The sequence below is a fragment of the Kitasatospora sp. NPDC088742 genome (assembly GCF_055584905.1).
The window spans coordinates 98,138-153,549 of sequence record NZ_JBVJLD010000010.1; the positions used below are offsets into that span (position 1 = coordinate 98,138).

Sequence of the window (55,412 nt, forward strand, 5' to 3'; positions counted from 1 at the left end):
CGGGCCTCCAGACCGACGCCGACACCAAGGTCGGCACCGTCTGCACCACCCCCGCCAACGGCCAGTGCACCACCACCGTCGAACTCGGCACCTACTACTGGCAGGAGACCCAAGCACCCGACGGCTACCTCCTCCCCGCCCAGCCGGTCTTCGGCCCACTGGAACTGACCTCCACCAACTACACCGCCGGCGTCACCGCGACCGCCGTCGACCAGCCGATGACCGGCGTCGTCACGGTGGTGAAGACCGACCCCAAGGGCACCCTCCTGGCCGGCGCGGTCTTCCAGCTCTGGCAGGACACCAACGGCACGGCGGGCCTCCAGAGCGACAGCGACACCCGCGTGGGAACGGTCTGCACCACCCCCGCCAACGGCCAGTGCACCGCCTCGGTCGAACTCGGCACCTACTACTGGCAGGAGACCCAGGCACCGCCCGGCTACCTGATCCCCACTCAGCCCGTCTTCGGCCCGCTGATCCTGACCACCGCCAACTACCAGGCCGGTGTCACCGCGACCGCCGTCAACGAGCCGGTGAAGGGCAACGTCACCGTCACCAAGACCGACCCGGCAGGAAACACGCTCGCCGGAGCCGTCTTCCAGCTCTGGCACGAGACCAACGGCACCACCGGCCTCCAGACCGACGGTGACACCAGGATCGGCGCGGTCTGCACCACCCCCTCCACGGGCCAGTGCACCGCCGCGGTCGAACTGGGCACCTACTACTGGCAGGAGGCCAAGGCCCCCGAGGGCTTCCTCCTCCCCGACCCCGCCGTCTTCGGCCCCCTGGTCCTGGACCTGACGAACTACCAGACGGGCCTCACCGTCACCGCCGTCGACCAGCCCATGACCGGCGCCGTCACCGTGCTGAAGACCGACCCCAAGGGCAACGCCCTCGCCGGAGCCCAGTTCCAACTCTGGCAGGACACCAACGGCACCACCGGCCTCCAGACCGACACCGACACCCGCGTGGGCGCCGTCTGCACCACTCCCGCCAACGGCCAGTGCACCACCACCGTCGGCCTCGGCACCTACTACTGGGAAGAGACCCAGGCACCGCCCGGCTTCCTCCTCCCCACCCCCGCCGTCTTCGGCCCCCTCACCCTCACCCCCGCCAACCACCGGCAGGGCGTGAGCACGACCGCCGTCGACCAGCCCGTCCGGGGCCGGGTCACGGTCCTCAAGACCGACCCCACCGGCAAGCTCCTCCCGGGCGCGGAGTTCCGCCTCTGGCGGGAGACCAACGGCATCTCCGGTCTCCAACCGGACGGCAGCGGTGCGGACCTGACGGTCGGTGAGCTCTGCCGGGCCGCGGCCGACGGCCAGTGCGCGCAGCAGGTCGAGATCGGCACGTACTACTGGGAGGAGACCAAGGCGCCCGAGGGCTACATCCTGCCCGTCGAGCGGACCACCCGCGCACTGGAGATCACCGCCGCCAACGCGGAGGCCGGTGCCACCATCACCGTGGTGAACCAGCCGATGACGGGTCAGGTCACCGTGCTGAAGACCAACCCCGGCGGCGACGCCCTGGCCGGCGCCGAGTTCCAGCTCTGGCGGGACACCAACTCCGTCGACGGCCTGCAGACCGACACCGACACCAAGGTCGGCACCCCCTGCACCACCCCGGCCGACGGCCGGTGCTCCACCACCGTCGGGCTCGGTACCTACTACTGGCAGGAGACCAAGGCCCCCGAAGGCTACGAGCTCCCGGACCCCGCCGTCTTCGGCCCCCTGGCCCTCACCCCCGCCACCTACACGGCCGGCGTCACGACGACCGCCGTGGACCAGCCGATGACCGGTCAGGTGAAGGTCGTCAAGACCGACCCGAGCGGCACCCCGCTCGCCGGCGCCGAGTTCCAGCTCTGGCAGGACACCGACGGCACCACCGGCCTCCAGACCGACACCGACACCCGCATCGGCTCTCCCTGCACCACGCCGCTCTCCGGCGAGTGCGCAGTCACCGTCGGGCTCGGCACCTACTACTGGCAGGAGACCAAGGCCCCGACCGGCTACCAACTCCCGCTCCCCGCAGTCTTCGGACCGCTCACCCTCACCCCCGCCAACCACCGGCAGGGCGTGAGCACCCCCGCCGTCGACCGGCCCCTCCCCGGTTCGGTCAGCGTCCTCAAGACCGACCCCGACGGCCGCCCCCTCGCCGGAGCCGTCTTCCAGCTCTGGCGCGAGAGCAACGCCACCCCGGGCCTCCAGCCCGACGGCGACACCCGCGTCGGTGACCCCTGCACCACCCCGGACACCGGCCGGTGCTTCACCACCACCGAGATCGGCACCTACTACTGGCAGGAGACCCAGGCCCCCGAGGGCTACGAGCTCCCCGCCAACCCCGTGTTCGGCCCGCTCGTCCTGACGGTCGCCACCTTCGACAAGGGCGTCACGGTCACCGCCGTCGACCGTCCGCTCAAGGGCTGGGTCGTCGTCCTGAAGACGAGCCCGGACGGAAACGCCCTCCCCGGCGCGGTCTTCCAGCTCTGGCAGGACAACAACTCCGTGGCGGGCCTCCAGACCGACACCGACACCAAGGTCGGCGCCCCCTGCACCACCTCCGAGTCGGGCCAGTGCAGCGCCGAGGTCCTGCTCGGCAGCTACTACTGGCAGGAGATCCAGGCGCCGACCGGCTACCTCCTCCCCTCCCCCGCCGTCTTCGGCCCCCTCACCGTCACCTCCGCCAACTACCGCAAGGGCATCTCCGTCACCGTCGTCAACGAACCCCGCCCGGGCTACGTCCACGTCCTCAAGCGTGACGGCAGCACCCACGCCGCCCTCGCCGGCGCGGTCTTCCGGCTCTGGCACGAGACCAACGCCACCCCGGGCCTCCAGCCCGACGGCGACACCCCCGTCGCCAGCCCGTGCGCCACCGACTCCGACGGCGCCTGCCACTTCGGCCCCCTCTCCCCGGGCACCTACTACGCCGAGGAGACCGAGGCCCCCACCGGCTACCGCCTCCCCGCCGCCCCCGTCACCGAACTGACCCTCACCACCACCGGCGCCGAGGCCTCCACCACCGTCACCGTCGACAACGACCGCATCCCGCCCACCCCCGAGGAGCCCAAGAAGCCCCTCCCGAAGAAGCCCCTCCCCACGACCGGCTCCCCCACCGCCACCCTCCTCATCACCCTCGCCACCCTCCTCACCACCGCCGGCCTGACCCTCCTCCTGACCCTCCGTCACCGCCGCCGCAAGGCCTGACCCCCTCCCCCACCACCTTCACGGGGTGGGACCAGCCCACCCGGGCCGGTCCCACCCCGCCGTCGTGCCCGGGCGCTCCGCCCGCCGGCCGGGCCCTCCCCCACACTGTCGGGGGGACCGCCTACCCTGTCGCGCGAGCGGCACCGACGAGGCCGGCGCAGCACGATGGGGGCGGGTACCGAGATGAGCGTGGACTTCTTCTGGCGGCGGGTGGCCGACGGGTCACTGGACGAGCTCTCCCCGAAGGAGCTGGGCGAGCTCGTGCCACGCTGGTTCGACGCGGAGTTCGGGCCCCTCCGCGAGGCCGGCACCGTGATGGCCGTGGAGCGCAACGCCTACCTGATGCACCTCGCGCTGACGGCGAGCGGCGAAGTCCCGGCCACCGTCGCCCAGTTGCCGGTCTTCGGGGGCGAGAAGCGGGTCGAGGGCGAGGAGCACCCCGAGTACGGGTTCGTCGGGACGGAGGTGTGGGTCCTCCGCCGCGACGAGGTGCGGGACGCCTCGGCCCTGCTGGACCGGATCGCGCCCGGCGACCTGGTGAGGAGCTCGGACGCCGTACTGGCCCAGGGGGTCGAGTCCCTCGGCTTCCGCACGCCGTGGTCGCCGGATTGGGCGGCGGAACTGGCCTCCAACCTGGGCGAGTTGAAGGACTTCTTCGCCGCGGCCGCGGCGGCGGGCAACGCGATGGTCAAGTTCGAGTCGGCCTGACCTCCACGGCCACGGCCACGGCCACGGCGGCCAACCCACAGCCACCGCCGCTACCCCAGGGCCGTGACGCCCAGCAGCAGGACGCGCAGAGCGTTGTCGATCGCCGCCCCGCGCTCGGCGGCCGAAAGGTCGGGCTGCAGGTTGACCAGGATGGTGGCGAGCCCGTGCACCGTGGCCCAACTGGCCATCACCGCCGCCCCGGTCTCCTCCGGCCGCAGGCATCCCGCCACGGTCAGCCGGTCGAGGGCCGCCAGCAGGATCGCGTCCGGCTTTGGCCGGCCCTCGGGGTCGGGGACCGGCTCGGCGCCGTACGATCCGGGCGTGCCCACGCCCGAGGGGTTGCCGTCCATGGCGGTCCGGAACAGTCCCGGCTCGTCGAGCGCGAACTGCACGTAGGCCCGGCCGACCTCGCCCAGGTGGAACACCGCGGCCGCCCGGGGGTCAGACGGCTCCCGGACGGACGCCACGTGCGCCGCCATCGCCGCTCCCAGCTCGCACAGGGCCTGCTCGGCCACCGCCGCCTTCAGCCCGGCCAGGGTCTTGAAGTGCCCGTACGCGGAGTTGGGCGCGACCCCGACGAGGCGGGCGACCTCGCGCAGGACCACCGCCTCCGGCCCGCCGGTGCGGGCCAGTTCGATGCCCGCCCTGATCAGGGCCGCCCGCAGGTCGCCGTGGTGGTAGGTGGCGCGGGTGCGACGGGTCGGCTCGGTCATGTACGGATCCTGGCACGGACGGCTACGGCGCGACGAACCTCAGGCCCGGGAGGTCGCGACGGCGGATCATCAGCTCGGCGACGACGATGTTGGGCAGCCAGCAGAGGAACGGGACCGCGGCGTAGGCCTGACGGACCATCTGCTCCACGTCGCCCCCGGCGGCGCCGCCGGCCAGCACCTGGACCAGGACCAGCACGCCGAACCAGAGCCGGAGGGTCGGCGCCGCGAAGGTCAGGGCGAAGTTCCGGATCATCCAGGCCTGGTGGGCGGCGAAGTCGCCCTTCCGTGCGGCCCGGTAGCCGCGCCAGGCGGTCCACCCCCAGAGCACGGCGAGGCTGCCGAAACCGAAGAACCCGGCGAACGCCACGGAGTTGAAGAACGACATCACCAGCGCCGCCACCGAACCGGCCCCGACGGCGAGCAGGTAGCCGCGCCCGATCCAGCGGTGCACGCGGGGGAGGCGGCGCCGGATCGCCCGGACGAACTGGAACGGCCCGACCGCCAGCGCCAGGCCGGCCGTGACGATGTGGACGTAGAAGGCGACCTGGACCGCGAAGGGCCGGTCCGCATAGGTCGGCGCGAGGCCGACCCTGTCGGCGGCGAGGTCCTGCAGGCTGCCGGCCGCGTACTGGCCGACGGAGTAGCCGGTGATCGCCACCGACAGCAGCAGCACCACCGTCCAGCTGAGACGGGAGCCGCGGCGGGGCCGATCGGTGGCCGTCGGCGGGCGTGAGGTCAGTACGGACATGGCAGAGCGGCCCTCTTTCGGGGCTCGGTCAGGCACGGAACGGCGGCACATGCTCAATCTGTACAGTGTGAGTTTCTAGCGCCCGCCCAGCACGCGTGTCAACGGCCTACCGTTGGGGGATGGCGATTCGGGTGATCATCCTCAACGGCGGTTCCAGCTCCGGGAAGTCGAGCATCGTGCGGGAGCTGCAGGCAGCCCTGCCCGAGCCCTGGCTGGCGTTCGGGATCGACGGGTTCGTCGAGGCGCTGCCCGCGCGGCTGCGGGAGACGGAGGAGGGGATCACCTTCGCCGAGGACGGTGGGGTGGACGTCGGGGCGGAGTTCCGGGTGTTGGAGGCGGCCTGGATGGCGGGGGTGGTGGCGACGGCCCGGGCCGGGGCGCGGGTGGTGGTGGACGACGTCTTCCTGAGCGGGGCCGGGTCCCAACTGCGGTGGCAGCAGGCCCTGGAGGGGACACGGGCACTCTGGGTCGGGGTCCGCTGCGAACCCGGGGAGGCCGCCCGCCGGGAGCGCCTGCGGGGCGACCGGGTCACCGGGATGGCGGCGTCGCAGGCCGGGTCGGTGCACCTGGGCGTCCGCTACGACCTGGAGGTCGACACGACCCGCACCGACGCGGCGGCCTGCGCGCACGCCATCGCCGCCCGCCTCCAGGGGGACTGACGCGAGGTCAGCCCGGCCAGGGGTCGGTGGGGAAGCGGGCGGTGAGGGGGCCGCCGGGGCGGGAGCGGTGGATCCAGACGGGCTGGTGGCCGAGTTGGGCGACGGTGGGGGTGACGTAGAGCTGGCCGCGGGGTTCGCCGGGCTCCCCGGTGTCGTAGGCGGCTGCGAGGACGAGGCGGAGCGCGTGGCAGGCCGCGGTGGCCGGGTCGGCGGAGGTGGCGAGGGGGTCGAGGTGGGCGGCCAGGGCGGTGAGGGCGCCCCAGAGGGCGGGGGTGATCCAGGTGACGGGGGCTCCGTCCAGGCCGGGGTGGCCGGCGGTGTCGGGGCAGGTGCGGGCCCCTGCGGGGGCGGTGGTGGTATCCATGCCGGGACCGTACGGCGGGGTACCGACAGGCCTGGCGGCCGGACTGTCGGAGCGTCAGGAGAGGATCAGCGGAGCCGAGTTGACGGGAGGGGCCCAGGCGTACGGGGTGAACCAGTGCTCCGTGAAGTACTCGGCGAGCGAGTACGGGTGGCGGGGGTCGGTCAGCATCCCGTGGAGGAACTCGGCCGCCGAGCAGTCGAACCGCTCCCACGGGTCCTCGCTGTCGCCCCGCGCGACGACCGGCCAGCGGGCCGGGTCGGGGTCCTCCGTCAGCCAGCAGAAGGAGTGCTCGGCGGTGCTGGTGCCCCACTGGAGGAGGCCGACCTCGGCACCCTCGAAGGGCTCGGCGTGGAGCAGCACCAGATCGAAGTCGGGGGAGCCGGGCACGCACAGGTGGAGGTTGTCGTCGAAGCTGCCCGCTCCGAAGGTCTCGGCCAGCGCCCGGTAGTCCGGGGGCAGCCGCAGGCCGAACCGCCGCTCCACCGCCGCCCAGCCCACCGGTCGGCGCTCGCCGGTCCATCCGGTCAGCCCGGCCAACCCGTCCACCGCTCCGAGGTCCATGACGGGTAGTCAACCCCACCGTCAGGACAACGCCGTGCCGCGGGGCCCACAGCGGGGGCCCGAGCGGGTGAACCGGCCGCCGCCCGGGGCGCGTTCCGTTGCCCTGCCGTCCACCGGGCGCTGGACTGACGGCCCAGCAGGCGGGCGGACAGAGGGGCGTGCAGTGCGCAACAGGGTGGCGGTGGTGGCGGCCGGGGCGGGGTTGGTGGTCGTGGCGGTGGTCGGCGGGGTGGCGGCCCGGGACGGCGGCGGGGCGGCGGAGAGCCGGCCGGTGACCATGGACGAGGCGGCCCGCATCGCGCTGTCACGGCTGACCAGCTACCAGGCGAGCCCGGTCGTGGTCGAGGTGGACGTGCCGGACGGTGACGCCGGGACGAGGGTGCGCGGGCTGGTGGACTACCGGGCCGGGCACGCGGTCGGGGCGTACGAGTCGGTCACCGGCGCGGCCGGGCTGGTCGCCTGGGACACCACCGGCCTGGGCGTGGCCCCGCAGGAGCGGCGGAGCACGACGGCGGAGGCGGTGCGGGCGGCGGAGACGATGCCGCCCACCGCCTGGTCCGCGCGTGCGTACACGGGCGACCCGCTCGACACGGCCCTGCGCGTCCTGATGGCGCTCGGCTCCGACCGGCCCGACAACGCGCAGTTGCTCGCCCAGTCCGGCGCCCGCTGGCTGCGCGACGAGCGCCTGGACGGCGGGCACGTCTACGGCGTGTTCTCGGGGCCGCTGCCGAGGGAGCAGGCGGGCGGCGAGGCCCGGCTCACCTACTGGGTGGACGAGGACGGGAACCTGCGCAGGTTCCGGCTGCGGGTGGACGGTCTGCCGCGGCCGGTGACGGTGGACCTGACGGAGCGTCGGTCCCCGCAGCAGGTACCGGCCGCACCGTGGGGACCCACCGACCGCACCGCCCCCTCGCCGTAGGCGGCCGGGCGGACCAGCGCAGGATCACCCGCACGAGCGGAATCCCCGGCGTTTCGGGACCCTTCGGACCCGTACGACTCGTCGCCGCCCCCCGCTCAGGGGCTTGAATCGCAGCTGTGCACCCTTCACCGTCCGACACCTCGCCCCTCCCCCGCCGCCTGGTCCTGGGCGGCGTCGCCGCGCTGACCGCCGGGGCCGCGCTCGCCGCCACCGCGCCCCGCGCCTCCCGGACGGCCGAGGCACCGCCCCCGCCCGGTCCGGCTCCCGCCTCCGCGACCCAGCGCATGCTCACCGAGCCGCAGTCGCCGTACACGCTGGTACTCGCCTACGACCTCCCCGAGACGGCCACCGGCAGCACCGGGGCCGCCGCACTGCGAGCCCTGTGCGCGGCCTGGACCCGCTCCTTGGACGAGGGCCCGCGCGCCGCACTGGCCCTGGGCCCCGGCACGCTGCACCGGCTGACGCTCGCCGCCCCCGCACTGGCCGAGCTGCCGCCCTTCCCGGGCGACCGGCTGGACCCGGCGCGCAGCGGCGCGGACGTCCTGGTGCAGCTCTGCGGGCCCGGGGGGCCGCAGCAACTCGCGGACGCGGCAGCCGTGTTGGACGGCCAGGCGGCCGGGCTGCTGACGCCCCGCTGGCGGCAGGCCGGGCAGCTACCGCCGACCGCGCCCGGCGAGACCCCGCGCAACCTCTTCGGCTTCAAGGACGGCACCGCCAACCCGGCCCCGTCCGAGCGGGACCGGATCTGGCTCACGGAGGGCCCGTACGCGGGCGGCTGCCACCTGGTCTACCGGCGGATCGCGATGGACACGGCCGCCTTCGCCGCCCTCCCGACGGAGCGTCAGGAGGAGGTGTTCGGCCGCCGCCGGGAGGACGGCAGCCCGCTCGGCGGCAGCAGTGAGCAGGACGAGCCGGACCTGTACGCCAAGTACCCGGACGGCCGGTACGTGGTGCCCGCCGACTCCCACGTCCGGCTGGCCAGCCCCCGCCAGGACGGCGGCGCCCGGATGCTCCGGCTGGGCTACGGCTACCGGGACGGCCCGGGGGACGAGGGGCTGGTCTTCTGCGCCTACCTGCGCGACCCGAAGCACTTCGTCCGGATGCAGCGACGCCTCGCCGAGCAGGACGCGCTGTCGGCCTTCACCGAGCACCGCGCCTCGGCGGTCGGCTGGGTGCCGCCCGCCGGGCCGGACGGCGTTCCGGTCTTCTGACCGGGGGTCAGTCCAGCACCGCCTGGGCGTCGATCTCGACCAGCATCGGCTCCTGCGGCAGCTCGCAGAAGATGGTGGTGCGGCAGGGCTTCACCCCGCCCGGCTTGACGTTCTCCTCGATGAAGGCGGCGTAGACCTCGTTCATCAGCGCGAAGTCGGAGCGCTTGGTCAGGTAGACGCGGAACATCACCACGTCCTCGACGGTGCCGCCGCCGGCCTCGACGATCGCCTTGACGTTCTCCAGGGTGCGGCGGGTCTGCGCCTTCACGTCGCCGTGGTGCAGGTACTCGCCGGTGGCCGGGTCCTGCGGGCCCTGGCCGGAGACCTGGAGGATCGGGCCCTTGCGCACGCCCTGGGAGAACATCCAGGCGGGGGCCGGGGCGCCGTCGGTGCGGATCTCGGTCTTCTCTGACATGTCAGTCTCCTTGCTGAGGAACCATCAGGGGGTCTTGGGGGGCATCCCGGCGTCGGCCGAGATCGCGGCGGCGGTGGCGCGCAGCTGCGGCACCAGTTCCAGCACCCGCTCGTACGGGAGCACCACGTCCGGCACCGAGATGGAGGCCGCCGCCACCACCCGCCCGGTGGCGTCCCGGACGGGTGCGGCCACGCAGTTGATGAAGGACTCGTGCTCGGCGTGGTCCTGGGCCCAGCCCTGGGCGGCGACGGTCTCCAGCTCGGCCAGCAGGGCGGCCGGGCCGGCGATGGTGCGGGGGGTGTGCCGGGTGTACTCGATCGTCTCCGCCACCCGGCGCCGTTCGGCGGGCGGGAGGTCGGCGAGCAGGACCTTGGCCACGGCGGTGTTGTGCAGGGCGGCGCGCAGGCCGACCCGGGAGTACATCCGCACCGGGTGCCGGGAGTCGTACTTGTCGATGTAGACCACCTCGCCGCCCTCGTAGGCGGCCAGGTGGACGGTCTGGCCGGTGGCGGCGTTGAGCTCGCGCAGGTGGGGGGCGGCCACGGTGCGGATGCCGCGCTGCTCCAGGGCCAGCCCGGCCAGGGCGAACAGGCCGGCGCCGAGGTGGTAGCGGTAGGCGGCGTCGCGGTAGACGAAGCGTTCCTCCTCCAGGGACTGGAGCAGGCGGAGCACGGTGGTCTTGTGCACCCCGATCAGTTCGGCGAGCTGGTCCAGGGAGCGTTCGCCCTCGCCGAGTTCGGCGAGCAGGCGCAGGGCGCGGGTGACGGTCTGGCTCATGGCGGTTCAGGCTCCGTGGTGCACGTCGGAACGGGACATCAGGCGGGACGTCAAGGACATCGAGGACATCGAGGACGTCAGGGCAGGACAGGGGACACGATGCCATCCACCGTCACCCGGGTCGCGGCCCACTCCTCGGCCGAAGCCGCGAGCAGGGCGGTGACCACCCGCTCGGGCGGCAGCGCGCCGTGGTCCCCGGGGGTGGTGAGGGCGGAGGCCGCGGCGAGGTGACCGAGTCTCAGCCGCTCGCGCCCGCCGAGCCCGCGCAGGGTGCCGGCCAGGTAGCCCGCCGCGAAGGCGTCGCCCGCGCCGGTCGGCTCCAGCACCTCGACCGCCAGCGCGGGCTCGGTGACGGCGGTGCCGTCCTTGGCCAGGGCGGTGGCCTGGTGGGCGGCGTCCTTGACCACCAGCACCCCGGGCGAGGGGAAGAGCTCGCGCAGCTCGCCCGGCTCGCCCGCGCCGAAGGCGGCCTCGGCCTCGTCGGCGCCGAGCAGCAGCAGGTCGGCGGCGTCCAGCAGGGCGGGCAGCACGGCCGGGTCGCGGTCGCGCCAGAGCGCGGGGCGCCAGTTCAGGTCGAAGCTGACGAGGCGTCCGGGACGGCGGTCGGCGAGCAGGGCGCGGACCAGGGCGAGGCAGCTGTCGGAGAGGGCGGGGGTGATCCCGGAGAGGTGGAGCAGCCGGGCTCCGTCGAGCAGCCGGGCCACGGCCGGTTCGGTGAGCACGGCCGGGGAGAGGGCGGAGGCGGCGGAGCCGGTGCGGTAGTAGTGCAGGCGGCTGCGGCCGGGGCCGAGATCGTGCGGCTGGCCGGTGCCGCCGGTCTCCTTGAGGTAGACGCCGGTGGCCCGGTCGGGGTCGGTGAGCACGCCGGAGACGTCCACGCCGCGGGCGGCCAGCTCCTCGGTGAGGCGGCGGCCGAAGCCGTCGGCGCCGACCCGGCTGACCCAGGCGGCGGGCACACCGAGGGCGGCCAGCCCGCAGGCGACGTTGGACTCGGCGCCGCCGACGGCGGGGGTGAAGGAGGTCACGGTGTCCAGCGGGCCCTGACGGTCCGGCAGCAGCACGGCCATCGACTCACCGAGGCAGACCGCTTGGGCCGGTCCCGCTTGGGCCGGTCCCGCGCCCGCGTGGTGAACAGTCATGGTGTGCTCTCCCCTGTGACCGGGCGGTCCGTTGACTGCGCCCGGCCCGAATGCTAGAACCGTCGTACCAACATGCGCAATCACCGTTGCGCATGTTGCAATGTTGACCGGAGGTACAGCAGTGGGCCCGCAGTGCTACGCCACCAGCGGCGAGGGACCGGGGATCGACGGCGGCCTGGTGGCCGCCCTCGCCGAAGAGAGGCTGGACTGGCGGTTCAAGGCGCTGCCGCCCGCCGCCTGGGGCCTGACGGCCCGTGAGTACCTGGCCACCCGGCCGCGCCTGACCCAGCTCGGCACGCCGCTGCTGACGCTCGACGCCGGCGCCCTCGCGCACAACCTGCGCACCATGGCCGCCTGGTGCGACGAGGCCGGGGTCTCGCTGGCCCCGCACGGCAAGACCACCATGGCGCCCGCGCTCTGGCAGTCCCAGATCCAGGCCGGCTGCCACGGCATCACGCTGGCCAACCTCTCCCAGCTCCGGGTCGCCCGGGCCTTCGGCGTGCAGCGGGTGCTGCTGGCCAACACCCTGCTCGACCCGGCCGGGCTGGCCTGGCTGGCGGGCGAGCTGGCCGCCGACCCGGAGTTCGCCGTGGTCTCCTGGGTGGACTCGGTGGCCAGTGTGCGGCTGATGGACCGGGCGCTGCGCACCGCCGCCGCCGAGCGGCCGGTGGAGGTGCTGGTCGAGCTCGGCGGCCCGCACGGCCGCACCGGCGCCCGGGGCGTCCCGGAGGCCCTGGAGGTGGCCGCCGAGGTGCTCCGCTCGCCCACCCTGCGGCTCGCCGGGGTCGGCGGCTACGAGGGCGCGCTGGCCCATGACGCGAGCCGCGCCGGGCTGGACACCGTCCGCGACTACCTGCGCCAACTCGCCTACCTGCACCGCTCGCTGGCCGACGACTACCCCGGCCCGCACCCACTGGTGACGGCCGGCGGCAGCGCCTACTTCGACACCGTGGTGGAGGAGCTGGCCCCCATCGCCCGGGAGGTCGGCGGCGCCCCGCTGGTGCTGCGCTCCGGCGCCTACCTGGTGCACGACGACGGCTTCTACCGGGGCATCTCCCCGCTGGCCCGGGACGGCCGGGACCGCCCGTTCCGCTCCGCCATGCACGGCTGGGCCCGGGTGGTCTCGCACCCCGAGCCGCAGCTCAGCCTGCTGGACGGCGGCAAGCGCGACTTCCCGTACGACGAGGGCCTGCCCGAGCCGCAACTGGTCAGGGGCGGCGCGGAGTTGAAGGGGGCCACGGTCACCGCGCTGAACGACCAGCACGCCTTCCTGCGCGAGGCCGGCGAGGCCGCCCCGGTCGGCGCGGTGGTCCGCCTCGGCCTCTCGCACCCGTGCACCGCCTTCGACAAGTGGCAGCTCGTCCCGGTGGTGGACGACGCCGACGCCCCCGAGCCCCAGGTGGTCGACCTGGTGCGGACCTTCTTCTGATGGCCGATCTGCTCTTCCGGGGCGCCACCGTGGTCGACGGCAGCGGCGCCGACCGCTACCGGGCCGACCTCACCGTCACCGACGGGCTGATCGAGGAGATCGGCTCCGGCCTGAGCGCCCGTCAGGTGGTCGAGGCCGACGGCCTGGTGCTGGCCCCCGGCTTCATCGATATGCACGCCCACTCCGACCTGCGGCTGCTGGCCGAGCCCGCGCACCCGTCCCGGGTCACCCAGGGCGTCACCTGCGAGGTGCTCGGGCAGGACGGCCTCTCCTACGCCCCCGTGGACGACACCACCCTGCCCGCCCTGCGCCGCCAACTGGCGGGCTGGAACGGCGATCCGGAGGGCTTCGACTGGAGCTGGCGCAGCGTCGGCCAGTACCTGGACCGGCTGGACGCCGGGATCGCGGTGAACGCCTGCTACCTGGTGCCGCACGGCTCGCTGCGGATGCTGGCGATGGGCTGGGAGAACCGTCCGCCGACGCCCGCCGAGCTCAGCCGGATGCGCGGGCTGCTGGCCCAGGGGATGACGGAGGGCGCCGTCGGCCTCTCCACCGGGCTGACGTACACCCCGGGAATGTACGCCGACACCGAGGAGCTGGTCTCGCTCTGCGAGGTGGTCGCGCGCTACGACGGCTTCCACGCGCCGCACCAACGCTCGTACGGAGCGGGCGCGCTGGAGGGGTACGCGGAGATGGTGGAGATCGCCGGGCGGTCCGGCTGCCCGCTCCACCTGACCCACGCCACGATGAACTTCGGCGTCAACCAGGGGCGGGCCGGGGAGCTGCTGGAGCTGGTCGACCAGGCGCTGGCCGACGGCCTGGACCTCACCCTGGACAGCTACCCGTACCTGCCCGGCTCCACCACCCTGGCCGCCCTGCTGCCGAGTTGGGCCACCGAGGGCGGCCCGGACGCCACGCTGGCCCGGCTGACCGACCCGGCCGTCCGGGAGGGCGTGCGGATCGAGGTGGAGGAGAAGGGCAGCGACGGCTGCCACGGGGTGGTCACCGACTGGGAGACCATCCAGGTCTCCGGGGTCGGCGAGCCCGGGCTGGCCGACCGGGTCGGCCGTACGGTGGCCCAACTCGCCGCCGCCGAGGGGAAGTCCGGCACCGAGGTGTTCCTCGACCTGCTGCTGGCGGACCGGCTGGCCACCACCATCCTCCAGCACGTCGGCCACGAGGAGAACGTCCGGGAGGTGATGGCCCACCCGGTGCACACCGCGGGCAGCGACGGTCTGCTGGTCGGCGCCCGCCCGCACCCCCGGGCCTGGGGCACCTTCCCGCGCTACCTCGGCCACTACGGACGGGAGTTGGGCGTGCTGACGCTGGAGCAGGCGGTCACCCGGATGACCGGCCGCCCGGCCCGCCGGCTGCGGCTGGACCGGCGCGGGCTGATCCGCCCCGGCTTCCACGCCGACCTGGTGCTGTTCGACCCGGAGACCGTCCGGGACGCGGCCACCTTCGACCACCCCCGCACCCCCGCCGTCGGCATCGAGCACGTCTACGTCAACGGCCGCCCCGTCCTCACCCAGGGCCGACCCACCGGGGCCCTGCCCGGCCGGGCCCTGCGCCGCACCGAACAAGGGACCCGCGCCCGATGACCACCACCGCCCCCTCCCCCGCCGGCCTGCGGGCCGCGCTCGCCGCCGACCCGGTGATCGCCGTGGTCCGCGCCCCGCACATACCCGACGCCGCCGCGCTCTGCGAGGCGCTCGCGGCCGGCGGCATCGGCTGGACCGAACTCACCTTCACCACCCCGGAGGTGACCACCCACCTGGCCCGCGCCGCGGCGGCCGGGCACCCCGTCGGGGTGGGCACCGTGCTCACCGCCGAGCAGGCCCGGCAGGCGCTGGACGCCGGGGCGGGCTTCCTGGTCACCCCCGGCCTGCGGCCCGAGGTGGCCGAGGCCGCCCACCGGGCCGGGGCGCCGGTGCTGCTCGGGGCGCTCACCCCGACCGAGGTGGCCGCCGCGCTGGACCTGGGCGCCGCCGCCGTCAAGATCTTCCCGGCCAAGGCCTTCGGCCCCGGCTACTTCAAGGACCTCCAAGGCCCCTACCCGGGCGTGCCGCTGGTCGCCTCGGGCGGGGTGAACGCGGGCAACGCCGCCGACTTCCTGGCCCACGGCGCGCTGGCCGTCTGCGCGGGCACCGACGTGGTGCCCCCGACGGTGGTCGCCGCCGGGGACTGGGCGGAGATCACCCGCCGGGCGAAGGCCTTCACCGAGGCGCTGCGGCGGGGCTGACCGGCCGTCAGCCCCGCCGCAGGCTCAGCAGCTCAGCAGGAGCCGGCCGGCCTGGCCCTGGTCACCAGCTCGGTGCGGCCCGCCGTGGAGTCCAGCCAGATCACCCGGGTGCCCCGGTCCGCCACGGCGCTCTCCTGGCTGCCCCGGTTGCAGGAGACCCGCTCGGGGGTGCCGCCGGCCAGCGGGACCTGCCAGAGCTTGGGGAAGACCGCGTTGGTCCAGCCGCCGGTGCGGGGCGGGGACTGCGGCGTGTAGGTGACGGCCCGCTCGGAGGCGGTGAACCAGAGGATCGCGCCCGCCGTGCCCGGCGCGCCCCCTGACACCACGTCGACCGCGCCCGAGCCGTCCGGCGCGCCGGAGCGGATCACGGTCCGCCCGGCCCCGGTTTCGGAGTCCTCCACCCAGAGCACCCGGCCGCCCGCGAGCACCGCGCCGGAGGCGGTGCCGGACGCGTCGGCCGGCCGGTAGCGCGCGGTGACCTGGCCGGCCGCGATCGAGTACACGGTGGGGACGAGGACCCCCTTCTCTCCCTCCATCCAGAACTCGGTCCAGGCCAGCAGCCCGTCCTGGAAGCTCAGCCCGAAGGCCTGGTGCCCGGCGGGCAGCGGGATCTCGACGGCGGGGCCGCCCTCGCGGGAGAGCATCACCCGGTGCCGGTCGGCCTCCCAGTCGTCCTCGACGAAGGCGATGTCACCACCTGAGACCTGGGCACCGCTCGCCTCGACGCCGCGCTTCACCGGCTTGTACACGCTGCGCACCGGGCCGCCGTCGAGCGAACGGGCCAGCAGTTCGCCGCCGCCGGCGTCCGGCCCGGTGCTGGTGACCGCCTTCCAGACCGCGGTGCGGCCGTCGGTGCCGGCGGCGTGGTGCCAGCGGCCGTCCTCCGGGCTGAGCCGGGTGACCGCGCCGGAGCCGTCGGTCCGGCCCGTCCAGAGGGTGGGCTGCCCGGTCCTGGCCTCGTCGGTGTTGGCCATCACCCAGCGGCCGCCTGCGGCGGCCGGGGCGGCCGCGTTGGTGTTCACCCCCGCGACCAGGGTGCGGGTGTCGGTGCCGAGCCGGCGCTGCCAGCCCTGTTTGACGCCGTGCTCGTCGAAGGCCCTTGCCACAGTGCGCAGTTCGGCCTTGCCGAGCTTCATCGCCCGGCCGGCGGCCAGCACCGCGTTGCGGCCGTCCACGAAGTCGTCCAGCGGGGTCAGGTACTCGGTCAGCGCGCGGTACACCAGCCGGTCGGCGGTGGCCGGGTCGAGGGCGCGGCGGACATCCCAGAGCGCCCCGGAGAAGATGGCGGAGTTGAGGTGCACTCCGCCGTTGTCGACGGTGAGCCCGGCCCCGATGTAGTGCTCCGTGGTGGTGCGCCCGGTGTCCAACCGCCGCTCACCCACGCACTGTTCGGGGGTGCCGGTGCGGCACAGGTCCTCGCCGAGCAGCCCGGCCCTGGGGTCGGTCATCGGAATCCCCCGGGCCGTCAGCTCGACCGCGTTGCCCAGGTAGTCGGCGATGGCCTCGTTCATCGCGCCGGACTGGCCGAAGTACGCCAGGTCGGCGGTGTGCGAGATGACACCGTGGGTCATCTCGTGCCCGGCCACGTCCAGCGCGGCCGCGAACGGGCGGAACTGCGCGTCGCCGCCGCCGTAGACCATCTTCTGGCCGTCCCAGTACGCGTTGGCGAGCGACTGCCCGCCGGCGGTGATGTTCACCACCGAGACCACCGGACCGCCCTTGCCGTCCAGTCCGTCCCGGCCGAAGCGGTCGCGGTAGAAGTCGTACACCGCACCGGCGTTGCGGTGCGCGTCGGTGGCGCCGCTGGTGCCGGCGGCGGCCGGGAAGGCCGGACCGGGCGAGGAGGCGGGGGCCAGACCGGCGGGCAGGCCGCCGCTGCCGAACTCGGAGATGTCGCGCCCGGCCGCGTCGTAGGTGGTCACGGTGCCGGGCCGGGTGAGGTCGACCAGCTGGTGGCTGCCGTCGGGCAGGCGGCCGGTGTTCACCGGGACGGTGCGGCCGAAGGAGTCGGGGGCGGTGCCGGTGGACGGTTCGAGCGCCGGTGCGGCGGCGGCCTTCGGCAGGCTTCCGGCCGACGGCACCCGGGAGGCGTAACTCAGCTCCACCACCCCGAGGTTGGCGTCCACGAAGACCTCGCGGACCAGCGGCGCACCCTCGGCGTCCCGGCCCGCGCCGAGCACGGTGAAGTGCCGGGCCAACCGCCCCGCGCCGCCGGGCAGCACCACCAGGCCCCGGTCCTCGGCCTTCGCCCCCGCCCGGGCCTTCAGGTCCTCGACGGCGGACAGCGCCGCGCCGCGCAGGGCGGCGTCCGGGACGGTGGCGGCGGTCGGGACGGACAGCCCGGTGAAGTACTTGCCACCGGCCGACTCGACCTGCTGCCGCTCCCCCTCCCCGGTCAGGTGCACCTGGTAGCGCGCCCCGAACACCGGTATCCCGTGGTGCAGTTGCTGGAACCTGACGGTCCGGCGGCCGTCGGCGGCCCGCTCGGTGGAGAGCTCGGCCAGCTCCGCCGGATCGACCCTGTACCGGTCCCGGTGGGCGGCCAGATGGGCCCTGGCCGCCTCGGCCGGCGCGCCGGGCGCGGCCTCGGCCAGCCCCGTGACCAGCTGCGGGCTCTCGGTGCCCGCCCCGGCCACCAGGCCGGGCACGGGGTCGGGTTCGACGGGCGGCGCCGCCAGGGCGGGCGCCGCCGTCAGGGTCAGGCCCAGCGCGACGGCGGCGCCGACCACGGCGGACAGGGGTGTGCGGGCACGGTGGAGCACGGCGACTCTCCTACGGGGTGCGGTTGTTGACGTCCGGTCGGTTGCTGACGTCTGGTCAGCCCATGCTTCGTCGGACGGCGTCCGATCCGGAAGCGGAATCGCCCCACCGCCGGAAATCGTGCGCGTTCGTACGGTCGGTTCCCGGCCGGGCGGGCAGAGTTCACCGGGCCCCGCGAACGCCGCCCACCCGGGCCACGTGATCGAATCGGGCCCGGGGCGCCCGGAACGGGCCGGGCGAGGGGAGCCGAAGGTGACGGGCAGGGGCGGGCGACGGGTGGCGGTGCTCGGCGGCGGGGTGGCCGGGCTCACAGCGGCGACGGAACTGGCCGAGCGCGGCTTCGAGGTGACGGTGGTCGAGCCCACCGGCTGGGGCGGCAAGGCCCGCAGCTCCTCGGTACCGGGCACCGGCACCGGCGGGCGGCTCGACCTGCCGAGCGAGCACGGCTTCCGGTTCTTCCCCGGCTTCTACCGCAGCCTCCCCGACACCCTGCGCCGCATCCCGTTCGCCGGACAGCCCGACGGGGTGGCGGGGAACCTCCGGGAGGCCACCCACCTGCTCTCGGCCCGCTCCGGCCGGGTCGGTGAACGCCTCACCGACGTCTCACTGGCCGCCGGGGCGCGCAGCCCGCTGGAGTTCCTCCGGGCCATCGGCCTGGGCACCGGGGGCACCGGACTCAGCAGCGAGGAACTGCTCTACTACGCCAACCGCCTGCTGGTGTACATCACCAGCAGCGAGGAGCGCCGGCTCGGCCAGTGGGAGCACACCTCCTGGTGGGAGTACAGCCGGGCCGAGGGCGCCTCGGAGGAGTACCGCAAGGCCTGCGTGGTCGGCACCACCCGCACCGTGGTGGCCGCCCGGGCCGAGGTCTGCAGCACCCACACCGTCGGCGGCTTCCTGGAGGCCTTCTGCTACGGCTTCCTCGGCCGGGGCGAGGTGCAGCCCGCCGACCGGGTGCTGAACGCACCGACCAGCACCGCCTGGATCGACCCGTGGGTCCGTCACCTCGCCGCCCTGGGCGTCCGGTTGGAGCTCGGCCGGCGAGTGGAGCGGCTGGCCGTCTCCGGCGGCTCGGTCACCGGCGCGACGCTGCGCGGGCCGCACGGCGAGCGCGAGGAGCTGACCGCCGACTGGTACGTCTGCGCGCTGCCGGTGGACCGGCTGGGCGCCCTGCTGGAGCGCGGACTGGCCGCCGCCGACCCGGAGTTGAAGAGCGTGACCGAGCTGCGCACCGACTGGATGGTGGGCATCCAGTTCTACCTGCGGGAGCAGGTGCCGGTGGTCCGCGGGCACGTGCTCTTCCTGGACTCGCCCTGGGCGCTCACCTCGATCAGCCAGGCCCAGTTCTGGGACGGCGACTTCCGCGCCACCTACGGGGACGGCACGGTGGCGGACTGCCTCTCGGTGGACGTCTCCGCCTGGGACACCCCCGGCATCCTGTACGGCAAGCCGGCCCGGGAGTGCACCCGGGCCGAGGTGGCCGCCGAGGTCTGGGCCCAACTCTGCGACGGCCTGAACGGCCCGGGGCGCCAGAGGCTGCACCCCGGCCTGCTGCACTCCTGGCACCTCGACCCGGCCGTCCGCGGCCTCGACGGCCCGGGCCCGGCCGTCAACGACGAGGCCCTGCTCATCAACACCACCGGCTCCTGGGCCGCCCGCCCGTCCGCCGTCACCGCCGCCCCCAACCTCTTCCTGGCCGGCGACCACGTCCGCTGCCCCGTCAACCTCGCCACCATGGAGGGCGCCAACCAATCCGCCCGCCTGGCCGTCAACGCCCTCCTCGAAGCCGCCCGCCACCCAGCCGCCCCGGCCGAGGTCCACCAACTCCACCAGCCGCCGGAGCTCGGCCGGTTGAAGGAGGTGGACGCCGAGCTCCACGGGCAGGGCCGCCCCCACCTGCTGGACGGCCCGGCCCCCTGGGAGAGCTGACCGGCCGTCAGTGCTCGCGGTCGACCACCAGGCCGACCAGCAGGGCGAGTTCAGCCGCCACCGCGGGATCGCCGGTGAGTCCGGCCAGCCGGGACCGGGCCGCCGCCGCGTGGGCGGCGGCCCGCTCGGTGGTCCAGCGGCGGCCGCCGGCCAGCTCCACCAGCCGGGCCAGTTCCTCGGGCCGGGCCTGCGGGCGGCGGTACTCGCGGGCGAGCAGCGCTCCCTCCTCCGTTCCCGAGTTCAGGGCGGCCACCACCGGCACCGAGAGCTTGCGGCGGGCCAGGTCGGCGAAGACCGGCTTGCCGGTGACGGCCGGGTCGCCCCAGATGCCGAGCAGGTCGTCGGTCATCTGGAAGGCCGTCCCCAGGTCACGGCCGAAGGCGGCCCACTCGCCCGCCGCCTCCGGTCCGGCCCCGCCGTAGAGCGCGCCGAGGCGGCAGGCGCAGGCGAACAGCGAGGCGGTCTTGCCCTCGACCATCTCCAGGCACTCGTCCAGTGTCACCCCGTCCCGCCGTTCGAAGACCAGGTCGAGCCCCTCCCCCACGGCCAGCGCGACCAGGGTCTCCAGCAGCGCGGCGGAGGCCTCCCGGGCCACCGGCTCCGGGGTGCCTCCGTGGCCGGAGAGCACGTCGAAGGAGACCAGCAGCAGCGCGTCGGCGGCGCGGGCGGCGGCCGAGGGGCCGAACACCCGCCAGGCGGCGTCCCGGTGCCGGCGCACCGGATCGCCGTCCAGGACGTCGTCGTAGAGGAGCGAGAGGTTGTGCACCATCTCCACCGCGGCGGCGGCCGGCACGGCGGCCCGCGCCTCGCCGCCGACCGCCCGCGCGCAGGCCAGGGTCAGCGCGGCCCGGACGGCCTTCCCACGCCCACCGGCCCCCGCCCAGCCGAACTGATAGGCCGCCACCTCCGCCGGCAGCCCGTCCAACTCCCGCACCCAGGAGCGCAGTTGCCCTTCACAGGCGTCACCGGCGGCCCGCAGCAGGCCCTCGACCGCGGACACCCGCGGATCAGCCGCGCAGCTTGCGGTAGCGGCGGTGCAGGCGCTGGAGGGTGACCAGGCTGTCCATCCGGTCCTCCAGGGTGAGGCGGTACTTGAGCTTGGGCAGCGGGCGCAGCCCCTCCAGCTTCTCGACGCCGATCTCCCGGAGCAGCCGGCTGACGTGCTCCTGGTACGCCGCGCGGTAGTTGGCGTCGCCGTCCGGCACGGTCGAGAAGAACATCGGGATCTCCTCGGTCAGGCAGTTGGCGTCGTACGCGGCCAGGTACTCCTCGCGGAACTTCGGCTCGGGCCGGGCCTGCAGCCACTCGCGGACCAGCTGCATCGAGCGCACCCGGTCGGTCAGGCCCCGGGTGTCGGTGCGCTGCTGGGTGATGGAGGCGCCGTCCTCGCGGATCCGCCAGTGGTAGACCGGCTCGGAGAGCACGTCCACGCTCTTGGCCAGGAAGTGGTGCGGCACGCTGACCGGGGCGTCCTCGTAGAGGATGCCCTCGGGGTAGAGCACGCCGACCGCGTCGAAGAAGGAGCGCCGGTAGACCTTGTTCCAGGCCGTGCGGTCGGTGAGCAGCGCGGGGAACTCGCTGACGTGGGTCTGCAGCCGGGTGCGGCCGAAGGCGCGGCGGTGGGCGCCGGAGGGCTGCAGGCCGGCGATCCGCAGGCGCAGGGTGTTGCCGGTGACGAAGTCCGAGCCGGTCTGCTCCAGGGTGGAGATCATCAGGCGGTACGCGCCCGGCGGCAGGGTGTCGTCGCTGTCCACGAAGGTCAGGTAGGTGGCACCCGGCGAGATGTTGCGGTAGCCGGTGTTGCGGGCCGCGCCGAGGCCCTTGTTCTCCTGCCGCACCAGCCGGAAGCGGGGGTCCCTGGCCACGTACCGCTCGGCGAGGGCGGCGCTGGAGTCGGTGGAGCCGTCGTCCACCATCACGCACTCGAAGTCGGTGAAGGTCTGCGCGGCGATGGAGTCGAGGCACTCCTCCAGGTACTGCTCGACGTTGTAGACGGGGACGACGACGGAGAGCTGGGGAGCCATCGGCTGGCGGGCCTTTCGGAGCGGGGCGGGCGGGGCGGCCACGTACATCAGTCGGGAGGTCTCAGCTTATGACAGCGGCCGTACCCCTCCGCCCGCCCGTCCTCGGTCCCGCGGCCCGTGCCCGAACGACCGGGGTGCCGTCGGTCCTGTGGGCGGCCCGTGATAGTCATTCCGGCACGGGCACCGATCATGGCGGCCCGGTGACGATTCCGAGGACGATTCCCGGGGGAACGAGATCATGGCGCTTTTCCGACGGCGGTCCGCCGGTGACGGCTCTTCGGGCCGCTCCGGCTGGGGGTTCGGACGGTCCTCCGCCCAGCCGAAGCCGACGGTGGACCCGACCTTCGGGGACGAGCGGCTGCGGCAGCTGGTGCGCACCGCCGAGGCCGGCGACTGGGCCGCGCTGCGGGCCTCGCTGGCCGCCCTGGAGGACCAGGCCGAGCTGACCTCGGCGATCCACCTGGTGTCCGACGCCGAGGGCCTGGAGCGGGTGCTGGCCCAGGCGGTGGCGGACGCGCCCGACGACACGCTGGCCCTGCTGGTCTCCGGCGCCCGCCAGGTGTCCTGGGCCTGGGAGGCGCGGACGGGCGCCCGGGCCCAGCACGTCTCCGAGGAGCAGTGGAAGCTGTTCGGCGAGCGGCTGGAGAAGGCCGAGGAGCAGCTGCTGGAGGTGGCCGAGCGCGAGTCCGGCTGGCTCGCGCCCTGGTACTTCCTGCAGATCGCCGGCCGGGGCGCCTCGCTCGGCCAGGCCGTGGTGCGGGCCCGCTTCGACGCGGCGGACCGCCGCCACCCGGGCCACCTGGCCTCGCACCGCCAGCAGCTCCAGCAGGTCTGCCGCAAGTGGGGCGGCTCGCACGAGGAGATGCACGCCTTCGCCCGCTCCGCGATGCTGGCCGCGCCGGTCGGCAGCCCGCTGGCCGAGCTGGTGGTGCTGGCACACCTGGAGCACTGGCTGGACCTGGACCCGGGCGAGGACTCGAACTACCTGACGAGCCCTCGGGTGGTCTCCGAGCTGCGCGAGGCCTACGAGCGCTCGGTCGGCCACGTCTCCTACCGACGCCCGCGCGGCTGGCAGCCGGTGCACAACACCTTCGCGATGGCGCTCGCCATGGTCGGCGAGAAGTTCTACGCCCGCCGCCTGTTCGAGGAGCTGGAGACCGGCGTGACCGAGTTCCCCTGGCAGTACCTGGACCAGGACCCGGTCGCCGCCTTCACCCGGCTCCGGGACTCCTGCGCCCGCTGATCCTCCGGGCCGCCCCGGCACCGCCCCGCCTCCGAACCCGAGACCGAAAGAGCCAGCACCGGTGTCCTCGACCAACAACGTCCCCGGCGCGCACACCTTCCAGGTGGACCTGCGCGGCCTGGTGGACCTGCTCTCCCACCACCTCTACTCCAGCCCCCGGGTCTACCTGCGCGAGCTGATGCAGAACGCGGTCGACGCGATCTCCGCCCGCCAGGCGCTCGACCCGGCCGCCCCGGCGAAGATCACCATCAAGGCCGGTGCGGAGTTCTCCGTCACCGACACCGGCGTCGGCCTCAGCGAGGCCGACGTGCACACCTTCCTGGCCACCATCGGCCGCAGCTCCAAGCGGACCGCCGACGGCGGGCTGGACGGCTCCGGCCTGGCCCAGGCCCGGAGCGACTTCATCGGCCAGTTCGGCATCGGCCTGCTGGCCTGCTTCGTGGTGGCCGACGAGATCACCGTGGTCAGCCGCTCGGCGAAGACCCCGGACGCCCCGGTGATCGAGTGGCGCGGCGGCTCCGACGGCCGGTACACCATCGCCACCCTGCCCTCGAGCGCCAAGCCGGAGCCCGGCACCACCGTGACGCTGCGCCCGCGCCCGGACGCCGCCGAGTGGACCACGCCCGGCAAGGTGCTCGAACTGGCCCGCCACTACGGCGGTCTGCTGCGCCATCAGGTCACCGTGATCGACGGCGGCGGCGTGGAGATCCCGGTCAACCCCAACCCGGCGCCCTGGGCCGCGACGTACGGCTCCCCGCTGGCCCGCCGCGAGGCGCTCACCGCGTACTGCCGCTCCACCTTCGACTTCACCCCGCTGGACACCATCGAGCTGGACCTGCCGCTGGTCGGCCTGCGCGGCGTGGCCTACGTGCTGCCCGACGCGGTGCCGCCGTCCCGTCAGGCCGGCCACCGGGTGCACCTCAAGGGCATGCTGGTCTCCGACACGGCGTCAGAACTCCTGCCGGACTGGGCCTTCTTCGTCCGCTGCGTGGTGGACGCCGACAGCCTGCGCCCGACCGCCTCCCGCGAGGGCCTGTACGCGGACGAGACGCTGGCCGCCGTCCGGGACGCGCTCGGCGCCCGGATCCGGGACTGGCTGACCGGCCTGTCGGCCAGCGACCCGGCGCTGCTGCACCGCTTCATCGGCGCGCACCACCTGGCCGTCAAGTCGCTGGCCCGGCACGACGACGAGCTGCTGCGGATGCTGCTGCCCTGGCTGCCCTTCGAGACCACCGACGGCAACGTCACGCTGGACGAGTTCGCCCGGGCGCACCCCGTGGTGCTGGTCGCCCGCACCGTCGAGGAGTTCCGCCAGGTGGCCCCGATCGCGGCCGCCGCCGGGCTCGGCGTGGTCAACGGCGGCTACACCTACGACCGCGACCTGGTGCACCGGCTGCCCGAGATCCGCCCCGGCAGCTCGGTGGCCGACCTGGACCCGGGCACCGTCACCGCCCACCTGGACGCCGTCTCCCCCGACGCCGAGCTGGCCGCGGCCGCCTTCCTGGCGGTGGCCCGCGAGGTGATCGGCCGCTTCGACTGCGACGTGGTGCTGCGCACCTTCCACCCGGCCAACGCCCCGGCCCTGCTGCTGGACAACCGGGAGGCCAGGCACGAGCGCAACCGCGCCCAACTGGCCGACGAGACCGACGGGTTGTGGGCCGACATCCTGGGCTCGCTGCGGGCCGAGGTGCCCCGCGCCCAGCTGGTGCTCAACCACCTCAACCCGCTGGTGCGCCGGGCCGCCACGATCGGCCACCGCGAGCTCGCCGTGACGGCCGTGGAGGCGCTCTACGGCCAGGCCCTGCTGCTCACCCGCCGCCCGCTGAAGTCGAGCGAGAGCGCGCTGCTCAACCGCTCCTTCATCAGCCTGCTGGACCACGCCATGCTCGGCCACGAGTCGGCCACGCCGCACGAGGAGTCCTGATGACCGACACCAAGGACGCGCTCTACCAGGCGCTGCGCGACAACGACACCGAGCCGCACGGCCGCCCGCGCACCGTCAAGGCCGAGGAACTGGCCGAGGCCGCCGAGCAGTTCGACGACCGCGAGCTGCTGCTGCTGGCGCTCTTCGACCTGATGGAGGCGTACGAGTACGACGCCGAGCCGCGCAAGGCGCCGGTGGTCTTCGCCCGCATCCTCAAGCTCTGGGACCAGCACCCCTCGGACTTCAACGAGTGGAGCAGGCTCCAGCTGTTCTGGCGGTTCAAGTGGGTCGCCAGCGCACTGCTCAGCGTGCCGGACGTGCCGCTGGCGGCGATCGAGCGCTGGCACGGCGAGATGCGCGAGCGGTACCGCACCGAGGGCCTCGGCCTCCAGCCGTACTACGCCCAGCGGTTCCACCTGGCCGCGCACACCGGCACCGGCGAGGCGGACGCCTACGAGCTGTGGGCCGGGCGCCCGCGCACCCGCTACAGCGACTGCCACGCCTGCGAGTTGCGCGCCCAGGCCCGCCACCACGTCCGCCACGGCGACGACGCCCGGGCGCTGGAGACCTGGGCGCCGGTCCTGGACGGCCGGGACACCTGCTCCGAGGAGCCCTACACCAGCCAGGCCGACTCCCTGCTGCCGCTGCTCCGGCTCGGCCGCACCGACCAGGCCCGCTCGGCCCACCTGGCCGGGTACCGGGCGGCCCGGGGCAAGTCCAACGCCGCCGGCCAGATCAGCCTGCACCTGGAGTTCTGCGCGCTCTCCGGGAACGCGGCGCGCGGCCTGGAGATCCTGGCCGAGAACCGCGACCTGTTCGCGGCCGCCCAGGGCGACCCGATCTCCCACCTCTCCTTCCTGACCGGCGTGGAGCTGCTGCTGGCCACCCTGGCCGGGCAGGGCCACGGCGAGCTCGCGGTCAGCGGCCCGCCCGGCGGCCCGGCCACCGTGGCCGGACTGCTGGAGCAGGTGCACGGCGAGGCCGAGCAGTTGGCGGCCCGCTTCGACGCCCGCAACGGCACCGAGCGTGTGAGCACCTGGCGCCGGGAGCGGCTGGAGCGGCAGCCGCTGCTCAGCGAGCCGCTGGCGCTCGGCCTGCGGGCCGCCACCCCGGTGCCGGTGGTCCCGGCCGCGCCGGCCCAGCCGGTCGAGCCCGCCCCCGAGGACTTCACCGAACTGGTGCTGCGGGCCCGCGAGTTGCGGCTCACCGCGCACCCGGAGGCGGACCGGCTCTGGCAGCTGGTCGCGGACCGCCGGGCCGCCGACGACAGCCCGCTGCCGGAGGCGCTCGGCCCGGAGGAGCGGCTGCTCGCCGACCTCGCGCTGCAGCGCGCCTCGGACGCCTTCGACCGCGACGAGGACGATCAGGCAGGTGTCGAACTGGCCGAGGCCGAGCGGCTGTTCGAGCTGTCCGGGTACCCGGACAAGGCCGCCGCGCAGCGCGCCCGGGCGGCCCTGGTCAACTTCACCGCCGAAGACTGGACGGCCGACTGGGCGCTGCTCGACGAATCCCTGCGGATCACCGAGGAGGCCTTCGAGGCCGGCCGGGCCACCGGCCCGGAGGAGGTGCTGGTGGTCCGCCAGTGCCGGGCGATGGCCGGCTACCGCGGCCTGGTCGAGGGGCTGCCCGAGCCCTCCGCCGAGGCCCGGGCGGTCTTCGAGCGCGAGGTGGAGGCGTACCGGACGCAGGCCCTGACACACGGTTACCCGCACCGTGCCGCCACCGCGCTGATGTACCGGGGCGACGCGCTGGGCCGGGCCGGGCAGCTGGAGCCGGCCGAGGCCGCCGCCACCGAGGCCCTCGCGCTCCAGGAGCGGGCCGGGACCCCGTGGCACACCCCGCGCACCCTCAGCCTGCTCAGCCAGCTGCGCTTCCAGGCCGGGGAGCCCGGCCAGGCCGTCCCGCTGCTGCACCGCGCGCTGGCCGAGGCCAACCGCTGGGGCGACTCCGGCTTCCCGTACGGCTCCACCTACGCGATGCTCGGCCACGCCTACGCGCACGGCGGCGACCACGCCGGGGCGGTCCGCGCCCTGTCCGAGGCGGCGGCCCGGCTGGACGCCGACGGCGACACCGCCGGGGCCGCCGAGATCCGCGGCCAACTCGCCTCCCAGCTCCGGGAGTCGGGCCGCGCGGCGGACGCCGTCGCGGTGCTGGAGTCGGCCCTGCTGGAGACCGAGGGCCTGGACGAGCGGCTGCTGGCCCAGCTCCGGCTGGATCTGGCCCGCGGCCTGTACGTGCTGGACGAGAACCGTGAGGCGGCCGAGGAGTACCTGCGGCTGGCCGACGTGGTGGCGGACTGGGAGGACCAGGACATCCACACCATGGTCGCCTGCGAGGCCACCGTCGCGCTGGCCGAGGCCGGCCACTGGGAGGCCGCCGCGGCCGCCCGCGACCGGGCCGTCGCCTCCCACGCCAAGGCCCCGCGCACCGGCCAACTGGCCGACACCTTCCAGCAGTTCGCCCGCCTCACGGTGAGCAACCAGGGCCCGGACGGCCTGCCGGAGGCGCTGGCCCTGCTGGCCGAGGCCGACCGGATCCGCGAGGCGGCCCGGGAGGCCGGCGAGGAGCTGGACTTCTGGTACCTGGAGGGGGCCGCGCACGACGCCCGGGCCCGGGTGTACGCGATCGCCGAGCGCTTCGAGGAGGCCCTGGCCGAGGCCGAACTCTCCATCGCCGCCTACGACAAGGGCGCCGAGCGCGGCGAGGGCTCGCGGGCCGAGGGGGTCCGGCTGGCCGCGATCCTGGAGGGCGGGAAGCTGGGCCGCACCGACGCGGCGGTGGCCCGCCTCACCGCCGGGATCGACCGCTGCACCCGCGCTGGCCTGCTGGAGGCCGCCGGCATCCTGGCGGACCTGCGCGAGCGGATGCAGGAGAGCTGACCGGGGCCGAGCAGGTCCGACCCTCTCTCAGCCGTCCGGGCCGCCCCCGCCGTTGCGCGCGGGCGGCCCGGGCCGTCCCGGTGTTTGATGGTGCCGATCAGTACCGATCACTGCCGATCAGCCGCACCAGCGCCCCGGGAGCCCCCGCGTGACCAGACTTCCCGACTTCCGGCTGGAGACGTACTTCTCCCGCTGGGAGTTCACCGCCAGGCACCACCTGACCGCCTCCGACGCGCAGAGCATGCGGATGTCCGAGCTGCTGGAGCTGGCCGACGAGGCCGACCGCGAGGCCTGGGAGTCCCTGACGCTCGGCTACACCACCACCCACGGAGACGCCGGCCTGCGGCAGGCGATCGCCGAGACCTGCACGCTGGCCCAGGCCGAGGACGTGCTCTGCTTCGCCGGGGCCGAAGAGGCGCTCTACCTGGCGATGCGGGTGCTGCTCTCGCCCGGCGACCACGCCGTGGTGGTCACCCCCAACTACCAGGCCGCCGAGACCGTCCCGCTCTCGGTCTGCGAGGTGACCGGCGTCGCCCTGGACCCGGCCCGAGGGTGGGCCCTGGACCTCGACGAGGTACGGGCCGCGCTGCGGCCGAACACCCGGGTCCTCTCGGTCAACTTCCCCAACAACCCGACCGGTGCGCTGATCCCCGCCGCCGACCTGGCCGCGCTCGCCGAGCTCTGCGAGGAGCGCGGCATCCGCCTGTTCAGCGACGAGGTCTACCGCGGCCTGGAGGCCGACCCGGCCACCACCCTCCCGCAGGCCACCGACCTCTCGCCGAACGCGATCTCACTGAACGTCACCTCCAAGGCGCTCGGCCTGCCCGGCCTGCGGGTCGGCTGGATCGTCTGCCGCGACCGCGAGCTGCTCTCCCGGCTGGAGCGGGCCAAGCACTACACCTCGATCTGCAACTCCGCCCCGGGCGAGCTGCTGGCCCGGATCGCGGTCAAGTCCGCCGACCGCCTGCTGGCCCGCAACCGGGCGATCCTGGCCGCCAACCGCCCGCTCTTCGACGCCTTCTTCGCCGCCCACCCCGAGCTCTTCGAGTGGCAGCCCCCGGCCGGCGGCTGCGTCGCCTTCCCCCGCTACCTCGGCGAGGACGGGGTGGAGCGTTTCTGCACCGACCTGGTCGAGCAGGCCGGGGTGCTGCTCCTCCCCGCCTCCGTCTTCCGCTCCGAGCTCACCCCGACCCCCACCGACCGCTTCCGGATCGGCATCGGCCGCCGCGACCCGCAGCCCGCCCTGGCCGCCTTCACCGACTGGCTCGCCGCCCGCTGAGCGAGCGTCACCCACCGGCACCGAGGTCGTTGAGCGCCGCCACGATCCGGCGCTCCTCGAAGGCGAAGTGCGACTCCATGATGGCCGCCAGGCCGTCCACCCCGGCCCGGACCCGGCGCACCTCCTCCTCGTCCGGCTGCTCGGACACCGTCGCGAGCAGCCGCTCCAGCTCGTCCACCAGACCGGAGATCATCCGGTGGTCCTGCGTCAGCTTCTCCAGCACCGGCCGGAGACCGGGATGCTCCCGGGCCAGCTCCGGGAACATCACCGCGTCCTCGCCGGTGTGGTGCTCGGTCAGCGCCGAGCAGAACGCCGCACAGTGCCCGCGCAGCCCGGGCAGCCGCCGCCCGCCCGCGGCCACGTCCTCCTGGAGCCGGGCCAGCTCCTCCCGCAGCCCGTCGTGAACCTCGACCAGCTCCACCCCGAGCGCCTTGAGCCGGGAAACCGCACCGGCACGATCCGTCGTCATGACCGGCATTCTGCCCCTACGGCCGGGACGGCGGGCAGGGATCAGCGGGCCGGGGCGGTGACCGTCGGCTGGGCGTTGCCGGGGCCGGTGGCCGGGGCGGCGGGCGTGCTGTCGTGGTGGCCGGCCAGCCAGAAGCCGGCCAGCAGGCCGGCCACCGCGAAGACCTTGTGCCGGTTCAGCTTCCACCAGGACGGCGAACCCGCCGCCATGAAGCGCAGTTGGGTGAAGTCCGGATGCTCGCTCGGCGCGCCGTCCTTGAACATTCCCATGGTTGGTGAACCTCCTTCCACCTTCAGGGGGTTCATGACCATACGCCCGGCTCTGTCTTGATCGCAGGTCATTAATCCTTTTCCCCGACGGCACTGATGCCTCGTCAGCACCGGCGCCCCCGCCGGTTACCGTGGCAAGGTGCCCACCTCCCTCCCGCCCGGCTGGCTCCCGCCGGAACGGTTCGTGCCCACGCTGCCCCACGGTCTGGCCTGCGCCGGCCTCTTGCTCACCGACGCCGCCGGCCGGCTGCTGGCCCTGCGCTCGGTCCGCGGGCCGGACCAGTACGTGCTCCCCGGCGGCTTCCTGGAAGAGGGTGAAGACCTGCTCGCGTGCGCCCGTCGGGAGACCGTCGAGGAGCTCGGCTTCCTGCCCGCGGGCTGCGCGGGGGCCCCGACGCTGCTGGTGCTGGCCTGGTCCGCCCCCGAGGGCCCCTGGCCCTGGCGGCTGGCCGCATTCTTCGACGGCGGGGTGATCACCGAGGCGGAGACCGCCCGGATCACCCTGGATCCGGTCGAGCACGACGCCTTCGCGCTGCGCCCGGCCGAGGAGCTGATCGCGCTCGCCGACGCCCGCCGCGGCCGGGTGCTGCGCGCCGCCACCGAGGCCCGCCGCACCGGCCGCCCGGAGTACCTCGTCCTACCCCCCAACGGCAACTGACACGGGCCCCGCCGGCGGTCGCCGACGGGGCCCGTTACCGATGCCGGCTCAGCTGCCGTGCACGCCCAGGTCGTAGACCGAGTAGCCCCACTGGGTGCCGCGCTGCTCGCCGTGCAGGCGGACGTAGCGGGCCAGGGTGGCCGGGAAGACGGCGGTGTCCAGCCCGCCGTTGCCCTCGGTGGTCGACCAGACGGTCCGCCAGGCGGCGCCGTCGTCCGAGACCTCGATCCGGTACCCCTTGGCGTACGCGCGCTCCCACAGGACGGTGACCCGTCCGACCACGGTCGGCGCACCGAGGTCGATCCGCAGCCACTGGTCGTCGCTCCAGTCGCTGGCCCAGCGGCTGCCGGAGTCGGTGTCCACCGCCCGCCCGGCGGCGTAGCTGACGAAGGGGTTCCACTCGGTGGAGCTGGCGGCGGCCGGGCGTCCTGCGGCCAGGTTCACCGTGGCGTTGTGCTTCTCGGCGGCGCCCCAGGTGGTCAGGTAGGACTCGGCGCCGCGGAACAGGTCGTCCACCACGCCCTGGCCGCCGGTCAGCCGGATGTCCTCGATCCAGTCCGGCACCATCCCGATGTGCGCGGCCCCGTCCGTGTTGAGGTCCCAGGTGCGCTGCCCGGTGGTCTGACGGTCGATCAGCGAGCCGCCGTCGGTGGAGCGGAAGGGGTAGCGGACCGGGTTCGGGGTGTCCGCCCCGCGCGGGCCGGGCCAGCCGCCGACGCCGTTCATGTCGGTGCCGTAGCCGTAGCCGACGCCGTACTTGTCGCGCAGCGCGTCGGTCCGCTTCGCCTCGGCGGAGAAGCCCTCGGCGCCGTGCATGTACTGGGCGACGAAGCCGCCGAGCTTGTAGACCCGCTCGGTCCAGTCCAGGTCCATCCAGCTGTGCGAGGAGATGATGCCCGGGTACGAGGCGGACTCCAGGATGTCGAAGGCCGCCCCGGCCGCCTTGACGCCCATGTGGTCGATCTCCAGCATCATGTGACGCTTCATCATCCCGCGCACCGCGTACGCGCCGAGCTCGGTGAGCCCGCGGCTGTTGCACTGCGCGTCGGCGGCGTAGCCGGGCACCGAGGTGCCGGCCGGGAGCAGGCCCTGGGCCTGCGGGGAGGCGGCCAGGCCGATCGGGTTGTCGTGCTGCGGGCCGGCGCACTTCTCGGTCTTCCAGAAGGTGCCGGTGGAGAGGAACTGGCCGACGTTGATCGCGGTGCCGAGCGCTCCCTCGTCGAAGCGCACGCCGCACAGCGCGTTGTCGAGCTTGTGGCAGAGGAACATGCTGCGCACCCCGATCCGGTGCAGCTCGTCCAGCCCGCGGTCGATGTCGTCCCGGCTGCACTGCGGCACGTCCAGGATCTGCTTGCAGCCGAAGGGCTCGGAGGTCTCCACGCCGAGCACCACCGCGAGCTTGCCCTGCGCGATCACCTGCCGGGCCATCGCGGAGTCGGTGACGATCCGGAACCAGCCCTTGCCCGGGCCGCCGTACATCGCGTCCACGTAGTCCTGGAGCTCGTAGGTCTTCTGGGCCTGGAGCCGGATCGAGGTCATCTCGTCGCAGCTGCGGTCCTTGAAGAAGTAGACCGAGCAGATCACGCCGTTGGTGACCAGGTCGTTGACCAGCACCCGCTGGCCGCCGCGCCAGGCCCGCTCGACCCAGGCGTAGTAGTTCTGCTGGTGGGTCAGCGAGTCGTGGGCGGGCCAGTCCTTGAAGGTGGGCCAGCCGACCGGGTCGTGCCGGCCGTCACCGCCGTTGGTGATCATGTCGAAGATGGCCAGCGAACCGTCGGGGTAGTGCTCCGGACAGTCCTTGAGCGCGTCCGCGACGCCCTGCTGGGAGAAGGCCGCGCCGCAGATCAGCCGGCCGCCGAAGGCCTCCGCCGACATCAGGTGGTCGTGCGCGTCCACAAAACCGCGCACCTTGCCGTTGGCGTCGGTGCCCTTGAACGGCTCCCCGGTGACGTTGATCTGCGAGTCCGGCACCGGCCGGGCCGTCGGGTCCCACCAGTTGGCCCCGGCGGCGGCCGACGACCCCGGGGCGGGGCCGACCAGCAACACCGCCACGGCGAGCAGCAACGACAGCAGCGCGACGAGTCCACGTCTGCGGTCCGGGCGACGAACAGCCATCCCACACCTCCGCGATCCGGCCCTGGCGGGCCGTCACGGCCCGCGTGCACAGTGCGACGAGGATCGCGACCACGGCCGGGACGCGTCAAGGCTTCTGACCATCTTCCTGACATTGCGTCAGCAAGAATCGCGCAGAACCGCGCTCAAACCCCCGCGAACACCCGAATCCGCTCAGCCCCGGCCCGAGTTGCGCGGGTGCTGCTTGGCGGAGCGCTCGTTCCCCCGCCGGTAGTTCCCGGTCCACCGCGCCATCACCAGCTGCGCGTCCCCCGACTCCACTTCGGCGAGGAACTCCGCCGCCCGCTGCCCCCGCAGCGTCCCGGCCGGCTTGCGGTGGTGCAGGATCTGCACCGTCCCGTCCGGGCGCTGCTGGTACTCGAACCCCGACGGTGCCGGCACGTGCTCTCCTCATCTCCGCTGACTTCGACCGGCCCACCCTGGCCCACGTGTCGCACTCCGGCAAACGATTTCCCTGCGCCGGCGGTCAGGAGGTCAACGGCGCCGCGGCCCTGGCCGCGAGTCGGCGGATCTCCTGGAGCAGGCCATCCGCGTCCCGGTCCAGGTCCAGTGCGTGCTGGTGGATCGTGATGCCCGCGCCCTTCACCCGGTGAGTGCGGTGGGGAGCGCTGCCCTTCGCGTAGACCAGGTGTCCCTCCCGCAGCCCGAGGGCGGTGCAGTAGGCGAGCATCTGGTAGGGATCGGCGTCCGGAAACCCGGAGGGCCGGCTCACCTTGTACTTCGCGTCGACCACCATGCACGGGACTCCGTCGGTGCCGTAGGCCACCAGATCGGGCCGCATCCCGATCACGGCCGCCGAGTCGAGGAAGTGCCGATCCTGGAGACGACTCCGCAGACCGCGGGACCGCAGCGCCTCCCCGAGCGCGACCGTGACGAAGTCCTCGAACAGGCGGTTCATGTCGAACAGGAACCCGTTGACCCTCAGGTCACCGGTCCGGTGTTCCACGGAGCTGTCGCGCAGGATGGACTCGGCGAGGCGCAGCGCGGGCCGGTAGCGCGAGTTGAGCCTGCTCGGCTCCCAGGCAGGAAGCCGCCCGCCTCGCCGGAGGACGGTCACCTCCGCCATCCGGGCGCGGTGCCGCAGCAGCCGACGGCGCACCAGCGGATCCATCCCCGGCAGTCGCAGCAGACGCTCGGCGGCGGTCCGCAACAGTCGGTTCTCCGCGGTGTCCACCGTGAACTCGTCGTAGACGATCTCCACCGGAACGGCCATCCCGTACCGTCGCCGGATCTGCTCACTCTCGAGGATCCGCCCGCGCACCGTCGTCGCACTGGACCGGGTCGACACGTAGCCCTGCAGCAGCCCTTGGCGCAGGGCCGCCTCCAGGTGACGCTCGTAGACGCGGGCCATCACCGGCAGCACCTCGGTCTCGTCACCGAGGTCCACCTCCTCGCTCCGCCAGCCCTTGGGGTCCAGGCTGTAGCCGAGCAGGAAGAACAGGCGGGGCATCGGGACCTTGGGAGTGATCCGCAGCGCCACGCCCGGACCTCCGGGAACGTCCACCGTGAGGACACCGACCTTGCTGCCCGCTGCCACCGACCAGTGGCCGGCCCGGCGCGGATCCGGCGAGGCCCTCACGGCCTTCGACTCGGCCAGTGCCCGCCCGACCCGATCGTCCATCCGGCAGGACACCGGACCACCGTGCTCGACCAGGAGCAGATCGGTCACGCTCCCGGCCGCCCACCACTCGTGAGCGTGGCGCGGAGGGCGCTCAACCCGTACGTCTCCTCGACCGCCAGGCCCTCACCGTAGTGGTGCTCCTCCAGCAAGGGCAGGATCTTGGTTCGCCAGGCCCGCTCCAACACACCGTCCTGGTGGATGTTCCGCTTCATCAGGTACGACGGCCCGACGAGGAAGTCGGCATCGTCGATCCGGGCGTTGAGGAGCTCCAGCAACTCGGCCGGCTCGCCGTCGATGCCCTCACGGTCGAGCCAGCGGGCGAGCAAGCCCTTCGTGGGTTCGGCGCGCGGCGAAAGCTCGACGAATGCGAACCGACGGCGCATGGCAGCGTCCACCAGGGCGATCGAACGGTCCGCGGTGTTCATGGTTCCGATGACGAACAGGTTGGGAGGCAGCGCGAAGTCGTCCTCGGAGTAGGTCAGCCGCACGGACCTGTTCCGGTATTCGAGTAGGAAGTAGAGCTCCCCGAAGACCTTGGCGAGGTTCGCCCGGTTCATCTCGTCGATGACCAGGAAGAACGGAAGATGCCGGTTCATCTCGTCCCGGGCCAGGTCCGCCAGCTCGCGCAGCGGCCCCGGGGTGAGGCGGAACGCCACCTCTCCGCTGTCCCGGTCCTCGCGCGGCCGGAACCCCTCGAAGAAGTCCTCGTAGGAGTAACTCGGATGGAACTGGACCAGCTTGACCCTGTCCGGTGAACCGCTGAGGTGCTCGGCGAGCTTCAGCGCGAGGTGCGTCTTGCCCGTCCCCGGAGGTCCGTAGAAGACCAACTGGCGCTCCTCCAGCAGGATTTCCCGGATCTCCTCCAGCCATCCCGCCTCGTGCACCAGCACGTCCTCCCGGAGCTGATCGGTGAACTCCGGCAGCTCCAGCTCACGTCGGGCGACGACCGCGGGTGGCTCCACTCCCGGCGTGGCGCCCATGGCCTCCGCCTCGGAGGCCAACTGTTCGTCCGTCAGGCCGAGTCCCTCGATCAGCACCCTGAACGCGGTCAGGTCCACGACGCCGTGCGGCACCGTCAGCTTCTGCTGGAGCTCCTCCGGCAACTCACCGCCCGGTACACCACCGGCCTGCCACTCGACCGGCCGGCGCAGTTCGCCGTGCGTCCCCGTCCGCACCTCCTCGACCGAGCCGACCACCTTGCCGATGTACAGCCGCTCCCCTTCGAAGGCGCACACCGTGTCCCCCGGCTTCATCCTGGAGAGGAAGGCGTGCAACTCCTCCACCAGCTGCGCCCGCTGACCGTAGGGAACCGTCGCGTCGTAGTCTTCCGCCACTATCCTGCGGAGCTGGTCCTTGCTGGAACCCTGCTGAGCACCCGGCCGCAGCCAGACCGCGGAGAAGCTGACGATTCCCTCGAGCAGCCAACGCTTCCGGACGTCATCCGGGCCGGCCAGCCGGTCGCCCCGCACCAGCCAGGCACGGTTCGGTCCCCACCAGACCTGTGACATGAAGTCGGACAGCGGCCTGCCGTCCTCGGCCCGCCACTCCTCCCAGCCGTTGGCGCTGCGACCCACCAGGATCTCCGCGGCGGCGGACGGCGAGCCGCACTCGATGTCCGCCGTCGTCTCCAGCCACCCCGGCCACGTCTGCGACTCCGTGATCCGCCCGTCCTCGATCAGTTTCTCCCGAAGGTTGTACGAGGAGGGGACCCTGAGCTGGAAGGACGGAACCACCACCGGACGGACGGGGGAGCCCGCGGTGACCACGAACTTCTGACTACCCGCCACCTTCTCCTCCAGCAGCCGACCACGGGCGGTCGGGCCGGAGTTGGGCAGACGCAGGAGGAACTCCGGGTATTCGTCGGTCATCTGCTTCTCTCTCGGTAGCCGGCCTGGATCAGGATCGTAACCACCCTCTCGGACAGCACTCCCCCACCGCGTCCGGCCGCGGCGAGGAGCATTTCCCCGAAGGAGGTGGCGTGGCAGGAGCAAGTGGTCCATGATCGCTTCAACAAGAGGCTGATCTGGAGGCCGGTCGGTGGTTCGGACACGCAGTGGGGGAGAAGTGCCCACCTCGGGGGGCTGGATCGATCGGCTCATGCCCGAGTCGGAGATCCTCGCTGCGGTCGGACGCTTCGACGGCGATCCGCTGGCGATGCTGCGGCAGTCGGTGCGCACCGCCGAGCGGGCGTTCCGCATGCTGGACGAGTGCGACACCGTACTGGACCGCGCCTCCGAGGACGCCCTCGCGATCGTGGGGCGGCTGGCCCCTGCCCTCGAGTCGGAGAACGCGGAGGCGGTACCGGCGATGCTCGCCGAACTCCGGCGGATCGCCGCGACCGTGACGCTGTCCGAGCCGAAGCGCCAACTGGTCAACCAGCTCCTCGGACTGGACCGCCCAGCCGTGCCGGACGTCGACGGACGGTGTCCACCGACCATGCCCGAACTGCCCCGGGTGCCCTCCCTGTACGACGACGACCAGGCCCCGGACACGGATGACCTGTTGGAGATGTCGGAGGCCCACGCGGACTTCGTTCCGAAGCTGCGGAAGGTCCACGCCGAGCGGATCCGGCTGGCCTCCGCACATCTCGTCGAACTGCTGACGTACGAGGCCGAGACCGGTTTCGCCGACCACACCAGGGCGGCGGACACCCTCACCGAGGCGGAACGCACCTACCGCGTCTGGCAACAGTGCCGCACCGAACGCGCCCGGGACCTGGCCGAGTCCGACCGGCTCTGAGCAGCCCTCCCGCACGGCCGCCCGGTGTGCCTCGGCGACAACCGCCCTGTTCCCGTCCACCATGAAGGCCAGGGGGTCCTTCGGATGCGCCCGGGAGGCGTTCATGGCCGGTGACGGTCTCACCATCTGTCTCTGGTTCGACGGCCGGGCCGAGGAGGCGGCGGACTTCTACGCCTCCGTCTTCCCGGACTTCCACCGCGGCCGCACGCTCCACCGACCCGCCTCCGAACAGGGGCCCGCCGGGCCGGTGCTCACGGTCGAGTTCGAACTCAACGGCCAGCGCTTCGTCGCGCTCAACGGCGGGCCGGAGTTCACCTTCAACGAGGCGGTCTCGATCGAGATCACCTGCGCCGACCAGGCCGAGCTCGACCACTACTGGGAGCGCCTCACCGACGGCGGCCAGGAGGTCGCCTGCGGCTGGCTCAAGGACCGCTTCGGCGTCTCCTGGCAGGTCACCCCCACCGCCCTGGTCGACTGGATCGCCGACCCCGACCCCGAGAAGGCCGCCCGCACCTTCCAGACCATGCTCGGCATGGTCAAGCTCGACATCGCCACCCTCCGGCGCGCGTACGAGGGCGACTGACCGTCAGGGCCAGTACGGCTCCGCCCGCTCCGCCGCCCGCACCACGGCCGCCCCGTCCACCGTCAGGGCGGTGCGCTCCAGCCCCAGGCTCGGCCACTCCACCGTGAACTCGAACGGCCCCGGCGGCGGCAGCGGCGAGATCCAGACCTGCCGCTCGGCCTCGTAGTACTCCCCGTCGGTCCCGGCCGAACCACCCCCCTCGAAGGTCCGGCCCCGGTACCCGCCGGGCACCTGGACCCCGAACCGCAGGTCCGTCCGGACCGGGAGTCCGGCCGGTCCGGGCGGCCCGAACTCACCGACCACCCCGGCCCAGGCCGCCTCCGGCAGCGCCCCGCGCCGGGCCACCACCTTCACCAGCAGGCCGCACCCGCGCGCGGACGCCTCCAGCGACCGCACCGCGACCAGCGCGTGCTCGCTCCGGACCACGAACTGCTCGATCGGCACCGACACCCCGAGGACGTGCCGGGACGGCTCGGGCCAGATGTCTGTCTCCACCCGCTCACCCTAACCACCGGCCGCCCACCCCAAACTCCCTTACAGCAAACGGACGTTGGCACTCCCCATGCCCTTCCCCGGAGCGCCGCCGCAACCGGCCGCCCCTCCCCGGGCGATCATGTCCCCATGACCAGCGCCCCCGCCCCGGCCTTCCACCACGCCCTCGCCGCCCACACCACCGTCACCCTCGCCTACACCGACGCCGACGGCCCGCAGGCATGTGCCGTCCTCTACGCCCCGACCGACCGGGCCACCCTGCTCTTCGTCTCCTCCCCCACCACCCGCCACGGCCGGGCCCTCGACGGCGCCCGCACCGCCTTCACCGTCCAGGCCGATCACCAGGACTGGCGCACCATCACCGGCCTCCAGGGCCACGGCACCTGCCGCCTCCTCACCGACCCCGACACCCGCGCCGCCGCCTGGACCACCTACACCGCCCGCTTCACCTTCCTCGCCGACGACCCCGCCCTCACCACCGCCCTCGCCCGCACCGCCCTCTGGGAGCTCACCCCCACCGACCTCCGCCTGATCGACAACTCCCAGGGCTTCGGCCACCACCAACAGTGGCCGGCGCCGGCCGCACCCTCGGCCTGACCCCTCGTGTTCCGAAGCCGTGCGGGCCGGTACGGGCCGGTGCGAGCCCGCTCAGAGCGCGACGCGGGCCGACGGGGCCTGGCCGTTCTGCGCCTGCCGGAAGCGCTCCGCCAGCGCGCGGCCGAACGCGAGCAGGGCCTCCGGGTCGACGGCCCGGTACCCGGCGTCGAGGGCAATCGATCCGACCAGCGTGCCCACCCGGAACTGCAGCCGGGCCTCGTACTGGGGAGTCGACCCCGGCTTCCGGGTGGAGAGGGCGGTACTGCTGTCGCCGACACCGGCCAGCGACATCTGGCTCCAGACCGGTACCGGGGTCGTGACACCGGAGCCGGGCGCCGTCGTGGTCGCCGTCCGGCCACCGGGCAGGATGAGACTAGGCCTGCTCCGCCTCCCAGAGGCCGCTGAAGAGCTCGTCCAACTGCTCGGTGCCGACCGGGGGTTCGGCGATCGGGTGTTCGGCGCGGGCCCGGAAGGCGTCCAACTGGAGGGCCAGGTAGCGGCGCCACAGGCCCGGGCGGACGGCCTCGGCGGCCGGGACGGCGCGGCAGAGCGGGCCGAGCATGAAGAGCAGGTCCATCACCAGGACGTCCGGCCGCATCGTGCCCTGCCGCTGCGCCCGATCCACCAGCCCGCCGACCGTCTCGGCGTTGCGCCGGCTGATCTCCATCATGGCCGGCACCGCCGGGATGGCGGCGGTCACCAGGTCGTTCAACCCCCGGTTGGCGGCGACCAGTTCGAAGACACGGTCGAAGTAGAGCTCGATCCCGGTCCAGCCGTCCGGCTCGGCCAGCGCCGCCTCCCCCGCCTCCACCATGGCCCCGCCCGCCGAGGCGAAGACCTCGCCGATCAGCTCCTCCCGGGTCGGGAAGTGCCGGTAGAGGGTGGCGTTGCCGACGCCCGCCCGACGGGCGATCAGGTCGAACGCCACGTCCAGGCCCTGCTCGGCGAAGAGCTCCGTGGCCGCCGCGACCAGGGCCTCTCGATTGCGCCGCGCGTCCCGTCGCCGGGGGGCGGCCTGCTCATCCGTCATGCCCCAACCCTACGCAACCGGAGACGAAACGGGGAGCACTCCCCACTACTGCTACGCTGTGCCCGTCGAAACGAGGAGCAGTCCCCGTTTCGTCGCCGGACCACGTCTCGCGCACCAGGGGAGTGCCATGACCACCCGTCAGAACCCCGAGAGTCCCAAGAACCTCAAGAACCCCGAGGGCCCCGGCCTCCGCACCGCGGACTGGCTGGACGGCCGCCTCGGCCTCTACTCGCTCGCCCGGACCAACCTGCGCAAGGTCTTTCCGGACCACTGGTCCTTCATGCTGGGCGAGATCTGCCTCTACAGCTTCCTGATCATCATCCTGACCGGCGTCTACCTGACGATGTTCTTCAAGCCGAGCATGGCCGAGACCGTCTACCACGGCGCGTACGCACCGCTGAGCGGCATCCGGATGTCCGAGGCCTACGCCTCCACCGTGGACATCTCTTTCGAGGTCCGCGGCGGCCTGCTGATCCGTCAGATCCACCACTGGGCCGCGCTGGTCTTCGTGGCGGCGATGTTCGTGCACATGATGCGCGTCTTCTTCACCGGGGCGTTCCGCAAGCCGCGCGAGGTCAACTGGGTCTTCGGCTTCCTGCTGCTCTTCCTCGGGCTGCTGGACGGCTTCTTCGGCTACTCGCTCCCCGACGACCTGCTCTCCGGCACCGGCATCCGCTTCGTGGAGGGCGTCACCCTCGCCGTGCCGCTGGTCGGCAGCTACGCCCAGATGTTCCTGTTCGGCGGCGAGTTCCCCGGCACCGACATCGTGCCGCGGTTCTTCACCATCCACGTGCTGCTGGTCCCCGGCATCATGCTCGGCCTGCTGGTCGGCCACCTGATCCTGGTCTGGTACCACAAGCACACCCAGTGGGCCGGCCCGGGCCGCACCGAGCAGAACGTCGTCGGCATGCCGCTGATGCCGGTCTACCTGGCCAAGGCCGGCGGGTTCTTCTTCCTGGTCTTCGGCATCATCTCGGCCATGGCCGCCGTCGCGACCATCAACCCGATCTGGGCGTACGGCCCGTACCGCCCCGACCAGGTGTCGACCGACGCCCAGCCCGACTGGTACATGGGCTTCGCCGAGGGCCTGATCCGGATCATGCCGGGCTGGGAGGTCGGTCTCTGGGGCCACACCCTCAATCTCGGCATCCTGATCCCCTTCCTGGCCTTCCCCGCCGTCCTCGGCGCCATCGCGGTCTACCCGTTCGTCGAGAGCTGGATCACCAAGGACACCCGCGAACACCACCTCCTGGACCGCCCGCGCAACGCACCCGTCCGCACCGCGCTCGGCGCCGCCTGGATCAGCCTCTACCTGGTCCTGCTCGCAGCCGGCGGCAACGACCTCTTCGCCACCCACTTCCACCTCTCCCTCAACACCATCACCAACGGGGCCAGGATCGGCGCCTTCGTGGTCCCGGTGGTGGTCTTCACCGTCACCAGGCGCTGGTGCCTCGGCCTCCAACGGCGGGACCGGGACAAGGTGTTGCACGGCCGGGAGACGGGCATCATCAAGCGACTGCCGCACGGCGAGTTCGCCGAGGTCCACCAGCCGCTCCCGCAGGCCGAGTTGCACCGCCTGACCGCCCACCAGCAGTACTCCCCCGCCGAACTCCCGCCCCGCGCGGGGCTGGTGACCAGGCTCCGGGTCCGCCTCTCGCGCACCTACCACGGCCCGGCCGGCCAGCTCCCCAAGCCGACCCCCGCCGAGGCCGCCACCGCCGACGCCACCCACCGGCACCACGAACTCACCGACGCGCCCTGAGGGGAACGACATGAGCAGCCTCGACAGCGACGAACTCGCCGACAACCGCTACCTGTTGCTCACCACCTTCGAGACCGACGGCAGCACCGCCGCCGCCCCCGTCTGGGTGGTCGCGGACGGCTCCGCGCTCGGCATCTGGGCCCGGGCCGACTCGGCCGAGGTGCGGCGGATCCGCCGCCACCCCGGCGTGCTGGTCCAGCCCTGCGACGCACACGGCCACCCGGTCGGCACCCGCCGGACCGCCCGGGCCGCCCTCTGCGGCCCGGAGGCGACCGCCTGCTACCGCACCTCGCTGCTCAACAAGTACGGATTCACCGCCCTGCTCACCCTGGCCCGCAGCCGCCTCCGCCTCGGCCTGGCCGGCACCGTCGGCATCCGGCTCACCCTCACCACCCCGCTCCCCTTCGGCGAGCCCTTCCGCCCCTCCCCCTGGTACAGCCTCAACTAACCGACCAGCGCGGGGCCGTAGACGGTGTGCAGGACCCCGGTCGCGAAGGCGGTGCTGCTCAGGAGCTCCAGCGGCACCGGGTCCGCCGTCTCGTCGAACAGCCGCAGGCCGCGGCCGACCGCGATCGGGTGGACGAACAGGTGCAGCTCGTCGACCAGCCCGGCGGCGAGCAGCGCCCGCACCACCGAGATCGAGCCGGACATCCCGATCGGGCCGCCCTCCTCCCGCTTGAGAGCGGTCACGGCCTCGACCAGACCGCCCTTCAGCTGCTCGGAGTTGCGCCAGGTGAACTCCAGCTCCGCGCTCGACACGACGATCTTGCGGGCGTCACCGAGGGCCTTGGCCATCGGCGCGTCCTCCTCCCCGGCGGCCTCCCGGGCCGGCCAGGCTCCGGCGAAGCTGTCGTAGGTGACGCGGCCGAACAGCACGGTGTCGGCCGCGCCGAGCTGGGCGCCGACCGCCGCGCCCATCTCCTCGTCGAAGTAGGGCAGGTGCCACTCCCCCGGGTTCTCCACGACGCCGTCGGCGGCGATGAACAGGCCGGCGGTGATCTTCCGCATGAGGTACTCCCCGTCTCTCGTGAGCGTCGTTCGCTCTCACCGGGTCAGACCGGCCCCGGCACCCGGACTCATCGGTCCCGGCGAAGATTTTTTCAAGATCCTCCGCTGTCAGGGGCGGGCGGTTGAATGTCCGTCATGAGCGCCCCCGACGTAGCCCGTCTGCTGCCCGAGCCCGACCGCCTGCGCGAGCACTGCCTGGCCCTGGCCGTGCTGGAGGCGATCCTCTGCCCCGAGGAGGACTTCCGGTACCACGCCTTCGACGCCGCCTGGGCGCCCGGCGAGCAGCTCGCCTCGATGCGCAACGGGAACGGCGACGAGCACTCCGTGGTCTTCACCCCCGCCGGGGTCTACCTGCGCGGCTTCGACCACGAGTCCTACCTCAGCCCGTACGCGGAGGGCCGGGTCTGGCCGGGGGTGGTCGACGAGGTGCCCGCCGAGCTGCGGCACTGCGTCACCGAGCCCGCCTTCTGCGACGACGGCGTCCCGACCCTCACCGCCGCGATCTGGCGGCTGACCGGGGACACCGCCTACCGCACCGGCGAGATCGACTTCCCGCCCGGCCTCCCCGACGCGGACGGCGCCGACTGGCTCTTCCGCTCCCTCACCGACACCGCCCCCGAGACGTACGCCGAGTTCGCCTCCGACTACTACGACACCGAGCTCGACCTCGACGCCGTCCGCCACGTCTTCGCCCTCCGCCCGCTCACCGAGGAGCTGGTCCGCACCCTCAACCCCGAGCTCACCCTCGACGACCTCGCCGAGGACCTCAAGGAGACCGGCTACCCGGCCCCCTGACCGGCCGTCAGTCCAGGCCGTCAGTCCAGGCCGTCCGGCCGGACCGTCCTCAGCGGCTCCGCGACGCCGGGGCGGTCGGCATACGGTGCGAACTGCCCCCGGATCCACCCCGCGATGCACGTCGGCACCCCACCGGTGAGGGTGGTCACCCGCTCGACGGCGGCCGCCGCCTCCTCCGGCCGCTCCAGCGCCGGCTGCGCCAGCACCACGGCGCGGAGCCGTTCGGCCAGGTGCGGGGAGAGCGCGACCGGGGCGCCCGGACCGGGGTCCATCACCCTCGCGTAGGACGACAGCGCCAGGTCGGGCCGGCCGAGGCGCAGCCAGGTGTGGCCGCACAGCGCCCGGGCCGCCGCGATGCGGCAGGCCTTCACCAGTCACTCGGTCCGCCACGGGGGCGGGTCCGCTCCGCCCGGGGGCCCGTACGGGTCGTGAGACCGCCGGGTGCCGGTCCCGTCCGGGCTCGGCGGAGCTCAGCCGGGACCGGTGCCCCACCAGCGTCTGGCGGGGAGTGAGATCTCCAGGCCGCCGAGCCGCTCCTCGGCCGTGGCGGGCCAGCCGGGTGCGGTGGTGCCGTCCTCGGTGAGGTGCGAGCCGTGCCAGAGGGACCACCAGATCCGGGGCTCGGGGGCCGAGAGCCCGTGCGGGCCGCAGACGCACGGGGTGCGCAGCAGGCCGCACCCCCGGCACAGGTCCACGAACCCGTGGCCGGTGGAGCGCGAGAGCGGCCCGCGCTCGTCGCCGCAGCGTTCGCACCCGGGCAGCTCGGCCCCGCCCAGGACCAGCAGCCGCCGCCGGACGTGGTCCGCCAGCGGTACCGAGGGGTGGCAGAACGGGTCGTCCGGCACCGACCACGCGCCGCTCCACACCCAGGGCTGCGGCCGCCCGGCCGCCCGCAGGCCCGCCCGCTTCTCCGCCTTGCGCCGCGCCGCGTACTCCCGGGCCGCCACCCGCCAGAGCTCCCGCGCCTCGTGCAGTTCCCCGACCGCCCGCACCAGCCAGGCCGGATCGGCGGCCACGTCCCGGGGCCGGCGCTGACTGACGGTCAGGTGGTGGTAGGTGCCTTTGAAGCCGTACACCGGGAACTCCGTCACGCAGTACCGCAGCGCCAGGTGCCGCCGCTCCAGCGGCAGTTCGTCGTCCAGCACCCGCGCTCGCTGGGTCAGGAAGCTGCCCACGGCCCGAGCTCCTCCGAGGAGATCCGCAGCGAGCGGTCGAAGGCCCGCTCCAGCTCCTCGGCCCGGTCCGGCACCGTCCGCCGCGCCCAGTCGCCCAGCAGCACCAGGAAGTCCGCGAGGTCCCGCCGCACGCCGTCCAGCAGGGCCGGCAGCTCCTCGAGCGGCAGCTCGGTCACGACGCGGCCGGCGTCGCGGCGGAGGACGCCCTCCCCGTCCTCCGCGACCGGGACGAAGCGGACCAGCGGTCCGTCGAGGCGGAGCTCGGCGTCGGTGCCGTGCACGCTCCACGGCACCTCGGCGCTCCGCCCGATCTCGTACCAGCTCCGCCAGTCGTCCAGGTCGGAGCAGCAGCTGGGCCCCATCACCAGGCCGGTCCGGGAGTCCTCCGTCAGCAGTCCGCCGGAGCCCTGGAACGGCTTCTCGCCCAGCAGGGCGTCCAGCGGTCCCGGGTCCTCCCCCGTCACCCGGTACCTGTTGCGCGCGGCGAGCAGCGCGACCACGGCCCCGACCTGGTCCGGCGTCAGGGTGCCGTCCAGCGGCACCAGGTCCTCGTCCAGGGACGACAGCGGTCCGGCCTCCACCGGCCAGGCGGTGAAGTCCTCCAGGACGTAAGCACGGTGTTCGATCACGGGGCGAATCCTCAGCATCCGCCGAGTATCACCGGCCTCCTCCCACCTGGCACCCCGTTTTCCCCGCCCCCACCCCGCTCCGATCACCCGCCGAATGGTTCCTTCGTGTGCAAGTGAACGCGACACGCGCGGCGGACCTCGGCCGGGCGGGAAGGGCTCCGGGTCGGAGCCGTTCCCGGCTCCCGGCCCCGGCGGCGGTGTCCCCCGGCGTGCGCGGGCCGCCGTCCAGTGAGGGGAACGTCCCGCCCGTGGCCACCTTGTGCCGTCCCGCCGTCGCCGTGCCCGAGTACGTGATCACCCAGGAGGACACCCTCGACCTGGCCCGGCGGCTGCACCCGGAGCACCCCCAACTCCCGCTCGCCCTGCGCCTGATCGAGAACACCGGGGTGCGCACCCGCCGCCTGGTGCAGCCGATCGAGGAGACCTTGAAGCACCCGGGCTTCGAGGAGCGCAACCGCCGCTACGAGACCGAGGCCAAGCGCCGTGTCCCGCCGGTGGTCCGGGAGGCCCTGGAGCACGCCCGGCTGACGCCCCGTGAGATCGACCTGATCGTCTACGTCTCCTGCACCGGCTTCATGATGCCCTCGCTCACCGCCTGGCTGATCAACTCCATGGGCTTCCGCAGCGACACCCGTCAGCTCCCGATCGCCCAGCTCGGCTGCGCGGCCGGCGGCGCGGCGATCAACCGCGCGCACGACTTCTGCACCGCCTACCCGAACGCCAACGCCCTGATCGTGGCCTGCGAGTTCTGCTCGCTCTGCTACCAGCCCACCGACCTGGGCGTGGGGAACCTGCTCTCCAACGGCCTGTTCGGCGACGCCGTCGCGGCCACCGTCGTGCGCGGCAGCGGCAGCGGCGCCACCGGCATCCGGCTGGAGCGCAACGCCTCGCACCTGGTGCCCGGCACCGAGGACTGGATCGCCTACAGCGTCCGGGAGACCGGCTTCCACTTCCTGCTGGACAAGCGGGTGCCCGGCACCATGGAGCCGCTCGCCCCGGTGCTCGCCGCGCTGGCCGAGCGGCACGGCTGGGACATCGCCGACCTGGACTTCTACCTGGTGCACGCGGGCGGCCCGCGGATCCTGGACGATCTGTGCACCCATCTCGGCGTGGCACCCGAGGTGTTCCGGTTCAGCCGGGCCACCCTGACCGAGTACGGGAACATCGCCAGCGCCGTGGTGCTCGACGCGCTGGCCCGGCTGTTCGACGAAGGGAGCGCGACCGACCGGGCCAGGGGGCTGATCGCCGGGTTCGGCCCGGGCATCACCGCCGAGGTCGCGCTCGGCCGCTGGACCGTCCCGGTCGCGCCGCACTCCTTCGCCAACACGCTGATCAGGAGCGTCAATTGACCACCACCACCGCGGAGTCCGCCGAGGTCCACTTCTGGAACCCGCCCGACCTGCCGGGCCTGGAGTTCGACCCGATGCTGTACCGGCTGCTGCACGAGGATCCGGTGGCGAAGGTCCGGCTGCCGAACGGCACCGGGCACGCCTGGCTGGTCACCCGGTACGAGGAGGTCAAGTTCGTCTCCGCCGACCCGAGGTTCAGCCGCCAGGCGGTCTGGGGCCGGGACGTCACCCGGGTCGCGCCGCACTTCATCCCGATGGAGGGGGCGCTCGGCTTCGCCGATCCGCCGGACCACACCCGGATGCGCCGGGTGGTGGCCAAGGCCTTCACCGCCCGCGCGATGCGCCGGCTGCGGGACCGCGCCCAGCAGGTCATGGACGGTCTGCTCGACGCGATGGCCGCCGAACGCGCCCGGCACGGCGGCCCGGTGGACCTGATGGCGCACCTCAACCGGCCGTTCCCGCTCGCCATGATGGGCGAGTTGATGGGCGTGCCGCCGGCCGACCACCAGCTGATCGCCGACTGGACCGACACCGTGATCTCGGCCGGCTCCGGCCGCGAGGCCAGCGAGCGGGCCAAGGAGGAGTTCGGCGAGTACTTCACCGAACTCCTCGGCTGCCGCCGCCTGGAGCCCCGGGACGACCTGGCCGGGGTGCTCGCCGAGGCGGTCGAGGAGTCCGTGCTGACCCTGCGCGAAGCCGTAGGCCTGGCCGTGCTGATCCAGCTCGGCGGCGGCCACGCCGTCCGTAACAACAGCGCCAACATGGTCTTCGCCCTGCTCACCCACCCCGAGCAGCTGGCCCGGCTGCGGGCCGAACCCGCCCTGCTGCCAAGGGCGGTGGAGGAACTGCTGCGCTACATCCCGCACCGCAACGCGGTCGGCCTGTCCCGGATCGCCCTGGAGGACGTCGAGGTCGGCGGCGTGCCGATCCCGGCCGGAGACCCGGTCTACGTCTCCTACCTGACCGCCAACCGCGACCCCTCGGTCTTCGCCGACCCGGACGTCCTGGACCTCGGCCGCACCGAGAACCCGCACGTCTCCTTCGGCCACGGCGCGCACTACTGCCCCGGCGCCTCGATGGCCCGGCTGGAGTCCGAGCTGATCCTCACCTCCCTCTGGGACCGCTTCCCGGAGCTGCGCCTGGCCGTCCCGCTGGAGCAACTCCAGTGGCAGCGCGGCGCGTTGATCCGCGGCCCGGAGACCCTCCCGGTGGAGTGGTGAGGCGGCCGTGACGTACCTCAACCCCCGGGACGGCCTGATCGTCCCGCCCGGCGGCGGCCGCACCGTGCACGCCGCCGCCCAGCAGGTCACCTTCAAGGTGACCGGCGCGCACTCGCTGGCCGCCTCCAGCTTCGAGGTGGTGGTGCCGCCCGGCTTCGACGTCGGCGCCCACGCGCACGGCCGCAGCGAGGAGCTCTTCCTGCTGCTGGACGGCGAGTTGGACGTGCTCGCCTTCGAACCCGAGGACCGCTCCCCGCAGGACTGGCGCGACTGGCGCTCCCCCGACGGCGCCCGCTACCAGCGCGCCAAGGCCGGCACCGTGATCCTGGTGCCGCCCGGCTGCCCGCACGCCTTCGCCAACCCGACCCGCCGCCCGGCCCGGATGTTCTTCCAGGCCTCCCCGCCGCCGCACCACGAGCGCTACTTCGAGGAGCTGCTCGACCTGCTGAACGCGGAGGGCGGCATCGACCACCGGGCGGTCGAGGAACTGCGCCTGCGCTACGACATCCAGCAGCTCACCCCGCTGCGCCACACCCTCCCCTCGGAGATCCCCGCATGACCGAACTCCGCTGCCCCGCCGAACCGCACCGCCCCACCGGGCAGGTGCACCCCTGGCCGGTGGACCACCTGCCCGAGCTGACCTTCGACCCGCTGCTGCACCGGCTGCTGCGCGAGGAGCCGGTCGCCCGGGTCACGATGGCCCACGGCGAGGGCGACGCCTGGCTGGCCACCCGCTACGAGGACGTCAAGTTCGTCTCCGCCGACCCGCGGTTCAGCCGGGCGCTCACCGTGGACCGGCCGATCACCGGCATGACCCCGCACAACGTCGCCCCGCCCGGCGGAGTCGGCCGCGCCGACCCGCCCGACCACACCCGGCTGCGCCGCCTCACCGCGCAGACCTTCCACCGCAAGCGGGTCGCCGCCCTCCGGCTCGACGCGCAGCGGATCACCGACGAGCTGCTGGCCGCCATGCTCGACCAGGGCCCGCCGGCCGAGCTCACCGAGGCGCTCACCGGCCCGCTCCCGGCGGCCGTCACCGCCGAACTCATGGGGGTGGCGGCGGCCGACCTCCCGCTGCTCCAGGCCTGGCGGGCCGTCATCCTCTCCAGCGACCACACCGCCGCCGAGGCGGGCGCGGTCAAGGCCGAGATCGCCGGCTACTTCAAGGCGCTGGCCGCCCACCGCGCGGAGCACCCGGCCGACGACCTGTTCAGCGAGCTGGTCCAGGCCCAGGCCGCGGGGCAGCTCAGCCGCCCCGAGCTGATCTCGCTCTCGGTGATGATCGTGCTCAACGCGCTCGACCAGATCCGCAACCAGACCTCCACCATGGTCTACACCCTGCTCACCCACCCGGCCCAGCTCGCCCACCTGCGCGCCGACCTCTCCCGACTGCCCGCCGCCGTCGAGGAGTTGCTCCGCTTCATCCCGCAGCGCAACGGCGTCGGCATGCCCCGGGTGGCCACCGAGGACGTGGAGGTCGGCGGCGTCCTGGTCCGGGCCGGCGAGGCGGTCTACGTCTCCTACCTGGCCGCCAACCGCGACCCCAGCGTCTACACCGCCCCCGACACCCTCGACCTCACCCGCGAGGAGTCGCCCAACCTGGCCTTCGGCCACGGCCCGCACTACTGCGTCGGCGCCGCCCTGACCAGGATGCACGCCGAGGTGGTCCTCTCCACCCTGCTCACCCGCCTGCCCGCCCTGCGCCTCGCCGTCCCGGCCGGCGAGGTCCGCTGGCTGCGGGGCACCGTCAACCGCGGCCCGGCGGCCCTCCCGGTCGCCTGGTGAACGCGGGGTGCCCGCCCGCCCCACCGGGACGGACGGGCACCCGCTGTCCTCACACCACGTCAGGACACCACGTCAGAACTGAACGTCCGTGCAGGAGTAGAAGGCGTTGCTGGTGTCGGCCACGTCCCAGACCGCCACCACCACGTGGTGACCGGTCCGGCCGGACGGCAGGGTGCCGGTGTGGGTGGTGACAGCGGCGGGCTGCTTGCCGCCGTACGGGACGGTCAGGAAGGGGGTCAGGTCGAGACTGGCCCGGGTGATCTTCTGGGCCGGGTCGTAGCCCTGCTTGGTGAGGAAGTAGCGGAAGTTGCTGGTGGCGTGCCGGGCCTCGATGTTCCAGGTGAAGGTCCGCGACTGACCGGCCGTCACCTTGGTGGTCGGCCAGGCGCCGTTGCGGGGGTTGTCCAGCGGGGCCCACCGGGCGTCCGCCCCGGCGCAGATGGTGCCGTCGGCCGGGCCGCCGCTCGGGAAGCCCTTCGGGCCCTCGACGCTCTGCGGCTCCCACTGGATGTCGCCGCAGTTCTTGACCACGCCCGCGCCGCAGAGCGCGGCGCGGCTCGGCGGCTGGTTGACGAAGCCGTGCGACTGGGCCGGGACGGCCATGCCGACCGGGACGGCCAGCGCGGCGACGGCCGCGCCGATGATGGTACGCGTGCGCATGGTGCTCCTCCGTGGGGGTGGATGGAGAGGTGCGCCGACGCGGGCGGCGGCACGGTACACGTGGGGGTGCACCGCCGCGGAGCCACTCGGTGGCATGCCTGCGCCAGATGTGAACACACCGTAGGCACCGGCCGCCCGGGCGTCAATGGTCCAGACCAGTATCCCGGTTCAGTCCAACTCGCCCGTGGAAAAGTCCAGTTGTCACACCGTCAGGTACCGGCCGGAGGCATCCTCAGACCCGCCGGATGGTGGAGATCTCGATGGCGTCCACCTTCATCGTCTTCACCACGTCGCCCTCGCGCGGCGCGTGCACCACCATCCCGTTGCCGATGTACATCGCCACGTGCGAACGGTTCGCCCGGTAGACCACCAGGTCGCCCGGCTGCGCGTCGTGCCAGTCCTTCCCCACACTGGCCCCCACCGTGGCCTGCTCCTGCGAGGTCCGCGGCAGCGCCACCCCGGCCTTGGCGAACGCGTAGACCATCAGCCCCGAGCAGTCGAAGGTGCTGGTGCCGACCGCGCCCCAGTGGTACGGCTTCCCCTGCTGGTCCAGCGCGGTGCGCACCGCGGCGGCCGCGTTCCCGCTCGCCTGCGGCAGGGTGGACGGATCGACCCGGTTGGCGCTCCGGGAGGCCGTCGCGCCGTCGGTCTGGCGCATGATCGCGGCCCGGTCGGCGGCGTTCAGGGTGCCGAGCAGCCGCTGCGCCTCCTGGAGTTTCTGCTGCACCTCGGTCTTGGTCGAGTTCAACAGCTGGGTGGAGCGGTCGAGTTCACCCAGTACGGCCGAGGCCTCCTGCTTCTGCTGGTCCAGCCGGAGCTGCTCGCCGCGCAGCGCCCGCAGCACCCCCGCCTGGGTGCTCGCCGCCTGGTCCGCCGAGGAGGCCCGCGACAGGTAGCCGTCCGGGTCGGAGGAGAACATCAGCTGCACCGTCGGGTCCACCCCGCCGTGCCGGTACTCCTCCCCCGCCACCGCCGCCAGCCCCGAGGCCAGCTCCGCCATCCGCTCCTGCCCGCGGGCGATCTGGTCCTGCAACTGGCCGCCCTGCTTGCGCAGTTGGTCGGCCCGCTCCTTCACCCCGTTGTACTTCTCGGCCGCCTCCTCCTGCTCCAGCAGCAGCTTGTCGACCTGCGCCTTCACCTGGTCCTTGTTGGCCGGCGCCGGAGCCGCGTGCGCGCCCGTCTGGGCCGACAGCGCCACCGCGGTCGCGGCGGCGGCGGTCAGCACCGTGGTGTGCGCGCGGCCGGGCCGCCGAGGACGCCGGTGGGAGGCCATGGGGAAGCTCCTTCGTCGGGGGCCGAAGATCCAACTGGGTGAACCTCGAACGTAACCGCGCCGCCGCCACCGTGTCCACGCCGTGACCTGTGAACTGCCCTTTAGGGCACACCTACTGAGCACTCGTCGGCAAGCCGCCCGGTACTCCATGTGCTTGGCTGTCCCGGGTGACCGTCAACCTGCACCACCACACCACCCTCACGCCCGAGACCCGCGCGGCCCTGCTGGAGGTCTACGCCGACGTCCGCGCCCCGCTGCTGCACCTCCCGAACTACGCCCTCCCCGCCTTCACCGACCGCCTGGACCGCCACGAGGCCGCCCCCGGCTTCACCCTGGTCCTCGCCCACGCCTCCGGGGTCACCGCCGGCTACGCCTACGGCACCACCGTCGACGCCACCGACCCGTACTGGCAGCGCCTGGCCGACCCGCTCCCCGAGGGCTTCACCGACGCCCCGGTCCTCGCCCTGCGCGAGATCGGCCTCCGCACCCCCTGGCGCGGCACCGGCACCGCCCGCCGCCTCCACGACGCCCTGCTGGCCGCCCGCCCCGAGGGCCGGGCCACCCTGATGGTGAACCCGCTCGCCGGGGAGGGCCGCGTCCAGCGCCTCTACGAGTCCTGGGGCTACCGGCAGTTCAACACCCAACGGGCCACCGCGGACTCCCCCCGCCTCGCGGTGATGATCCGGGTCAGATGACCGGGCCGGTCAGCGGGAGCACCACCATGCAGGGGACGGGGCGCGGGTGGGCCGGGTCGAGCGCGTTGAGGACGTGGGTGAGGGCGATCGGGTCGTAGGCGATCTCGGTGTGGTCCGCCGCGTCCAGCGAACAGCCGTCCTGGAGGGTGATGTTGGTGACGCCGGGGCCGTCCAGGAAGGCCGAGGTGTAGGGGGTGACCACCTCGTCGAACCTGCTGGCGATCACGGTGTAGCGGACCCCGGGGACGGTGTCGCCGCCGGCGTTGAGGTCGGCGATGAACGGGGAGTCGAACTCCTGGTCCACGCAGGCGGGGCAGGCCGGGCCGAGCAGGAAGGCGTTGGCGGGCTCCAGCAGGCCGAGCCCGTGGGCCAGGGTGGCGATGCCGTCCGCGGTGGTGCCGTGGTTGCTGGGCGCGATGCCGACCAGGGTGCCGACCTTGGCGGCGCCGCCCAGGTACTTGAGGTAGTAGCGCGGCATCATGCCGCCCTGCGAGTGCCCGACCAGGTCCACCTTGGCCACGCCGGTCGCGGCCCGCACCCGGTCCACGAAGGCGGCCAGCTGCCCGGCGCTCTGCGCGACCGGGCCCGTCCCCTGGATCGGATTGCCCTCCGCCGCACCGTAGTTGAAGGAGAAGACGCAGTAGCCGTTGTTGGCCAGCAGGGGGGCCGCGCCGCCCCAGTTGTCGTTCTGGTTCTCGAAGGTGCCGTGCACCAGCACCACCGGCGCGGGGTGCGCGGCGCCCGGCCGGCAGGTCCAGTCGTTGGCGCCATCGGCCGCCCTGCCGGGCTGGAGGAAGCCCTTCAGGAAGCCGACCGTGAAGTTGGTCTCCACCGGCCGCTGCCCGGCCGCCGCCGCGGCCCCGCCGCCCGCCACCAGCGCGAACGCCACCGCTGCCGCCGCCAGCACACGGGGCCTCAGAACTCTCACCACAGGACCGTCCCTCTCCGACTGCGCTCCCGACGGAGCGTCAGAGGTGGTAACTCCTCCAGGAGCCGGACGGTGACGCCCCGCCCGAACGGCTGATGGACGGGCGGGGCAGGGAGCGGCGACCGGGCCGCCGGTCAGCGGTAGAGGAACTTCACCGAGCGCAGCTTCAGCCGGTCCGCCGTGGTGATCCCGTGCGGTCGCAGGCCGCGGGAGTCGCCCGCGCAAACCGCGTCGTCGAAGACCAGGGTCCACCAGTCGGTGTCGTTGCGCGGTCCGAAGGCGGGCTCGGAGGTGGCCGGGTCGGCGGCCTCCTCGATGGTGATGCAGGTGCCGGCGGTGGGGTCCTGCATGGTGCGGGACCTGACCTGGCCGTCCGGGCCGCCGTACCGGTAGGTGAAGCTACCGGTGGCGACCTGGACGGCCTGGGCCTCGGTCGTGAAGGGGGTTGCGGTGAGCGCGGCGGTGACGGCGAGGGCGCCGCACACGGCGCCGAGGGTGTGCCAAGGGCGCACGGGGATCTCGTCTCCTCGGGAAGGAACGGTTCACCGCACTTCTACCGCCGCGCGCCCCTGACGGCGTACGCCCCGCGCCCGAGCGGCGTACGCGTCACCCGTCAGGGCCGCAGCCACCTGGCCCAACCGCGCCCGACTCCCCGTCAGCCCGCCTGGAAGACCAGCTTCCCGCCGACGTAGGTCCGCTCCACCCGGGCGTCCGCGATCTCGGCCGCCGGGTGGGCGAAGAGGTCGCGGTCCAGCACCACCAGGTCGGCCAGCAGGCCCTCCTGGAGCGAGCCGGCCTCGTCGCAGCCGTTCACGTGCGCCGAGCCGGCGGTGTACGCGGCCAGCGCGGTGTTCAGGTCCAGGCGCTGCTCGGGCAGGAAGACCCGCTCGTCCTCGGTGCCCGGCTCCATCCGGTTGACCGCCACGTGCAGGCCGGCCAGCGGGTCGGGGCTGGAGACCGGCCAGTCGCTGCCCGCCACCAGGGTGGCCCCGGCGCGCAGCAGGTCGCCGAACGGGTACTGCCAGGCGGCGCGCTCGGGGCCGAGGAACGGGATGGTGAGCTCGTCCATCTGCGGCTCGTGGGCGGCCCAGAGCGGCTGCATGTTGGCGATCGCTCCGAGCGCGGCGAAGCGGCCGACGTCCTGCGGGTGCACCACCTGGAGGTGGGCCAGGTGGTGGCGGTTGCCGCGCTGGCCGTTGGCGGCGAGGGCGGCCTCGACCGCGTCCAGCGCCTCCCGGACGGCGCGGTCGCCGAGGGCGTGGAAGTGCACCTGGAAGTCGAGCGCGTCGAGCTCGGTGACGTACGCCCGGAGGGCCTCCGGGTCGACGAAGCTGAGGCCGGAGTTGGCGGTGGCGCAGCCGCAGCCGTCCAGGTAGGGGGTGGTCATGGCGGCGGTGAAGTTCTCCGCGATGCCGTCCTGCATGATCTTGACCGAGCCGGCCCGGAACCGTCCGTGCGTCAACTCCTCGCGGCGCCGCACCAGTTCGGCGATCTGCTCGGCCCCGCGCTCGCGGTCCCACCAGAGCGCGCCGTTCACCCGGGCGGTCAGCTCGCCGGAGCGGGCGGCGGCCAGGTAGGCGTCGGACGGGTCGGGCTGGCCGTTGAAGACGCCGAGCAGGGCGTCCTGCCAGCCGGTGATGCCGAGCGAGTGCAGCAGCTCCTGGGCCCGGAGCAGCCCGGCCAGCCGGTCGGCGGCGGTGGTCGGCGGGACGAGCCTGGCGACCAGGGCGGTGGCGCCCTCCTGGAGCACGCCGTTCGGGGTGCCGTCGGCGTCGCGCTCGATCCGGCCGTCCGCCGGGTCCGGGGTGTCCGCCGTCACCCCGGCCAGCTCCAGCGCCCGGGTGTTGGCCCAGGCGCCGTGGTGGTCCCGGTTGACCAGGTAGACCGGGCGGTCCGGCACCACCGAGTCGATCAGCTGACGGCTCGGCAGCCCGCCCTCGAAGCTCTCCATGGACCAGCCGCTGCCGGTGATCCACTCCCGCTCGGGGTGGGCCTCGGCGAAGGCCCGGATCCGCTCCAGGTAGTCCGCCACGCCGACCGTTCCGCTCAGGTCGCACTCGCCCAGCTCGGTGCCGCCGAAGACCGCGTGGATGTGCGAGTCCTGGAAGCCGGGGACGAGCAACTTCCCCTTCAGGTCCACCACTTCGGTGCGCGGGCCGATCAGCCCACGGATCTCGTGGTGGCCGACGGCGGTGATCCGCTCGCCGGTGACGGCGAGGCCGGTGGCCCGGGTGCGGGCGGCGTCGGCGGTGAACACCGGGCCGCCGGTGAAGACCAGGTCGGCGTGGGTCATGAGGAGTGCTCCTGACGGGTCGTTCGATGTGGTTCGTACGGTACGGGCGGCCGCGCCGTGTGCGGGCCGCCCGTGCTCAGGCCTGGGGCAGCAGGTCGGCGCTGTCCGCGTCGGTGCCCCGGCCGG

Annotated in this window: 54 protein-coding genes (1 of these 54 cut by a window edge); 25 read left to right on the forward strand and 29 right to left on the reverse strand. The window is 73.6% G+C overall.

Features of this window, described 5'->3' with window-relative positions; genetic code table 11:
- The coding region (locus tag ACZ6ZR_RS11365; RefSeq protein ID WP_465641725.1) for an MSCRAMM family protein at positions 1-3,200 on the forward strand (3,200 nt) is incomplete at its 5' end.
- Between the two features lie 183 nt (positions 3,201-3,383).
- The gene (locus tag ACZ6ZR_RS11370) at positions 3,384-3,908 is read left to right on the forward strand and encodes a hypothetical protein (RefSeq protein WP_465641727.1); all 525 of its coding nucleotides are present in this window, start codon (positions 3,384-3,386) and stop codon (positions 3,906-3,908) included.
- Positions 3,909-3,958: 50 nt separating this feature from the next.
- Here the strand turns inward: ACZ6ZR_RS11370 and ACZ6ZR_RS11375 are convergent, their stop codons facing one another.
- Entirely contained in the window at positions 3,959-4,621 is a 663-nt protein-coding gene (locus tag ACZ6ZR_RS11375) for a TetR/AcrR family transcriptional regulator (RefSeq protein WP_465641729.1), read from the reverse strand.
- A 22-nt stretch (positions 4,622-4,643) separates the two neighbouring features.
- Positions 4,644-5,369: a DUF2306 domain-containing protein gene (locus ACZ6ZR_RS11380; protein ID WP_465641731.1), complete on the reverse strand. Its 726-nt coding sequence runs from the start codon at positions 5,367-5,369 to the stop codon at positions 4,644-4,646.
- A gap of 119 nt (positions 5,370-5,488) precedes the next feature.
- Between ACZ6ZR_RS11380 and cpt the strand changes: the two genes are divergently transcribed.
- The gene (gene cpt, locus ACZ6ZR_RS11385) at positions 5,489-6,028 is read left to right on the forward strand and encodes a chloramphenicol phosphotransferase CPT (RefSeq protein WP_465641733.1); all 540 of its coding nucleotides are present in this window, start codon (positions 5,489-5,491) and stop codon (positions 6,026-6,028) included.
- A 7-nt stretch (positions 6,029-6,035) separates the two neighbouring features.
- Here the strand turns inward: cpt and ACZ6ZR_RS11390 are convergent, their stop codons facing one another.
- Together ACZ6ZR_RS11390 and ACZ6ZR_RS11395 are read right to left on the reverse strand one after the other, a co-directional pair.
- Positions 6,036-6,392, reverse strand: a complete 357-nt coding sequence (locus tag ACZ6ZR_RS11390) for a hypothetical protein (protein ID WP_465641735.1) — start codon at positions 6,390-6,392, stop codon at positions 6,036-6,038.
- A 54-nt stretch (positions 6,393-6,446) separates the two neighbouring features.
- Positions 6,447-6,953, reverse strand: a complete 507-nt coding sequence (locus ACZ6ZR_RS11395; RefSeq protein ID WP_465641737.1) for an SMI1/KNR4 family protein — start codon at positions 6,951-6,953, stop codon at positions 6,447-6,449.
- Between the two features lie 163 nt (positions 6,954-7,116).
- Between ACZ6ZR_RS11395 and ACZ6ZR_RS11400 the strand changes: the two genes are divergently transcribed.
- Both ACZ6ZR_RS11400 and ACZ6ZR_RS11405 read left to right on the forward strand, forming a co-directional pair.
- Positions 7,117-7,872, forward strand: coding sequence for a hypothetical protein (locus ACZ6ZR_RS11400; RefSeq protein WP_465641739.1), 756 nt, complete (start codon positions 7,117-7,119; stop codon positions 7,870-7,872).
- Between the two features lie 116 nt (positions 7,873-7,988).
- Positions 7,989-9,083, forward strand: coding sequence for a Dyp-type peroxidase (locus ACZ6ZR_RS11405; protein WP_465641741.1), 1,095 nt, complete (start codon positions 7,989-7,991; stop codon positions 9,081-9,083).
- A gap of 7 nt (positions 9,084-9,090) precedes the next feature.
- Here ACZ6ZR_RS11405 and ACZ6ZR_RS11410 read toward each other — a convergent pair whose 3' ends face one another.
- The 3 genes from ACZ6ZR_RS11410 to ACZ6ZR_RS11420 form a co-directional block, all read right to left on the reverse strand.
- Positions 9,091-9,498, reverse strand: a complete 408-nt coding sequence (locus ACZ6ZR_RS11410; protein ID WP_396293702.1) for a RidA family protein — start codon at positions 9,496-9,498, stop codon at positions 9,091-9,093.
- Between the two features lie 24 nt (positions 9,499-9,522).
- The gene (locus ACZ6ZR_RS11415) at positions 9,523-10,275 is read right to left on the reverse strand and encodes an IclR family transcriptional regulator (protein WP_465641743.1); all 753 of its coding nucleotides are present in this window, start codon (positions 10,273-10,275) and stop codon (positions 9,523-9,525) included.
- Between the two features lie 77 nt (positions 10,276-10,352).
- Positions 10,353-11,414: a sugar kinase gene (locus tag ACZ6ZR_RS11420; RefSeq protein ID WP_465641745.1), complete on the reverse strand. Its 1,062-nt coding sequence runs from the start codon at positions 11,412-11,414 to the stop codon at positions 10,353-10,355.
- A 121-nt stretch (positions 11,415-11,535) separates the two neighbouring features.
- On the opposite strand from ACZ6ZR_RS11420, the gene ACZ6ZR_RS11425 reads away from it, so the two are divergent.
- The 3 genes from ACZ6ZR_RS11425 to ACZ6ZR_RS11435 are packed head-to-tail and all read left to right on the forward strand — an operon-like array spanning position 11,536 to position 15,085.
- Positions 11,536-12,843, forward strand: a complete 1,308-nt coding sequence (locus ACZ6ZR_RS11425) for a type III PLP-dependent enzyme domain-containing protein (RefSeq protein ID WP_465641747.1) — start codon at positions 11,536-11,538, stop codon at positions 12,841-12,843.
- Positions 12,843-14,444 carry an N-acyl-D-amino-acid deacylase family protein gene (locus ACZ6ZR_RS11430; protein WP_465641749.1) on the forward strand — a complete coding sequence of 534 codons (1,602 nt, stop codon included), beginning with the start codon at positions 12,843-12,845 and terminating at the stop codon, positions 14,442-14,444. The genes ACZ6ZR_RS11425 and ACZ6ZR_RS11430 overlap by 1 nt, the downstream gene beginning before the upstream one ends.
- Positions 14,441-15,085: a bifunctional 4-hydroxy-2-oxoglutarate aldolase/2-dehydro-3-deoxy-phosphogluconate aldolase gene (locus ACZ6ZR_RS11435; protein ID WP_465641750.1), complete on the forward strand. Its 645-nt coding sequence runs from the start codon at positions 14,441-14,443 to the stop codon at positions 15,083-15,085. The genes ACZ6ZR_RS11430 and ACZ6ZR_RS11435 overlap by 4 nt, the downstream gene beginning before the upstream one ends.
- A 32-nt stretch (positions 15,086-15,117) precedes the next feature.
- On the opposite strand, the gene ACZ6ZR_RS11440 is transcribed toward ACZ6ZR_RS11435, so the two are convergent.
- The gene (locus tag ACZ6ZR_RS11440; protein ID WP_465641752.1) at positions 15,118-17,847 is read right to left on the reverse strand and encodes a M4 family metallopeptidase; all 2,730 of its coding nucleotides are present in this window, start codon (positions 17,845-17,847) and stop codon (positions 15,118-15,120) included.
- Between the two features lie 250 nt (positions 17,848-18,097).
- Here ACZ6ZR_RS11440 and ACZ6ZR_RS11445 point away from each other — a divergent pair, with 250 nt between their 5' ends.
- The gene (locus ACZ6ZR_RS11445) at positions 18,098-19,774 is read left to right on the forward strand and encodes a hydroxysqualene dehydroxylase (protein WP_465641754.1); all 1,677 of its coding nucleotides are present in this window, start codon (positions 18,098-18,100) and stop codon (positions 19,772-19,774) included.
- Positions 19,775-19,781: 7 nt separating this feature from the next.
- On the opposite strand, the gene ACZ6ZR_RS11450 is transcribed toward ACZ6ZR_RS11445, so the two are convergent.
- A complete protein-coding gene (locus tag ACZ6ZR_RS11450; protein WP_465641756.1) occupies positions 19,782-20,774 on the reverse strand; it encodes a polyprenyl synthetase family protein in 993 nt (330 codons plus the stop codon).
- A gap of 7 nt (positions 20,775-20,781) precedes the next feature.
- Complete coding sequence (locus ACZ6ZR_RS11455; protein ID WP_465641758.1) at positions 20,782-21,846, reverse strand: glycosyltransferase family 2 protein; 1,065 nt, start codon at positions 21,844-21,846, stop codon at positions 20,782-20,784.
- 190 nt (positions 21,847-22,036) lie between these two features.
- On the opposite strand from ACZ6ZR_RS11455, the gene ACZ6ZR_RS11460 reads away from it, so the two are divergent.
- From ACZ6ZR_RS11460 to ACZ6ZR_RS11475, 4 genes are all read left to right on the forward strand, one after another.
- A complete protein-coding gene (locus ACZ6ZR_RS11460; RefSeq protein WP_465641760.1) occupies positions 22,037-23,041 on the forward strand; it encodes a hypothetical protein in 1,005 nt (334 codons plus the stop codon).
- A 61-nt stretch (positions 23,042-23,102) separates the two neighbouring features.
- Positions 23,103-24,965 (forward strand): HSP90 family protein, encoded by a 1,863-nt coding sequence (locus ACZ6ZR_RS11465; RefSeq protein WP_465641762.1) that lies wholly within the window; start codon positions 23,103-23,105, stop codon positions 24,963-24,965.
- Positions 24,965-27,844, forward strand: coding sequence for a hypothetical protein (locus ACZ6ZR_RS11470; RefSeq protein WP_465641764.1), 2,880 nt, complete (start codon positions 24,965-24,967; stop codon positions 27,842-27,844). The genes ACZ6ZR_RS11465 and ACZ6ZR_RS11470 overlap by 1 nt, the downstream gene beginning before the upstream one ends.
- A 148-nt stretch (positions 27,845-27,992) precedes the next feature.
- Positions 27,993-29,123 carry an aminotransferase class I/II-fold pyridoxal phosphate-dependent enzyme gene (locus ACZ6ZR_RS11475; RefSeq protein ID WP_465641766.1) on the forward strand — a complete coding sequence of 377 codons (1,131 nt, stop codon included), beginning with the start codon at positions 27,993-27,995 and terminating at the stop codon, positions 29,121-29,123.
- A gap of 7 nt (positions 29,124-29,130) precedes the next feature.
- On the opposite strand, the gene ACZ6ZR_RS11480 is transcribed toward ACZ6ZR_RS11475, so the two are convergent.
- Both ACZ6ZR_RS11480 and ACZ6ZR_RS11485 read right to left on the reverse strand, forming a co-directional pair.
- Positions 29,131-29,592, reverse strand: coding sequence for a hemerythrin domain-containing protein (locus ACZ6ZR_RS11480; protein WP_465641768.1), 462 nt, complete (start codon positions 29,590-29,592; stop codon positions 29,131-29,133).
- Between the two features lie 41 nt (positions 29,593-29,633).
- Positions 29,634-29,861, reverse strand: a complete 228-nt coding sequence (locus ACZ6ZR_RS11485; protein ID WP_465641770.1) for a hypothetical protein — start codon at positions 29,859-29,861, stop codon at positions 29,634-29,636.
- Between the two features lie 139 nt (positions 29,862-30,000).
- Between ACZ6ZR_RS11485 and ACZ6ZR_RS11490 the strand changes: the two genes are divergently transcribed.
- Positions 30,001-30,519: an NUDIX domain-containing protein gene (locus ACZ6ZR_RS11490; RefSeq protein WP_465641772.1), complete on the forward strand. Its 519-nt coding sequence runs from the start codon at positions 30,001-30,003 to the stop codon at positions 30,517-30,519.
- A 48-nt stretch (positions 30,520-30,567) separates the two neighbouring features.
- On the opposite strand, the gene ACZ6ZR_RS11495 is transcribed toward ACZ6ZR_RS11490, so the two are convergent.
- The 4 genes from ACZ6ZR_RS11495 to ACZ6ZR_RS11510 all read right to left on the reverse strand — a co-directional run bounded on the left by ACZ6ZR_RS11495 (position 30,568) and on the right by ACZ6ZR_RS11510 (position 36,141).
- Positions 30,568-32,634, reverse strand: coding sequence for a galactose-binding domain-containing protein (locus ACZ6ZR_RS11495; protein ID WP_465641774.1), 2,067 nt, complete (start codon positions 32,632-32,634; stop codon positions 30,568-30,570).
- Positions 32,635-32,805: 171 nt separating this feature from the next.
- Positions 32,806-33,033, reverse strand: coding sequence for a hypothetical protein (locus ACZ6ZR_RS11500; protein ID WP_465641776.1), 228 nt, complete (start codon positions 33,031-33,033; stop codon positions 32,806-32,808).
- Between the two features lie 85 nt (positions 33,034-33,118).
- A complete protein-coding gene (locus ACZ6ZR_RS11505) occupies positions 33,119-34,321 on the reverse strand; it encodes an McrC family protein (RefSeq protein ID WP_465641778.1) in 1,203 nt (400 codons plus the stop codon).
- Positions 34,318-36,141 (reverse strand): DUF4357 domain-containing protein, encoded by a 1,824-nt coding sequence (locus tag ACZ6ZR_RS11510; protein ID WP_465641780.1) that lies wholly within the window; start codon positions 36,139-36,141, stop codon positions 34,318-34,320. The genes ACZ6ZR_RS11505 and ACZ6ZR_RS11510 overlap by 4 nt, the downstream gene beginning before the upstream one ends.
- A gap of 229 nt (positions 36,142-36,370) precedes the next feature.
- Between ACZ6ZR_RS11510 and ACZ6ZR_RS11515 the strand changes: the two genes are divergently transcribed.
- A complete protein-coding gene (locus ACZ6ZR_RS11515; protein ID WP_465641782.1) occupies positions 36,371-37,012 on the forward strand; it encodes a hypothetical protein in 642 nt (213 codons plus the stop codon).
- A gap of 103 nt (positions 37,013-37,115) precedes the next feature.
- Positions 37,116-37,595 (forward strand): VOC family protein, encoded by a 480-nt coding sequence (locus ACZ6ZR_RS11520; RefSeq protein WP_465641784.1) that lies wholly within the window; start codon positions 37,116-37,118, stop codon positions 37,593-37,595.
- Positions 37,596-37,598: 3 nt separating this feature from the next.
- Here ACZ6ZR_RS11520 and ACZ6ZR_RS11525 read toward each other — a convergent pair whose 3' ends face one another.
- Positions 37,599-38,090, reverse strand: a complete 492-nt coding sequence (locus ACZ6ZR_RS11525; RefSeq protein ID WP_465641786.1) for a hypothetical protein — start codon at positions 38,088-38,090, stop codon at positions 37,599-37,601.
- Positions 38,091-38,216: 126 nt separating this feature from the next.
- Between ACZ6ZR_RS11525 and ACZ6ZR_RS11530 the strand changes: the two genes are divergently transcribed.
- The gene (locus tag ACZ6ZR_RS11530) at positions 38,217-38,684 is read left to right on the forward strand and encodes a pyridoxamine 5'-phosphate oxidase family protein (protein ID WP_465641788.1); all 468 of its coding nucleotides are present in this window, start codon (positions 38,217-38,219) and stop codon (positions 38,682-38,684) included.
- Between the two features lie 51 nt (positions 38,685-38,735).
- Here ACZ6ZR_RS11530 and ACZ6ZR_RS11535 read toward each other — a convergent pair whose 3' ends face one another.
- Positions 38,736-38,975: a hypothetical protein gene (locus ACZ6ZR_RS11535; protein ID WP_465641790.1), complete on the reverse strand. Its 240-nt coding sequence runs from the start codon at positions 38,973-38,975 to the stop codon at positions 38,736-38,738.
- 82 nt (positions 38,976-39,057) lie between these two features.
- Positions 39,058-39,714, reverse strand: a complete 657-nt coding sequence (locus ACZ6ZR_RS11540) for a TetR/AcrR family transcriptional regulator (protein ID WP_465641792.1) — start codon at positions 39,712-39,714, stop codon at positions 39,058-39,060.
- A gap of 127 nt (positions 39,715-39,841) precedes the next feature.
- Between ACZ6ZR_RS11540 and qcrB the strand changes: the two genes are divergently transcribed.
- The gene (gene qcrB, locus ACZ6ZR_RS11545; protein WP_465641794.1) at positions 39,842-41,476 is read left to right on the forward strand and encodes a cytochrome bc1 complex cytochrome b subunit; all 1,635 of its coding nucleotides are present in this window, start codon (positions 39,842-39,844) and stop codon (positions 41,474-41,476) included.
- A gap of 10 nt (positions 41,477-41,486) precedes the next feature.
- Entirely contained in the window at positions 41,487-41,924 is a 438-nt protein-coding gene (locus ACZ6ZR_RS11550) for a PPOX class F420-dependent oxidoreductase (RefSeq protein ID WP_465641796.1), read from the forward strand.
- Here ACZ6ZR_RS11550 and ACZ6ZR_RS11555 read toward each other — a convergent pair.
- Positions 41,921-42,484 (reverse strand): dihydrofolate reductase family protein, encoded by a 564-nt coding sequence (locus tag ACZ6ZR_RS11555; RefSeq protein WP_465641798.1) that lies wholly within the window; start codon positions 42,482-42,484, stop codon positions 41,921-41,923. The genes ACZ6ZR_RS11550 and ACZ6ZR_RS11555 overlap by 4 nt on opposite strands.
- Before the next feature lie 135 nt (positions 42,485-42,619).
- Between ACZ6ZR_RS11555 and ACZ6ZR_RS11560 the strand changes: the two genes are divergently transcribed.
- Positions 42,620-43,279: a hypothetical protein gene (locus ACZ6ZR_RS11560; protein ID WP_465641800.1), complete on the forward strand. Its 660-nt coding sequence runs from the start codon at positions 42,620-42,622 to the stop codon at positions 43,277-43,279.
- A 20-nt stretch (positions 43,280-43,299) separates the two neighbouring features.
- On the opposite strand, the gene ACZ6ZR_RS11565 is transcribed toward ACZ6ZR_RS11560, so the two are convergent.
- From ACZ6ZR_RS11565 to ACZ6ZR_RS11575, 3 genes are all read right to left on the reverse strand, one after another.
- Entirely contained in the window at positions 43,300-43,650 is a 351-nt protein-coding gene (locus tag ACZ6ZR_RS11565) for a hypothetical protein (RefSeq protein WP_465641802.1), read from the reverse strand.
- 99 nt (positions 43,651-43,749) lie between these two features.
- The gene (locus ACZ6ZR_RS11570; RefSeq protein ID WP_465641804.1) at positions 43,750-44,454 is read right to left on the reverse strand and encodes a hypothetical protein; all 705 of its coding nucleotides are present in this window, start codon (positions 44,452-44,454) and stop codon (positions 43,750-43,752) included.
- Complete coding sequence (locus ACZ6ZR_RS11575; protein WP_465641806.1) at positions 44,439-45,083, reverse strand: hypothetical protein; 645 nt, start codon at positions 45,081-45,083, stop codon at positions 44,439-44,441. Before ACZ6ZR_RS11575 ends, ACZ6ZR_RS11570 begins: the two co-directional genes overlap by 16 nt.
- Before the next feature lie 248 nt (positions 45,084-45,331).
- Here ACZ6ZR_RS11575 and ACZ6ZR_RS11580 point away from each other — a divergent pair, with 248 nt between their 5' ends.
- Genes ACZ6ZR_RS11580 through ACZ6ZR_RS11595 form a run of 4 tightly spaced genes read left to right on the forward strand, consistent with a single transcriptional unit; the run spans position 45,332 to position 49,437 of the window.
- Complete coding sequence (locus tag ACZ6ZR_RS11580; RefSeq protein ID WP_465641808.1) at positions 45,332-46,432, forward strand: type III polyketide synthase; 1,101 nt, start codon at positions 45,332-45,334, stop codon at positions 46,430-46,432.
- Complete coding sequence (locus tag ACZ6ZR_RS11585) at positions 46,429-47,652, forward strand: cytochrome P450 (RefSeq protein WP_465641810.1); 1,224 nt, start codon at positions 46,429-46,431, stop codon at positions 47,650-47,652. The genes ACZ6ZR_RS11580 and ACZ6ZR_RS11585 overlap by 4 nt, the downstream gene beginning before the upstream one ends.
- A gap of 7 nt (positions 47,653-47,659) precedes the next feature.
- Entirely contained in the window at positions 47,660-48,211 is a 552-nt protein-coding gene (locus tag ACZ6ZR_RS11590) for a cupin domain-containing protein (RefSeq protein ID WP_465641812.1), read from the forward strand.
- Positions 48,208-49,437 (forward strand): cytochrome P450, encoded by a 1,230-nt coding sequence (locus tag ACZ6ZR_RS11595; protein ID WP_465641814.1) that lies wholly within the window; start codon positions 48,208-48,210, stop codon positions 49,435-49,437. Before ACZ6ZR_RS11590 ends, ACZ6ZR_RS11595 begins: the two co-directional genes overlap by 4 nt.
- Before the next feature lie 72 nt (positions 49,438-49,509).
- Here the strand turns inward: ACZ6ZR_RS11595 and ACZ6ZR_RS11600 are convergent, their stop codons facing one another.
- On the reverse strand, positions 49,510-50,097 hold the full coding sequence (locus ACZ6ZR_RS11600; RefSeq protein ID WP_465641816.1) for a lytic polysaccharide monooxygenase: 588 nt from the start codon (positions 50,095-50,097) through the stop codon (positions 49,510-49,512).
- 232 nt (positions 50,098-50,329) lie between these two features.
- Positions 50,330-51,370, reverse strand: coding sequence for a C40 family peptidase (locus ACZ6ZR_RS11605; RefSeq protein WP_465641818.1), 1,041 nt, complete (start codon positions 51,368-51,370; stop codon positions 50,330-50,332).
- A 167-nt stretch (positions 51,371-51,537) separates the two neighbouring features.
- On the opposite strand from ACZ6ZR_RS11605, the gene ACZ6ZR_RS11610 reads away from it, so the two are divergent.
- Positions 51,538-52,065 carry a GNAT family N-acetyltransferase gene (locus ACZ6ZR_RS11610; protein WP_465641820.1) on the forward strand — a complete coding sequence of 176 codons (528 nt, stop codon included), beginning with the start codon at positions 51,538-51,540 and terminating at the stop codon, positions 52,063-52,065.
- Here the strand turns inward: ACZ6ZR_RS11610 and ACZ6ZR_RS11615 are convergent.
- The 4 genes from ACZ6ZR_RS11615 to ACZ6ZR_RS11630 form a co-directional block, all read right to left on the reverse strand.
- The gene (locus ACZ6ZR_RS11615; protein ID WP_465641822.1) at positions 52,058-52,993 is read right to left on the reverse strand and encodes an esterase/lipase family protein; all 936 of its coding nucleotides are present in this window, start codon (positions 52,991-52,993) and stop codon (positions 52,058-52,060) included. The genes ACZ6ZR_RS11610 and ACZ6ZR_RS11615 overlap by 8 nt on opposite strands.
- 134 nt (positions 52,994-53,127) lie before the next feature.
- Positions 53,128-53,505: a hypothetical protein gene (locus ACZ6ZR_RS11620; protein WP_465641824.1), complete on the reverse strand. Its 378-nt coding sequence runs from the start codon at positions 53,503-53,505 to the stop codon at positions 53,128-53,130.
- A 143-nt stretch (positions 53,506-53,648) separates the two neighbouring features.
- Positions 53,649-55,286 (reverse strand): amidohydrolase, encoded by a 1,638-nt coding sequence (locus ACZ6ZR_RS11625; protein ID WP_465641826.1) that lies wholly within the window; start codon positions 55,284-55,286, stop codon positions 53,649-53,651.
- 76 nt (positions 55,287-55,362) lie between these two features.
- Positions 55,363-55,412: the final stretch of an APC family permease gene (locus ACZ6ZR_RS11630; RefSeq protein ID WP_465641828.1), read on the reverse strand. Its footprint extends 1,405 nt past the window's final position; only the last 50 of its 1,455 coding nucleotides appear in the window; its start codon lies beyond the right edge, outside the window; it ends in the stop codon at positions 55,363-55,365.

What these genes read in the sequence shown, in the direction of transcription:
- ACZ6ZR_RS11370 (WP_465641727.1), top strand. Translation starts at nt 3,384, where the DNA reads ATGAGCGTGGACTTCTTCTGGCGGCGGGTGGCCGACGGGTCACTGGAC.
- ACZ6ZR_RS11375 (WP_465641729.1), bottom strand. Translation starts at nt 4,621, where the DNA reads ATGACCGAGCCGACCCGTCGCACCCGCGCCACCTACCACCACGGCGAC.
- ACZ6ZR_RS11380 (WP_465641731.1), bottom strand. Translation starts at nt 5,369, where the DNA reads ATGTCCGTACTGACCTCACGCCCGCCGACGGCCACCGATCGGCCCCGC.
- cpt (WP_465641733.1), top strand. Translation starts at nt 5,489, where the DNA reads ATGGCGATTCGGGTGATCATCCTCAACGGCGGTTCCAGCTCCGGGAAG.
- ACZ6ZR_RS11390 (WP_465641735.1), bottom strand. Translation starts at nt 6,392, where the DNA reads ATGGATACCACCACCGCCCCCGCAGGGGCCCGCACCTGCCCCGACACC.
- ACZ6ZR_RS11395 (WP_465641737.1), bottom strand. Translation starts at nt 6,953, where the DNA reads ATGGACCTCGGAGCGGTGGACGGGTTGGCCGGGCTGACCGGATGGACC.
- ACZ6ZR_RS11410 (WP_396293702.1), bottom strand. Translation starts at nt 9,498, where the DNA reads ATGTCAGAGAAGACCGAGATCCGCACCGACGGCGCCCCGGCCCCCGCC.
- ACZ6ZR_RS11415 (WP_465641743.1), bottom strand. Translation starts at nt 10,275, where the DNA reads ATGAGCCAGACCGTCACCCGCGCCCTGCGCCTGCTCGCCGAACTCGGC.
- ACZ6ZR_RS11420 (WP_465641745.1), bottom strand. Translation starts at nt 11,414, where the DNA reads ATGACTGTTCACCACGCGGGCGCGGGACCGGCCCAAGCGGGACCGGCC.
- ACZ6ZR_RS11430 (WP_465641749.1), top strand. Translation starts at nt 12,843, where the DNA reads ATGGCCGATCTGCTCTTCCGGGGCGCCACCGTGGTCGACGGCAGCGGC.
- ACZ6ZR_RS11435 (WP_465641750.1), top strand. Translation starts at nt 14,441, where the DNA reads ATGACCACCACCGCCCCCTCCCCCGCCGGCCTGCGGGCCGCGCTCGCC.
- ACZ6ZR_RS11455 (WP_465641758.1), bottom strand. Translation starts at nt 21,846, where the DNA reads ATGTACGTGGCCGCCCCGCCCGCCCCGCTCCGAAAGGCCCGCCAGCCG.
- ACZ6ZR_RS11460 (WP_465641760.1), top strand. Translation starts at nt 22,037, where the DNA reads ATGGCGCTTTTCCGACGGCGGTCCGCCGGTGACGGCTCTTCGGGCCGC.
- ACZ6ZR_RS11470 (WP_465641764.1), top strand. Translation starts at nt 24,965, where the DNA reads ATGACCGACACCAAGGACGCGCTCTACCAGGCGCTGCGCGACAACGAC.
- ACZ6ZR_RS11480 (WP_465641768.1), bottom strand. Translation starts at nt 29,592, where the DNA reads ATGACGACGGATCGTGCCGGTGCGGTTTCCCGGCTCAAGGCGCTCGGG.
- ACZ6ZR_RS11485 (WP_465641770.1), bottom strand. Translation starts at nt 29,861, where the DNA reads ATGGGAATGTTCAAGGACGGCGCGCCGAGCGAGCATCCGGACTTCACC.
- ACZ6ZR_RS11495 (WP_465641774.1), bottom strand. Translation starts at nt 32,634, where the DNA reads ATGGCTGTTCGTCGCCCGGACCGCAGACGTGGACTCGTCGCGCTGCTG.
- ACZ6ZR_RS11510 (WP_465641780.1), bottom strand. Translation starts at nt 36,141, where the DNA reads ATGACCGACGAATACCCGGAGTTCCTCCTGCGTCTGCCCAACTCCGGC.
- ACZ6ZR_RS11515 (WP_465641782.1), top strand. Translation starts at nt 36,371, where the DNA reads ATGCCCGAGTCGGAGATCCTCGCTGCGGTCGGACGCTTCGACGGCGAT.
- ACZ6ZR_RS11520 (WP_465641784.1), top strand. Translation starts at nt 37,116, where the DNA reads ATGGCCGGTGACGGTCTCACCATCTGTCTCTGGTTCGACGGCCGGGCC.
- ACZ6ZR_RS11530 (WP_465641788.1), top strand. Translation starts at nt 38,217, where the DNA reads ATGACCAGCGCCCCCGCCCCGGCCTTCCACCACGCCCTCGCCGCCCAC.
- ACZ6ZR_RS11535 (WP_465641790.1), bottom strand. Translation starts at nt 38,975, where the DNA reads ATGTCGCTGGCCGGTGTCGGCGACAGCAGTACCGCCCTCTCCACCCGG.
- ACZ6ZR_RS11540 (WP_465641792.1), bottom strand. Translation starts at nt 39,714, where the DNA reads ATGACGGATGAGCAGGCCGCCCCCCGGCGACGGGACGCGCGGCGCAAT.
- qcrB (WP_465641794.1), top strand. Translation starts at nt 39,842, where the DNA reads ATGACCACCCGTCAGAACCCCGAGAGTCCCAAGAACCTCAAGAACCCC.
- ACZ6ZR_RS11550 (WP_465641796.1), top strand. Translation starts at nt 41,487, where the DNA reads ATGAGCAGCCTCGACAGCGACGAACTCGCCGACAACCGCTACCTGTTG.
- ACZ6ZR_RS11555 (WP_465641798.1), bottom strand. Translation starts at nt 42,484, where the DNA reads ATGCGGAAGATCACCGCCGGCCTGTTCATCGCCGCCGACGGCGTCGTG.
- ACZ6ZR_RS11560 (WP_465641800.1), top strand. Translation starts at nt 42,620, where the DNA reads ATGAGCGCCCCCGACGTAGCCCGTCTGCTGCCCGAGCCCGACCGCCTG.
- ACZ6ZR_RS11595 (WP_465641814.1), top strand. Translation starts at nt 48,208, where the DNA reads ATGACCGAACTCCGCTGCCCCGCCGAACCGCACCGCCCCACCGGGCAG.
- ACZ6ZR_RS11600 (WP_465641816.1), bottom strand. Translation starts at nt 50,097, where the DNA reads ATGCGCACGCGTACCATCATCGGCGCGGCCGTCGCCGCGCTGGCCGTC.
- ACZ6ZR_RS11605 (WP_465641818.1), bottom strand. Translation starts at nt 51,370, where the DNA reads ATGGCCTCCCACCGGCGTCCTCGGCGGCCCGGCCGCGCGCACACCACG.
- ACZ6ZR_RS11625 (WP_465641826.1), bottom strand. Translation starts at nt 55,286, where the DNA reads ATGACCCACGCCGACCTGGTCTTCACCGGCGGCCCGGTGTTCACCGCC.